Origin of the sequence: Pseudomonas sp. GD03842 (assembly GCF_029841165.1) — a bacterium.
Classification (GTDB): Bacteria; Pseudomonadota; Gammaproteobacteria; order Pseudomonadales; family Pseudomonadaceae; genus Aquipseudomonas.
The window spans coordinates 1-57671 of sequence record NZ_JAOCEA010000013.1; the positions used below are offsets into that span (position 1 = coordinate 1).

Annotated in this window: 47 protein-coding genes and 1 pseudogene (1 of these 48 running past the window's edge); 18 read left to right on the plus strand and 30 right to left on the minus strand. The window is 59.6% G+C overall.

The features are described from left to right. The first annotated feature begins 102 nt into the window (after window positions 1-102). From recC to recD, 3 genes are read left to right on the plus strand one after another with little or no spacing between them, the layout of a single operon-like run. Entirely contained in the window at window positions 103-3588 is a 3486-nt protein-coding gene (gene recC, locus N5D61_RS18410) for an exodeoxyribonuclease V subunit gamma (protein WP_279893776.1), read from the plus strand. Continuing rightward, window positions 3585-7283, plus strand: a complete 3699-nt coding sequence (recB, locus tag N5D61_RS18415; protein WP_279893777.1) for an exodeoxyribonuclease V subunit beta — start codon at window positions 3585-3587, stop codon at window positions 7281-7283. Before recC ends, recB begins: the two co-directional genes overlap by 4 nt. Continuing rightward, window positions 7280-9367 carry an exodeoxyribonuclease V subunit alpha gene (gene recD / locus N5D61_RS18420; RefSeq protein WP_108236019.1) on the plus strand — a complete coding sequence of 696 codons (2088 nt, stop codon included), beginning with the start codon at window positions 7280-7282 and terminating at the stop codon, window positions 9365-9367. Before recB ends, recD begins: the two co-directional genes overlap by 4 nt. Window positions 9368-9382: 15 nt before the next feature. Here recD and N5D61_RS18425 read toward each other — a convergent pair whose 3' ends face one another. The 6 genes from N5D61_RS18425 to N5D61_RS18450 form a co-directional block, all read right to left on the minus strand. After that, the gene (locus N5D61_RS18425) at window positions 9383-9655 is read right to left on the minus strand and encodes a Rho-binding antiterminator (RefSeq protein ID WP_108236018.1); all 273 of its coding nucleotides are present in this window, start codon (window positions 9653-9655) and stop codon (window positions 9383-9385) included. A 55-nt stretch (window positions 9656-9710) separates the two neighbouring features. Further along, the gene (locus N5D61_RS18430) at window positions 9711-11261 is read right to left on the minus strand and encodes an amino acid ABC transporter permease/ATP-binding protein (protein WP_108236017.1); all 1551 of its coding nucleotides are present in this window, start codon (window positions 11259-11261) and stop codon (window positions 9711-9713) included. A gap of 162 nt (window positions 11262-11423) precedes the next feature. Beyond that, window positions 11424-12239: an ABC transporter substrate-binding protein gene (locus N5D61_RS18435; protein WP_279893864.1), complete on the minus strand. Its 816-nt coding sequence runs from the start codon at window positions 12237-12239 to the stop codon at window positions 11424-11426. Window positions 12240-12298: 59 nt separating this feature from the next. Beyond that, window positions 12299-13375: a 2-oxoglutarate and iron-dependent oxygenase domain-containing protein gene (locus N5D61_RS18440; protein WP_108236016.1), complete on the minus strand. Its 1077-nt coding sequence runs from the start codon at window positions 13373-13375 to the stop codon at window positions 12299-12301. Window positions 13376-13389: 14 nt separating this feature from the next. After that, entirely contained in the window at window positions 13390-14241 is an 852-nt protein-coding gene (locus tag N5D61_RS18445; protein WP_108236015.1) for a TIM barrel protein, read from the minus strand. A gap of 345 nt (window positions 14242-14586) precedes the next feature. Further along, window positions 14587-15534 carry a LysR family transcriptional regulator gene (locus tag N5D61_RS18450; RefSeq protein WP_279893778.1) on the minus strand — a complete coding sequence of 316 codons (948 nt, stop codon included), beginning with the start codon at window positions 15532-15534 and terminating at the stop codon, window positions 14587-14589. A gap of 261 nt (window positions 15535-15795) precedes the next feature. Between N5D61_RS18450 and N5D61_RS18455 the strand changes: the two genes are divergently transcribed. The 3 genes from N5D61_RS18455 to mmsB all read left to right on the plus strand — a co-directional run bounded on the left by N5D61_RS18455 (window position 15796) and on the right by mmsB (window position 19816). Next, entirely contained in the window at window positions 15796-17127 is a 1332-nt protein-coding gene (locus tag N5D61_RS18455) for an MFS transporter (RefSeq protein WP_279893779.1), read from the plus strand. A gap of 124 nt (window positions 17128-17251) precedes the next feature. Further along, window positions 17252-18778, plus strand: a complete 1527-nt coding sequence (locus N5D61_RS18460) for a CoA-acylating methylmalonate-semialdehyde dehydrogenase (protein ID WP_279893780.1) — start codon at window positions 17252-17254, stop codon at window positions 18776-18778. 150 nt (window positions 18779-18928) lie between these two features. Further along, entirely contained in the window at window positions 18929-19816 is an 888-nt protein-coding gene (gene mmsB / locus N5D61_RS18465; protein ID WP_279893781.1) for a 3-hydroxyisobutyrate dehydrogenase, read from the plus strand. A gap of 69 nt (window positions 19817-19885) precedes the next feature. Here mmsB and grxC read toward each other — a convergent pair whose 3' ends face one another. The 8 genes from grxC to N5D61_RS18505 form a co-directional block, all read right to left on the minus strand. Beyond that, window positions 19886-20140 carry a glutaredoxin 3 gene (gene grxC / locus N5D61_RS18470; protein ID WP_108236010.1) on the minus strand — a complete coding sequence of 85 codons (255 nt, stop codon included), beginning with the start codon at window positions 20138-20140 and terminating at the stop codon, window positions 19886-19888. 156 nt (window positions 20141-20296) lie between these two features. Further along, window positions 20297-21220 carry a LysR family transcriptional regulator gene (locus tag N5D61_RS18475; protein ID WP_108236009.1) on the minus strand — a complete coding sequence of 308 codons (924 nt, stop codon included), beginning with the start codon at window positions 21218-21220 and terminating at the stop codon, window positions 20297-20299. 258 nt (window positions 21221-21478) lie between these two features. After that, a complete protein-coding gene (locus N5D61_RS18480; protein ID WP_279893782.1) occupies window positions 21479-22189 on the minus strand; it encodes an iron-containing redox enzyme family protein in 711 nt (236 codons plus the stop codon). Further along, window positions 22189-23484: a diaminobutyrate--2-oxoglutarate transaminase gene (gene ectB / locus N5D61_RS18485; protein ID WP_279893783.1), complete on the minus strand. Its 1296-nt coding sequence runs from the start codon at window positions 23482-23484 to the stop codon at window positions 22189-22191. The genes N5D61_RS18480 and ectB overlap by 1 nt, the downstream gene beginning before the upstream one ends. Window positions 23485-23505: 21 nt before the next feature. Then, the gene (locus tag N5D61_RS18490) at window positions 23506-24171 is read right to left on the minus strand and encodes a GNAT family N-acyltransferase (RefSeq protein WP_279893784.1); all 666 of its coding nucleotides are present in this window, start codon (window positions 24169-24171) and stop codon (window positions 23506-23508) included. Beyond that, window positions 24146-25369, minus strand: a complete 1224-nt coding sequence (locus N5D61_RS18495) for an MFS transporter (RefSeq protein ID WP_279893785.1) — start codon at window positions 25367-25369, stop codon at window positions 24146-24148. The genes N5D61_RS18490 and N5D61_RS18495 overlap by 26 nt, the downstream gene beginning before the upstream one ends. A 45-nt stretch (window positions 25370-25414) precedes the next feature. Further along, window positions 25415-26344: a ThiF family adenylyltransferase gene (locus N5D61_RS18500; protein WP_279893786.1), complete on the minus strand. Its 930-nt coding sequence runs from the start codon at window positions 26342-26344 to the stop codon at window positions 25415-25417. Between the two features lie 16 nt (window positions 26345-26360). Continuing rightward, window positions 26361-27467, minus strand: a complete 1107-nt coding sequence (locus N5D61_RS18505) for an alpha/beta hydrolase (RefSeq protein WP_279893787.1) — start codon at window positions 27465-27467, stop codon at window positions 26361-26363. A 145-nt stretch (window positions 27468-27612) separates the two neighbouring features. Between N5D61_RS18505 and N5D61_RS18510 the strand changes: the two genes are divergently transcribed. Continuing rightward, window positions 27613-28431 carry an isocitrate lyase/phosphoenolpyruvate mutase family protein gene (locus N5D61_RS18510; RefSeq protein WP_279893788.1) on the plus strand — a complete coding sequence of 273 codons (819 nt, stop codon included), beginning with the start codon at window positions 27613-27615 and terminating at the stop codon, window positions 28429-28431. A gap of 84 nt (window positions 28432-28515) precedes the next feature. Here the strand turns inward: N5D61_RS18510 and N5D61_RS18515 are convergent, their stop codons facing one another. After that, complete coding sequence (locus N5D61_RS18515; RefSeq protein ID WP_279893789.1) at window positions 28516-28860, minus strand: cupin domain-containing protein; 345 nt, start codon at window positions 28858-28860, stop codon at window positions 28516-28518. Between the two features lie 405 nt (window positions 28861-29265). On the opposite strand from N5D61_RS18515, the gene N5D61_RS18520 reads away from it, so the two are divergent. Further along, the gene (locus tag N5D61_RS18520) at window positions 29266-29850 is read left to right on the plus strand and encodes an NAD(P)H-dependent oxidoreductase (RefSeq protein ID WP_279893790.1); all 585 of its coding nucleotides are present in this window, start codon (window positions 29266-29268) and stop codon (window positions 29848-29850) included. Window positions 29851-29890: 40 nt separating this feature from the next. Here N5D61_RS18520 and N5D61_RS18525 read toward each other — a convergent pair whose 3' ends face one another. Further along, complete coding sequence (locus N5D61_RS18525; RefSeq protein ID WP_279893791.1) at window positions 29891-30862, minus strand: alpha/beta hydrolase; 972 nt, start codon at window positions 30860-30862, stop codon at window positions 29891-29893. Between the two features lie 71 nt (window positions 30863-30933). Next, on the minus strand, window positions 30934-31578 hold the full coding sequence (locus N5D61_RS18530; RefSeq protein ID WP_279893792.1) for a glutathione S-transferase: 645 nt from the start codon (window positions 31576-31578) through the stop codon (window positions 30934-30936). Between the two features lie 94 nt (window positions 31579-31672). On the opposite strand from N5D61_RS18530, the gene N5D61_RS18535 reads away from it, so the two are divergent. The 3 genes from N5D61_RS18535 to N5D61_RS18545 all read left to right on the plus strand — a co-directional run bounded on the left by N5D61_RS18535 (window position 31673) and on the right by N5D61_RS18545 (window position 34272). Beyond that, on the plus strand, window positions 31673-32236 hold the full coding sequence (locus tag N5D61_RS18535) for a TetR/AcrR family transcriptional regulator (RefSeq protein ID WP_279893793.1): 564 nt from the start codon (window positions 31673-31675) through the stop codon (window positions 32234-32236). A 60-nt stretch (window positions 32237-32296) separates the two neighbouring features. Then, window positions 32297-33193 (plus strand): LysR family transcriptional regulator, encoded by an 897-nt coding sequence (locus N5D61_RS18540; RefSeq protein WP_279893794.1) that lies wholly within the window; start codon window positions 32297-32299, stop codon window positions 33191-33193. A gap of 179 nt (window positions 33194-33372) precedes the next feature. Continuing rightward, on the plus strand, window positions 33373-34272 hold the full coding sequence (locus N5D61_RS18545) for an NAD-dependent epimerase/dehydratase family protein (RefSeq protein WP_279893795.1): 900 nt from the start codon (window positions 33373-33375) through the stop codon (window positions 34270-34272). A gap of 177 nt (window positions 34273-34449) precedes the next feature. On the opposite strand, the gene N5D61_RS18550 is transcribed toward N5D61_RS18545, so the two are convergent. Next, the gene (locus N5D61_RS18550; RefSeq protein WP_108235995.1) at window positions 34450-36033 is read right to left on the minus strand and encodes a peptide chain release factor 3; all 1584 of its coding nucleotides are present in this window, start codon (window positions 36031-36033) and stop codon (window positions 34450-34452) included. A 360-nt stretch (window positions 36034-36393) separates the two neighbouring features. Here N5D61_RS18550 and N5D61_RS18555 point away from each other — a divergent pair, with 360 nt between their 5' ends. From N5D61_RS18555 to N5D61_RS18570, 4 genes and pseudogenes are all read left to right on the plus strand, one after another. Continuing rightward, window positions 36394-37080 carry an ABC transporter permease gene (locus N5D61_RS18555; protein WP_177410991.1) on the plus strand — a complete coding sequence of 229 codons (687 nt, stop codon included), beginning with the start codon at window positions 36394-36396 and terminating at the stop codon, window positions 37078-37080. A gap of 27 nt (window positions 37081-37107) precedes the next feature. Further along, window positions 37108-38013: pseudogene (locus N5D61_RS18560) on the plus strand (glycine betaine ABC transporter substrate-binding protein); the annotation flags it as partial. Between the two features lie 71 nt (window positions 38014-38084). Next, a complete protein-coding gene (locus N5D61_RS18565) occupies window positions 38085-38738 on the plus strand; it encodes an ABC transporter permease (protein WP_108235993.1) in 654 nt (217 codons plus the stop codon). Then, on the plus strand, window positions 38735-39901 hold the full coding sequence (locus N5D61_RS18570) for an ABC transporter ATP-binding protein (RefSeq protein WP_279893796.1): 1167 nt from the start codon (window positions 38735-38737) through the stop codon (window positions 39899-39901). The genes N5D61_RS18565 and N5D61_RS18570 overlap by 4 nt, the downstream gene beginning before the upstream one ends. A gap of 76 nt (window positions 39902-39977) precedes the next feature. Here the strand turns inward: N5D61_RS18570 and N5D61_RS18575 are convergent, their stop codons facing one another. Both N5D61_RS18575 and N5D61_RS18580 read right to left on the minus strand, forming a co-directional pair. Continuing rightward, entirely contained in the window at window positions 39978-40709 is a 732-nt protein-coding gene (locus N5D61_RS18575) for a DUF2599 domain-containing protein (protein ID WP_279893797.1), read from the minus strand. A 120-nt stretch (window positions 40710-40829) separates the two neighbouring features. Then, window positions 40830-41228: an HvnC gene (locus N5D61_RS18580; RefSeq protein ID WP_279893798.1), complete on the minus strand. Its 399-nt coding sequence runs from the start codon at window positions 41226-41228 to the stop codon at window positions 40830-40832. Window positions 41229-41851: 623 nt separating this feature from the next. Between N5D61_RS18580 and N5D61_RS18585 the strand changes: the two genes are divergently transcribed. After that, the gene (locus N5D61_RS18585; protein ID WP_108235991.1) at window positions 41852-43015 is read left to right on the plus strand and encodes a type III PLP-dependent enzyme; all 1164 of its coding nucleotides are present in this window, start codon (window positions 41852-41854) and stop codon (window positions 43013-43015) included. Between the two features lie 59 nt (window positions 43016-43074). Here the strand turns inward: N5D61_RS18585 and N5D61_RS18590 are convergent, their stop codons facing one another. The 5 genes from N5D61_RS18590 to N5D61_RS18610 all read right to left on the minus strand — a co-directional run bounded on the left by N5D61_RS18590 (window position 43075) and on the right by N5D61_RS18610 (window position 47896). Further along, complete coding sequence (locus N5D61_RS18590; protein WP_279893799.1) at window positions 43075-43878, minus strand: hypothetical protein; 804 nt, start codon at window positions 43876-43878, stop codon at window positions 43075-43077. Window positions 43879-43942: 64 nt separating this feature from the next. After that, a complete protein-coding gene (locus N5D61_RS18595; RefSeq protein WP_279893800.1) occupies window positions 43943-44986 on the minus strand; it encodes an alpha-xenorhabdolysin family binary toxin subunit B in 1044 nt (347 codons plus the stop codon). Next, window positions 44943-46133, minus strand: a complete 1191-nt coding sequence (locus N5D61_RS18600; protein ID WP_279893801.1) for an alpha-xenorhabdolysin family binary toxin subunit A — start codon at window positions 46131-46133, stop codon at window positions 44943-44945. The genes N5D61_RS18595 and N5D61_RS18600 overlap by 44 nt, the downstream gene beginning before the upstream one ends. 281 nt (window positions 46134-46414) lie before the next feature. Beyond that, window positions 46415-47212 (minus strand): tetratricopeptide repeat protein, encoded by a 798-nt coding sequence (locus tag N5D61_RS18605; RefSeq protein ID WP_279893802.1) that lies wholly within the window; start codon window positions 47210-47212, stop codon window positions 46415-46417. A gap of 3 nt (window positions 47213-47215) precedes the next feature. After that, window positions 47216-47896 (minus strand): Fe2+-dependent dioxygenase, encoded by a 681-nt coding sequence (locus N5D61_RS18610; RefSeq protein ID WP_108235987.1) that lies wholly within the window; start codon window positions 47894-47896, stop codon window positions 47216-47218. Window positions 47897-48091: 195 nt separating this feature from the next. Here N5D61_RS18610 and N5D61_RS18615 point away from each other — a divergent pair, with 195 nt between their 5' ends. Continuing rightward, window positions 48092-50344: a TonB-dependent siderophore receptor gene (locus N5D61_RS18615; protein WP_279893803.1), complete on the plus strand. Its 2253-nt coding sequence runs from the start codon at window positions 48092-48094 to the stop codon at window positions 50342-50344. 208 nt (window positions 50345-50552) lie between these two features. Beyond that, on the plus strand, window positions 50553-53114 hold the full coding sequence (locus N5D61_RS18620) for a sulfite reductase flavoprotein subunit alpha (RefSeq protein WP_279893865.1): 2562 nt from the start codon (window positions 50553-50555) through the stop codon (window positions 53112-53114). Between the two features lie 216 nt (window positions 53115-53330). Here N5D61_RS18620 and N5D61_RS18625 read toward each other — a convergent pair whose 3' ends face one another. The 5 genes from N5D61_RS18625 to N5D61_RS18645 form a co-directional block, all read right to left on the minus strand. Continuing rightward, window positions 53331-54305: a peptide ABC transporter ATP-binding protein gene (locus N5D61_RS18625; RefSeq protein ID WP_108235985.1), complete on the minus strand. Its 975-nt coding sequence runs from the start codon at window positions 54303-54305 to the stop codon at window positions 53331-53333. Beyond that, complete coding sequence (locus tag N5D61_RS18630; RefSeq protein WP_108235984.1) at window positions 54305-55273, minus strand: ABC transporter ATP-binding protein; 969 nt, start codon at window positions 55271-55273, stop codon at window positions 54305-54307. Before N5D61_RS18630 ends, N5D61_RS18625 begins: the two co-directional genes overlap by 1 nt. Before the next feature lie 10 nt (window positions 55274-55283). Further along, a complete protein-coding gene (locus tag N5D61_RS18635) occupies window positions 55284-56195 on the minus strand; it encodes an ABC transporter permease subunit (protein WP_108235983.1) in 912 nt (303 codons plus the stop codon). Window positions 56196-56205: 10 nt separating this feature from the next. Beyond that, window positions 56206-57216, minus strand: coding sequence for an ABC transporter permease subunit (locus tag N5D61_RS18640; RefSeq protein ID WP_108235982.1), 1011 nt, complete (start codon window positions 57214-57216; stop codon window positions 56206-56208). A gap of 199 nt (window positions 57217-57415) precedes the next feature. Next, window positions 57416-57671 carry the 3' end of an ABC transporter substrate-binding protein gene (locus tag N5D61_RS18645; RefSeq protein WP_279893804.1) on the minus strand. The gene runs 1364 nt beyond the window's last position, so only the last 256 of its 1620 coding nucleotides appear in the window; its start codon lies off the right edge, out of view; the stop codon is at window positions 57416-57418.

Below are 57671 nucleotides of genomic sequence, written 5' to 3' on the forward strand. Positions count from 1 at the left end.
ATTTGGAAACCACGTCCACACCTTGAGCGGACCTGCGACGCGGCTACAGGTCATGATCCCCCTCTGTTAGTCTTCTCTCTTTCCAATGCCAAGGAAGCACTCATGCCGGTGACATCCCACCTCCAACCAGGGTTCATGGTGATCCATGGCAACAGGCTGGATGAACTGCGCAGCCTGATCGTGTCGTGGATGCGACGTTATCCGCTGGCCCCCCTTGAAAACGAAATCGCGTTGGTCCAAAGCAACGGTATCGCGCAGTGGCTAAAGCTCGCTTTGGCAGAAGACGCGCAAGAGGACGATCTGGGGGGCTGTGGCATTGCCGCCGCTATCGACGTTCAACTGCCGGGCAGTTTCATGTGGCAGTTGTACCGCGCGGTTTTGGGAAAAGACGACATACCGGAAACCTCTCTCCTCGATAAAGCGCCCCTCACGTGGCGTTTGATGCGTTTGCTTCCCGCGCTGATCCACCAACCGCATTTTGAACCTTTGCAGCGGTTTTTGACGGCCGACCACGACCTTCGCAAGCGGTATCAGCTCTCGGAGCGCCTCGCCGACCTGTTCGATCAATATCAGGTGTACCGAGCCGATTGGCTGGAAGACTGGGCCGCGGGCCGGCATCAATTGAAGAACGTCAGAGGCGAGGTCAAACCGCTGGGTGCGGACAATTGCTGGCAGGCCGAGCTGTGGCGCGCTTTGCTTCACGACGTCGGGGCCGAAGGCATGGCACAGAGCCGAGCGGGGGTGCATCAGCGTTACATGGAGCGTATCCAGGGCTTGACCGCAGCCCCAGCTGGGCTGCCTGCGCGGGTCATCGTCTTCGGGATCTCTTCGCTACCAGCCCAAGCGCTTGAAGCGCTGGCAGGTCTGGCCCGGTTCAGCCAGGTGTTGCTATGCGTCCACAACCCTTGTCGCCATCACTGGGCGGATATCGTCGCTGACAAGGATTTGTTGCGCCATGAGTACAAGCGCCAGTCACGCAAGGCAGGCATGCCGGTCGTGATCAATCCTGACGTCCTGCATCAGCATGCGCATCCGCTGTTAGCCGCCTGGGGAAAGCAAGGCCGCGACTACATCAGCCTGCTTGACAGTCATGATGACCCGACAAGTTATCGTTCGATCTTCCAGGATGGCCGCATTGACCTGTTCAGTGAAAGCGATCCACAGACCCTGCTCAACCAATTGCAGGATGACATCCTCGAGCTTCGCCCGCTGAGCGAGACCCGGGAGCGGTGGCCGGCCATCGATGTGCGACGCGACCGCTCGATCCGCTTCCATGTAGCCCACAGTGCCCAACGGGAGGTGGAGGTTCTTCACGATCAACTCTTGGCACGCTTCAGCGCAGATCCTGAGTTACGGCCTCGCGATGTCATTGTGATGGTCCCAGATATCGACAGTTACGCCCCTCATATCCGTGCCGTATTCGGCCAGATTGATCGGGACGATCGCCGTTTCATTCCTTTCACCTTGGCGGACCAGGGGCAACGAGGTCGTGATCCATTGCTGATCGCGGTCGAGCATTTGCTGAACATCCCGGACAGCCGTTTTCCGGTCAGCGAAATTCTCGATTTGTTGGACGTGCCGGCCTTGCGTGCTCGTTTTGGCGTGCACGAGCGGGACCTGCCGACGTTGCACCGATGGATCGAAGGCGCCGGCGTGCGCTGGGGACTGAACGCCCGGCAGCGTGAAGGCCTCGGTTTACCTGAGGCGCTGGAGCAGAACAGTTGGCATTTCGGTCTGCGCCGTATGCTATTGGGCTATGCCGTAGGCGCCGGGGATGCGTTCGACGGTATTGAGCCCTACGACGAAATCGGCGGGCTGGATGCGGCCCTGATCGGCCCGTTAGTCGCTCTGATCGACGCGCTTCAGGTGGCTCACGCAGAGTTGTCACGGCCAGCGACGCCACCCATTTGGGGAGAACGTTTGCAAGCTTTGATGCGCCTATTTTTCAGTGCCGACAGCGAGCACGACGATTACGTGCTCGGCCAACTCGAAACCCTTCGTGAAACCTGGCTGGAGACCTGTGAAACCGTTGCATTGCTGGAAGAATTGCCTTTGACGGTTGTCCGGGAGGCATGGCTCGCGGGCCTGGATCAAGGAAAGCTGTCGCAGCGTTTCCTCGCTGGCTCGGTCAATTTCTGCACATTGATGCCGATGCGTGCGATTCCTTTCAAAGTCGTGTGCTTGCTTGGCATGAATGATGGCGATTATCCGCGGGCCCAACCGCCCTTGGATTTCGACCTCATGGGCAGTGACTACCGCCCTGGCGACCGCTCCCGTCGTGAAGACGACCGCTACCTCTTGCTCGAAGCAGTGCTGTCGGCCCGCAAACAGCTTTACATCAGTTGGGTAGGCCGCAGCATCCGGGATAACTCAGAGCGTCCGGCGTCTGTGCTGATCGGCCAATTGCGGGATCACCTTGCCAGCGGCTGGCGGATCGCCAATGCCGTCGAGCCAGAAGACGATCGCAAGCGTGATCCCGGACAGCAGTTGCTGCATAAGCTGACTCAAGAGCATCCCTTGCAACCGTTCAGCGCCAGGTATTTTCAGGAGAGTCCGGAGTTCTTCAGTTTTGCTCGGGAATGGCAAACGCTGCATGAGGTGAAAGACCAACGCGGTCCTGAGAAGCCGCTGGCAGTCTATACGCCCGAGGAGCCGCTCAGCCTGATGCAGTTGCAGGACTTTCTACGCAACCCGGTCAAACATTTCTTCAGCCAGCGCCTGAAGATTTTCTTTGAGGTCGCTCAGGCGCCCTTGGCGGATGAAGAGCCATTTGTGCTCGATGCTTTGGAGCGGTACGGATTGAGTGACCGTCTATTGCAAGTCGCGCTGCACGATCCTGAAGGTGGAGAGGACGCACTCAAGGCGCATGCGCTGCGCCTGCAATCCAGTGGTCTGCTGCCGATGGCCGGTTTCGGTGCGCTGGTGCAGGATGAGTTGATCGAGCCTTTGCCGGCGTTGGTTCGCAGGTACCAAGAATTGCTGGCCAAATGGCCAGACCGACTGCAAAGCGCACTTCCGGTAAGCCATGCCCATCAGGGTATCGAACTGGATGGCTGGCTTGACGGCTTGTATCAGAACGCTCAAGGCGAACTGCTCGCCGTGAGCGCCGTTCCCAACGCGATCGGCGGCAAGAAAACCCGGAAATGGCACAGGCTGACCAAGCCCTGGGTCAACCACCTTGTGGCTGGTGCGTGCAACCTGCCACTCACCACTGCGCTGGTCGCCAGTGACGACACTCTGCTGTTGCCGCCGTTGGAACACGCCGAGGCGACCGACATTCTCAACGACCTGCTACTGGCGTGGCAGCACGGGATGCAACGCCCTTTGCCTGTTGCTATAAAGACGGCGTTTGCCTGGTTGGGCCAAGGCGACCCTGCCAAGGCAGAAGCCGCAGCGCGCAAGACGTATGAAGGCGATGGTCAGGCTGTACGTGGCGAATGCGCCGACAGCCCGGCCCTCGCGCGGCAATTTCCTGACTTCGATGCCTTGCTCGACAGTGAAGAATTCGCGGGTTGGTGCGAAGCCCTCTACAAACCGCTTTACGATGCGCCCTGGCAATCGTTGTCTGGCGAGGAGGGTAGAGCATGACCCCTACGCAGCCACCTCTGGCCCTGCGTTTTCCACTCAAGGGCAGCCAGTTGATCGAGGCCAGCGCCGGCACGGGCAAGACCTTTACGATTTCCGCGCTGTATCTGCGTCTTGTACTCGGTCACGGCGACGCGGTCTCGGGTTTCGGCCGCGAGCTGTTACCGCCGCAGATTCTGGTGGTCACCTTCACCGATGCTGCCACTAAAGAATTACGCGACCGCATCCGCACGCGGCTCGCCGAAGCCGCCCGTTTCTTCCGGGAGGAGATCGTTGCCTCGGATGCCTTGCTCGAAGATTTGCGCCGCAGTTTTCCTCAGGAACAATGGGCCGGTTGCGCTAGCCGGCTGGACATCGCGGCGCAGTGGATGGATGAGGCAGCGGTCTCGACCATTCACAGTTGGTGCCAGCGCATGTTGCGCGAGCATGCATTCGACAGTGGCAGCCTGTTCACTCAGAGCCTGGAAACCGACCACACCGATTTGCTAAGTGAAGTGCTGCGCGATTATTGGCGCAAATTCTGTTATCCCATGAGCGGCGACGCGCTCGAATGGGTGCGGCAGAACTGGGCTGGTCCCGCCGCGCTGCTGCCGCGGGTTCGCGCGATGTTCGGCAGCCCTCGGGTTGAGGTCACACAGACTCCGACGCAGTTGATCGAGGCCGCGATGCAGGAACGTCGTCAACGCCTGAAAACCCTCAAGGCTCCGTGGGCGAACTGGGCTGCGGAACTGCACGCTATCTGTATCGATGGCGTCAACTGCAAGGTGGTCGATGGCCGCAAAATGCAGGAACGTTACTTCAAACCCTGGTTCGACAAGCTGATCGCGTGGGCCAACGACGACCAGCAGGAACAGCTCGATCTGGGCACAGGCTTTACTCGCCTGACTCCGGAGGGTATTGCCGAAGCATGGAAAAGCAATGCGCCGACGCATCCTGCGTTCGAGGCCATGGTTGAACTGAAAGTCGCTCTGGACACCTTGCCCACACCGGACGCCGCTGTGCTGGAGCACGCCGCCCAGTGGGTCGGTGCGCGATTCGAAGAAGAGAAACGCCGCCGTGCGGAAATGGGCTTCGATGACATGTTGCTGCGCCTGGATGCGGCATTGCGCGGCGCGGGGGGCGAGCGCCTGGCGACCCTGATTCGCGAGCAGTTTCCGGTGGCGCTCATCGACGAGTTCCAGGACACCGACCCTGTCCAGTACCGTATTTTCGACAGTATTTACCCGCTGGAAGCCAGTGATGAACACACTGGGCTGTTCTTGATCGGTGACCCTAAGCAGGCGATCTATGCTTTCCGCGGCGCCGATATTTACACCTATTTGCGCGCACGGACCGCCACCGAGGGTCGATTGCACACCTTGGGAACCAACTTCCGCTCCAGCCACGCCATGGTGGAGGCGGTGAACCACGTGTTCTTGCGTGCAGAAGACAACCCTAGCGGACGTGGGGCATTTCTCTTTCGTGCTGTCGACGTCAATCCCGTTCCCTTCACGCCGGTAGGTTCACAAGGCCGCAAAGAGCAGTTTCAGGTGGATGGCAACACGGTCGCCGCGCTGAACGTCTGGCAGTTGCAGAGCGATCAACCCGTTTCGGGAGCCGTCTATCGACAGCAGCTGGCGGCCAGTTGCGCCAGCGAGATCGTGCGCCTGCTCACTGCCGGACAGCAAGGCCGTGCAGGTTTTTCCAAACCCGGCGAACCCCTGGCCGGGCTGAAGCCTGCTGACATCGCTATTCTGGTGCGCGACGGGAAAGAAGCGCAGGCGGTGCGTGAGCAGTTGTCTCGCCGAGGTGTACGCAGCGTCTACCTGTCCGACAAGGATTCGGTGTTCGCCTCGCAAGAGGCTCACGACGTGCTGGCCTGGCTCAAGGCTTGCGCGGAACCCGACGCCGAACGCACGCTTCGCGCCGCTTTGGCGTCGATCACGCTGAACCTGCCGCTCGCTGAGCTCGAGCGGCTCAACCAGGATGAACTGGCGTGGGAAAGCCGGGTCATGCAGTTCCGCGACTATCGCCGTCTCTGGCGCACCCAAGGCGTGCTGCCCATGCTGCGCCGCCTGCTGCACGACTTCGAATTGCCGCAGGTCTTGATGCAACGCAGCGACGGTGAACGGGTGCTCACCAACCTGCTGCACCTGTCCGAACTGATGCAGCGCGCTGCCGCCGAGCTTGACGGCGAGCAGGCGCTCATACGTCATCTGAGCGAGCATCTGGCGATGGCCGGTCAGGCCAATGAAGAACAGATTCTGCGCCTTGAAAGCGACGAGCAATTGGTGAAGGTGGTGACCATCCACAAATCCAAGGGGCTCGAATACCCCTTGGTATTTCTGCCCTTCATTTGTTCGAGCAAACCGGTGGACGGCAGTCGCCTGCCGTTGCATTTCCACGACGCCGATGGCCAGGCGCAGGTCAGCCTGAACCCCACGGCGGCGCTGATCGAACAGGCTGACGACGAACGCCTCTCCGAAGACCTGCGCTTGCTTTACGTTGCCTTGACGCGTGCGCAGCACGCCTGTTGGCTGGGGGTTGCCGACCTCAAGCGCGGGAACACAAAAGGCTCGATCCTGCATCGCTCGGCGCTGGGCTATCTGCTCGGCGGTGGCGAGGCGTTGGCCGAATCCACCGCGTTGGCTCAGTGGCTCCAGGCCCTCGTTGAAAACCAGCCAACGATGCGCGTTGAGCCGGTGCCGGTCCCGACCGACGAGACCTTCAATCCACCGCCCAGCGAAGTGGCATTGAGCAAGCCTCGTCTTCCCAAACGCAGTGCCCGGGAAAACTGGTGGATCGCTTCCTATAGCGCCTTGCGCATCGGTGACGTCATCACCGACAGTGGCGATCAGTCCCCGGAAAACCCGCAGGCGCAGAAGCTGTTCGACGACGAACGCCTCGACCCGGATGCGCCGCGGGAGGCGCAAGCCAGTAGCGGCGACATTCATCGCTTCCCTCGTGGTCCGAATCCTGGAACGTTCTTGCATGGCTTGCTTGAGTGGGCAGGGGAAAAGGGCTTTTCCACGGTCGCGAACGATCCGGCGGCGTTGAATAAGATGGTCGGCCAGCGTTGTGCTCGACGCGATTGGACAGGCTGGATCGAAACCCTGAGCGACTGGCTTGCCCACCTGCTGAACATGCCTTTGCGGCTCGGGACAGACGTCCTGCCCATTGCGCTGAGTCAGCTCGATCAGCCCAATCAGTACCGGGTCGAAATGGAGTTCTGGTTTGCCTGCTCGAAAGTCGACGTGGCGCAAATGGACGCGCTGGTTCGCCGTTACACCCACGGGGGCGCGCCTCGGGCTGCTGCGGAAACCGTGTCGCTCAACGGCATGTTCAAGGGCTTCATCGACCTGACCTTTGAGCATCAGGGTCGCTATTACGTGGCTGATTACAAATCCAACTGGCTGGGGGCCGACGATGAGGCGTACACCCCGGCGGCGATGGAAAGCGCCATTTTGGAAAGCCGCTACGACTTGCAATATGTGCTCTACCTGCTCGCCCTGCACCGCCAGCTCAAGGCGCGGCTGGCCGGATACGACTACGACCGGCATATGGGGGGCGCGGTGTATCTGTTCGTCCGAGGCAGCCGCTCAGCCAGTCGGGGCGCGTGGTTCACACGGCCCCCGCGCGAGTTGATCGAAAACCTGGATCGGCTGTTTCAGGGTAATGCCGTTGCGCGGGAAGACGCGCTGTCAGGAGACTTCGCATGACCCGCACGTTTGCCCATCTGTTGCCCACGCCGCTGGATGCCGAGCGTCTGGCCACGCTCGCCCCTCTGAGCCGCGTCGATGACCTGCTGTTGCTGCTGGAGCGCTGGGTGGAACGTGGTTGGCTCCGCGCGCTCGACAAGGCATTTGTGGCGTTTCTCGCGGACCTGGACCCGGCCGCCGATCCGCTGGTGCTGCTGGCAGCGGCGCTGACCAGCCACCAGCTCGGCCATGGTCACGTCTGCCTGGATCTGTACGAAACCCTTAAAGAACCCGACTTTGCCCTTTCGTTGCCCCCTGAGGGCGATGTGCTTTCCACGCCGATGCTGTTGCCGTCCGCGCTGCTCAGGACGCTGGATGGCGCAACCTGGTGCCAGGCATTGGCGCGCAGCCCATTGGTGGCCAAGGGCGACGATGCCAGCGAAGCGGCGGCTCAAAAGCCTTTGGTGTTGGCCGACCGTCGCTTGTACCTGCGGCGGTACTGGACGTACGAACGCCGGATCGACGCTGCGCTGCAGCGCCGCCTCTCTCACATGGAGTCTGCGCCAAGCGACTTGCGGCAGCGCCTGGACGCGTTGTTCGGCCCGGTCGATGCGGCGCCGGATGCGCTGATCGATTGGCAGAAGCTGGCCTGTGCCGTGGCCACTCGTGGAGCATTCAGCATCATCACCGGAGGGCCGGGGACCGGCAAAACCACGACCGTGGTGCGCTTGCTGGCGTTGTTGCAGTCGCCTGCGGTCGAAGGGGGTAAACCGCTGCGCATCCGCCTTGCCGCGCCGACGGGGAAAGCGGCGGCCCGGCTGACCGAGTCCATCAGCGTTCAGGTGCGCGATCTGAAAGTGCCGGAACTCGTTCGGCAGAAGATTCCCCATGAGGTCACGACCGTCCACCGTTTGCTGGGCAGTCGACCTGGCACGCGACATTTCCGCCATCACGCAGGCAATCCGTTGCCGCTGGATGTGTTGGTGGTCGACGAAGCGTCCATGATCGACCTGGAGATGATGGCCAACGTGCTGGACGCATTACCCCCCCACGCGCGTATGGTTTTGTTGGGTGACAAAGATCAGTTGGCGTCGGTCGAGGCGGGGGCTGTGCTGGGCGACCTCTGCCGCGACGCGGAGGCCGGCATGTACAGCCCGCAGACGCAGGCCTGGCTGGAGGCGGTCAGCGGGGAGGATCTAGCGAAGAGCGGCTTGCAAACAGGCGATGCTCAGCGCCACGCCCTGGCGCAGCAGGTCGTGATGTTGCGCCATTCCCGGCGTTTCGGAGAGGGCAGCGGTATCGGTCAGTTGGCCAGCCGAGTCAACCGGCAGGAGGATCAGCAGGCGCGCTCGCTGTTGGTGGAGGGGGGCTATCGGGATCTGTACTCGCTGGTGCTCAAGGGCGAGCAGGACCGGGCGTTGTCACGGTTGCTGCTCGACGGCCATGGAAACGGTCCGCAGGGCTACCGTCACTACTTGGAGCTGATGCGAGCGCGTCGGCCGCTGGAGCTGACGTCTATCGAAGATCCCCGCTGTGTGGAATGGGCGCGCCAGGTTCTTCACGCCTTCGACGAGTTCCAGCTGCTATGCGCCGTGCGCAAGGGGCCTTGGGGCGTCGAAGGGTTGAACCAGCGCATCACTCAGACGCTGTTTGCGTCGGAGCTGATCGAGAGCGATCAACAGTGGTACGAAGGCCGTCCGGTGTTGATGACGCGCAACGACTACGGGCTGGGCTTGATGAACGGCGATATCGGCATTGCCTTGCGCTTGCCCGAGGGCCCGGTGGAAGAGCGCCGCACCGCGTTGCGGGTGGCCTTCCCGCGCAATGACGGTGAGGGTGGCGTACGCTTCGTCTTGCCGAGTCGACTCAACGATGTGGAAACGGTCTACGCCATGACGGTGCACAAGTCCCAAGGCTCGGAATTCGCGCACACCGCGCTGATTCTGCCGGAGGCGCTCAACCCGGTGCTGACCAAAGAGCTGATCTACACCGGGATCACGCGGGCCAAGCACTGGTTTAGCCTGATCGAGCCACGTCAGGGCGTGTTCGAGGAGGCGCTGCGGCGCAAGGTCAAGCGTTTGAGCGGGTTGATGCTCGGCCTGTAGCTGGACAGGCCGGCGTCACGTTGCGCAAAAGGCATTGCTCAGGTCCACCCTCCCGAAGCTGGCGCCCTCGTCCAACGGGGTGATGGCGGCCAATTGGTCCAAACGTACATCGTCCAGTCCCTCGGCGAATTGCAGGAATTCTTCCTTGCTGGGGGCGGTGCGCGTCGTGACCGGTCGGCCCTCGAAGTGCGTGCCGTCGACCAACTCGACCTTCAGGCGATAAGCGTGCATGCAGGCGATCTCCAGGTAGTCGTAGAGATCGCAATTGAGGGGTGTGTATCGATCCATGGCAGATTCCCGGGCGGCGTGATGCTTTCTACGGCGTGTGCATCACGATAGCCGCTCAGGCTTCTTTGCGCACCGGCGCCGACGGGATGTCCAGGCTTTCCAGGCCCATGAACTGGCGCACCCGCTCGCCACACTGGTTGCCACGGATGGCCTGCGGCGATGCGTCAACCTGCACCACGCCGTTTTCCATGAAGATGACCCGGTCGGAAATCGACAGCGCGAAGTCCATTTCGTGAGTCACGATCAGCATGGTCATCCCGTCTTTCGCCAGGTCGCTGATTACCTTGAGCACATCGCCCACCAGCTCCGGGTCCAGCGCCGAAGTGGGTTCGTCGAACAGCATGATGTCCGGATCCATTGCCAGTGCCCTGGCAATCGCTACCCGCTGTTGCTGTCCGCCGGAAAGCTGGTGGGGGTATTTGTGGGCGTGGGCCAGCAAGCCGACTTTGTCCAGCAGGGCATAGGCGCGTTGTTCGCTGATGGCTTTGTCACGGCCGTGGTAGCGCGGCGCGAGGGTCACGTTGTCGAGGATGGTGCGATGGGGGAACAGGTTGAAATTCTGGAATACCATCCCAATGCGCTGTACGCCGTTGCGGATCTGCCGCGCAGTGGGGCTGTCACCGGCATGAATGTAGCCTTCGCCGAAGAGAATGATCTCGCCCTTATCGATGCTTTCCAGGCTGTTGACGGTGCGAATCAGCGACGTCTTGCCGGACCCGGACGGGCCGATGATCGAGATGACCTGGCCCGGATTGACGTCCAGGTCGATCCCCTTGAGCACCTCATGCTGACCATAGCTCTTATGGATATTCACCAGTTGCAGCGCAGGGGCCGAACCCGGCCCGGTCTGAGGCTGGCGCGCCTTGATGGGGTGGGTGACCAGAGAGGATCGCAGACGCGCCACTGCATTGTCGTCCAGCGTCTGGGGTTTGCGATTGTTCAGTTCCAGATGTTGTTCCAACCAGTGAAACAACCAGCCGAACACGGTCACGATCATCACGTAATACACCGCCACGGCTGCCAAGGTCTCCATGACCAGGAAGTTCTGCGCATACAGGCGTTGGCCGACCGTGAGCAGCTCGGTCAGGGAAATCACAGACACCAGCGAGGTCAGTTTCACCACCGTGATGTATTCGTTGATCAGCGTGGGCAACGAGATGCGGAAGGCTTGCGGAATGACGATCAGGCGCTGCATGCCGATCAGCCCCACGCCCAGCGCGCGGCCTGCTTCTTTTTGCCCCTTGGCGACCGAAATCAGACCGCCTCGGTGGATTTCGGCCATGTAGGCCGCTTCCGTGACGACCAGCGCCAAAAGGCCGGAGTAGAACGGATTGGACAACACCTCGCGGGTGGCAGGCACCATTTGCGGGAGGTTGTAGGTAAAGATCACCATGACCAGCAGCGGAACACTGCGGAAGAACCAGATATAAAGCGACGCGGGCACGCTCAGCCAGCGCGCGGTCGAGAGTTTGGCAGACGCCAGGAGGAAGCCCAGCAGCATGCCGATGAACCAGCCCAGCGCACTGAGCTCGATGACGGTGATGCAGGATTCCCAGAAGTCGGAGACCGAAAACAGCGAAAAAAAGTAGGACCATTCAAATTGCATAACACACCTCGGCGGGGCAGGACCCAGCGGGGAAAGTCTCTATCGAACAGGGTTCCTGTAGGCGCGCGCTTGCCCGCGATGACCTTCGTTCAGACACAGTTTCATAATCTGACACGACGCATCGCGGGCAAGCGCGCTCCTACAGGGGTGAAGCCTCAGCCGTCAGTTACTCGGCTCTTCCAGGTTGTACTTTTTCAGCAACGCCGCGTATTCACCGGATTTCTTGGTTTCATCGAAGGCTTTGAGCAGTGCCTGATACAGCTCTTCATTACCCTTCTTCACATAGATGCCGAGGGTCTGCTGGTAGATCGAGTGTTCGGTGCTGACCATCACGCGACCCTTGGTGCGCTCGGCGATCATCCCGGCGGCGCCGTCGATTTCCACCTGCGCTTGCACGTTGCCGGACAATAGGGCCTGGGTCACTTCGGGAGCCGAGGGGAATTCGCTGACCGCTATCGCGCCTTTATTGTTCGGCACGCAGTAGTCGGTTGACAGCTTGTTGAACTGGGCCACCCAGGTGGTGCCCTTTTCCAGGCCGACTTTGAGGCCGCAGAGGTCCTCCGGCACCTTGGGTTTGATGGGGCTGTCCTTGAGCACCATGATCGCAGCGCCCGTCTTGGCGTAGGCGATGGTCTGGGCCTGGGTCTGGCGCTCAGGCGTGATGTACATGCCCGAGATGATCGCGTCGTAATGGCCGGCGTTCAGGCTGAGGATCAGGCTGGAAAATTTGGTATCGACGAATTCGGCCTTCAGCCCCATGTGCTTGGCCAGCAGGCGGGACAGATCCGGATCGGAGCCGACGACGTTTTTCTTTTCGTCGTAGGATTCGAACGGTGGATAGGTGATTTCCATACCGACCTTGAACTGGCCGGGCGTCACGGTGCTGGCTGCCTGGGCCGCCGTGCCGAAAACAGAGGCGCCGAGTAGGGCGGTGGTCAGAACGCTCAGGCGAACAGCAGTGTTCAAAGTGTTGCGCATCGTCGGTGACTCCACGTCAGGAAAGTAAGGCACGGTGTAGTGAGAGGTGCTGGGGGGCATCAGGACGCGTCCTGTGCCTGGTTTTTCAAGTGGCCGAAGCTCGAAGGCTTGCGGGCCTTTTCGTACAGTTTCAGCTCGCCGCTTTCGACCTTGCGCCGCAGGTACTGGTAGGTCTGCAGGGCCTGGCCGAACATGTGTTCACCAATGGTGATCGCTTCATATTCCTGATTGCCGTTGTCGAATTGAGGCAGCGGCTTGATCTGCGTGTGGAAATCGCAGGCGAAGAACAGCGGGAACGAATAGCGTTCTTCGCTGACCGTTCGTACCCGGTGAGCCGTAGCAACGAACGTACCAGCGGTCATCACCTCCAGCATGTCGCCAATGTTGACCACGAAGGCGCCTTCCACCGGTGGCGCATCGATCCATTGGCCCAGATCGTTCATCACTTCAAGCCCCGGCTTGTCGGCCAGAAGCATGGTGAAGCATTCGTAATCGGTGTGTGCACCAATACCGGGCGCGTCCTGCGCGGCGTCATCGAAGGGGTAGTGAATCAGACGCAGCTTGGACGGCGGCCGGGTGACCATCGCGTCGAAGTAACCTTCTTCCAGCCCCAACGCCAGGGCGAAGCCGTCGAACAGCCGTCGGCCCAGCGCGAAGACCGCTGCATAGTAGGCTTCGACTGCCGGACGGAAGCCAGGCAGGTCAGGCCACTCGTTGGCGCCAATCAACGGCGTTTTGGCGATCACCAGCGGGTCCTCATCGCCTACCTCGAACCCGATGTCGAAGGCTTCCTTGTGATCCGGCTTGCCTTTGGCGTACACCTCTTCGCCCTCGGGCACGAAGCCTTTATGGCTGCGGGATGTGCCGATGTAATGCTGCATCTTGTAGTCGAGGGACTGGGCGAACAGGTCTTTGGCCGCCTGACGCAGTCCGGCGATCAACGCTGGGTCGATACCGTGATTCTTGACGTAGAGGAAGCCGACCTCCCGAGCGGCCTTGCCCAGCTCGTCGGCCACGGCCTGACGATCGGCAATGTCGGCGCTGTACAGGCCGGCGATGTCCACCACCGGAATGCTGTTGAAGTTGGCGACCCTGGGTTCGGCTGCTGCGGCATCCGGGCGAGACTGATCAACCATGGCGAAAACGCTCCTTATCGGCTTGTTGTGTGGATGAAGCGCTGAAAGTGCTCTCGCTCGGCTTGGCCCATCCAGGTGTTCAGCGACCAGAGATCGGCCACCGGGACATTGGTGAAGGGCAGGTGATGGAGATAACCGTCTGCGCCGAATTCCGGAGTCAGCGTCGTGGCTTCATAGCCCCGCGCCTGTTGGGATTTCCAGACCGCCTCCCAGTGCTGCTGATGGAACGCGAGCTCGGCGGCGCGTTCGGGGGCGGCAGGGTGCGGGACTTGCGGACCCTGGTCGTAGCCGACCCGGGCTTGAATGTGATGAACGCGTTCGACGAAGGCGCTCAAGTCGTCTTCCGGGTCGTCGAGCAGCCGCTCGCAGGTGACGATCCAGTGGCTGATGTCGCTGGTAAAGCGCAGGTCGGGCAACTGGCGGATCAGTTCAAGCGTGACCCACGGGTTGAACAGCGAGCGGGCGCGGTGAGTCTCGAAGGTGACGGGCTGGCCGTGCTTGCGCGCCAGTTCAAGCGCCTGGCCAAAGAACTCGACTTGCTGCGGTAACTGCCAGCGGTCATTACCGGCCAGTACGTTGACGAAGCGCGGTGCCAGTTCGCTGGACCAAGCGAGCTTCTTTTCAAGGTCGTTCAGGTGCTCGGTGACGGTGGCCGACTGCTCGGGGAGCACGTCATAGGCGGTGAAAACGGTGGCGATGTACGGCAGTTGGTTGGCCCGCAGGAAAGCACTGAATTCCGCGCGTTCGACCGGCGTCAACGGCAGACGCGCTTCCATGCCGTCGAAGCCGGCGTCCAGCAGCTCATCGAGCGCCTGAGCCTTGCTGGCGGTGTAGCCCCACATCGTGCGGAAGATTTCCAGTTTCATCGAACGTCCCCAAAGATTGCATCAAGCGCGACTCAAGACATGGCTCCGCCGCGGCGCGGGCCGGAACGGGATACAACGGCAGTCACAACTGAAAAGGCAATCTTCGGGCCGGGTCTCTTACTGGACGGGCTCCTTGTTGAGGGGGATGTTAGGTTCGCCCCGTGAGCGGAAAAAATAGTAAAGCTCAAATGCATAGTTCAGAGATTTCTAAACTATGGTGGCGAGGTGCGATCTAGACATTCACGCCCATGTAGGCGCGCGCGCTTGCCCGCGACTGCGCTCGCCTGCCTGATACATTTTCGCCCTGTGTGCCGGCCCTTCGCGGGCAAACCCGTTCCTACCGGGTTAGTCGATAAACGTCATCACCTTCGTACTCCCCAGCAAAAACGCCTGATTCTGTTCGGTCACCTCCCGGATGTAATCCCACAGCAGGGTAATCCGCTTGAGCTTCCTCAAATCCTCCCGGCAGTACATCCAGAATTGCCGCGTGATGCTGACATCGCTTTCCAGCGCCGGGAGCAATCGCGGGTTTTGCGCGGCGAGGAAGCAGGGCAGGATCGCCAACGCTCGGCCTTGCAGCGCGGCGACGTACTGGGCGATGACGCTGGTGCTGCGCAAATGGGCGTGGGCTGCGGGCACCAGGTTATTCAGGTACAGCAGTTCGGAACTGAACGCCAGGTCGTCGACATAACTGATGAAGGGGTGATCGGCCAGATCCTCAACGCGTTGGATGGGGCGGTGGGCATCGAGGTATTCCCGCGTCGCGTACAGCCGCAGGGTGTAGTCGCACAGTTTGCAACAGACGTAAGGGCCATGTTCGGGGCGCTCCAGGGCGATGACAATGTCTGCTTCGCGCTTGGACAGGCTGATGAAGTGCGGCAGCGGCAGAATATCCACCGAGATGGCAGGGTAGAGGTCGATGAAATGGCTGAGCTGCGGGGTGATGAAAAAGCTGCCGAACCCTTCGGTGCAGCCCATGCGCACATGCCCGGACAATGCGACGCCGGAGCCTGAGACCTGTTCGCAAGCAATGTGCAGGGTGCTTTCGATGGACTCTGCCGAGCTCAGCAGACGCTGACCCTCGGCGGTCAGCACGAAGCCGTTGTTGCGCGACTTTTCGAACAGCAACGTGCCGAGAGAGGCTTCCAGCGAGTTGATGCGTCGCGACACCGTGGTGTAGTCCACCCCCAGCCGTTTGGCTGCCGAGCTGGCTTTACGCGTGCGTGCCACTTCCAGAAAAAACTTCAAATCATCCCAGTTTAATGCGCTCAGAGACGTGATGCTTTTTTGCATGTTTGACCTGCTTTTATGTGCGTTCTTGTTAGAAGTTTGCACATCTATACTTCGGAGCGAGCTATAACGCGAATCTGCTTACGTCGGAGCGCGCTTACCCGCGAATGACGTGGCTACATCCAGTACATCTGTATCGCCCCTACAGACCCTGCGCGGGCAAGCGCGCGCCTGCAGTGTTCAATCAAATCGGAGACTCACCCCTCAACCGCCACACCCACACGCCATAACACCCTGCACAACAATAAATAAGCGGAGGAGTTTATGAAGAACGCTATCACGGCGAACGCCGGCGCACTCGATGCCAGCGCTGCCCGTCAAAAGACCAAAGCCTATCGGCTTGCCGGTGCGGCGAGCATGGCAGGCACCACCATCGAGTGGTATGACTTTTTCCTGTACGGCACCGCGGCCGCTCTGATTTTCAACAAGATCTTTTTTCCGGCACTGGACCCGATCATCGGCGTGCTGGCAGCGTTCGCCACTTACGCGGTGGGTTTTCTCGGACGGCCATTGGGCGGCATTGTGTTCGGCCACTTCGGCGACAGAATCGGCCGCAAATCGATGCTGCTGTTCACCCTGATGCTGATGGGGATTCCCACCATCATCATCGGCTTGATTCCCACCTATCAACAGATTGGCTACTGGGCGGCTGTGATTCTGGTGGCGATGCGTTTTCTGCAGGGCATGGCAGTCGGCGGCGAGTGGGGCGGCGCGGTGCTGATGGCGGTCGAGCATGCGCCCGAAGGCAAGAAGGGCTTCTATGGCAGCCTGCCGCAAACCGGCGTGGGTGCGGGGCTGGTGCTGGCGTCACTGGCAATGGCGCTGGTCGCCAGGCTGCCGGAAGCCGACATGCTGAGCTGGGGCTGGCGCATTCCGTTTCTGGCCAGCGTCGCATTGCTTGGGGTTGGCTGGCTGATCCGCATGAAGGTGCCCGAATCCCCTGATTTCGAGAAGCTGAAGAAAGCCAACATTGCGGTCAAGGTGCCGCTGTTCAAGGTGTTCCGCGATCACCCGAAGGAAACCCTGACCATCATCGGCGCGCGCACTGCGGAGAATGCGTGGTTCTACATGTCGGTGACGTTCGCGCTGGCGTATGCCGCCAACCAACTGCAGATTCCTCGCGCCGACGTCCTGGGCGCAATCACCGCCGGGGCGGCGCTGTCGCTGGTGACCATGCCATTGTGCGGGCACATCTCCGACCGGGTCGGTCAGAAGCGTCTCTATTTCACGGGGCTGTTGCTGCTCTGCGCCTTTGTCTACCCCTTCTTCGCCATGCTCGGCACACGGGATCCAGTCCTGGTGTGGTGGGCGATGGTGCTGGCCGTTGGCGTGGTGTTTCCGATCCTGTATGCCCCGGAATCGCTGCTCTTTGCCCGGCAGTACCCCGCTGAAATCCGCTACAGCGGCATCTCGGTGTCGGTGCAATTGGCCGGTGTGCTGGGCGGCGGTTTCGCGCCCATGATCGCCACCCAATTACTGGCGATGGGCAATGGCAGCCCTCGTTACGTCATCGTTTATCTGATCGCCATGGCACTGGTGGCGCTGGTCTGCACCGCCCTGATGAAGCGCGATCCCGCTCGTCATCGCCTGGTCTGAAGCACCCCTTACCCGTGGCTGCACGGTGGGGCAGTGGTGAGCCTTGAAGCCCTTGCCCGCTGGACGGCTCGAACGAGGCACGCGACGTCACGAACAGGACGTCGCTTCGAATGGAGAACCTGCAATGAACGTGTCCCTCAACAAAAACAATACGACGGTCGCCCGCGTGAAGATGCTGATCGGCGGCGAGTGGGTCGAATCGCAGACGAGTGAATGGCTGGACGTGGTCAATCCTGCAACACAGGAAGTCCTCGCCAAAGTCCCCTTCGCCACTCCAGCGGAAGTCGACGCTGCCGTGGCGTCGGCACAGCAGGCGTTCAAGACCTGGCGCGACACCCCCATCGGGGCCCGGATGCGCATCATGCTCAAGTTGCAGGCGCTGATTCGCGAACACTCCAAGCGGATCGCCAGCGTGCTCAGCGCCGAACAGGGCAAGACCCTCGCCGACGCCGAAGGGGATATTTTTCGCGGCCTGGAGGTGGTGGAGCACGCCTGCTCCATCGGCACGTTGCAAATGGGCGAGTTCGCCGAAAACGTGGCCGGCGGCGTAGACACCTACACGCTCCGCCAACCCATCGGCGTCTGCGCGGGCATCACCCCGTTCAATTTCCCAGCCATGATTCCACTGTGGATGTTCCCCATGGCCATCGCTTGCGGCAACACCTTCGTGCTCAAGCCCTCCGAGCAGGATCCGATGTCGACCATGCTTTTGGTGGAACTGGCCGTCGAGGCAGGTGTACCAGCGGGCGTATTGAATGTCGTCCACGGGGGCAAAGCGGTGGTCGATGCCATCTGCACCCACAAGGACATCAAAGCCGTTTCATTCGTCGGCTCGACCGCAGTGGGCACCCATGTCTATGACCTGGCCGGTCAACACGGCAAGCGCGTGCAATCCATGATGGGCGCGAAGAACCATGCGGTCGTGCTCCCGGATGCCAATCGCGAGCAAACGCTCAACGCACTGGTGGGCGCCGGTTTCGGCGCGGCAGGGCAGCGCTGCATGGCAACCTCGGTGGTGGTGCTGGTTGGAGCAGCCAGGCAGTGGATTCCGGATCTCAAAGCGTTGGCACAGAAGCTCAAGGTCAACGCTGGAAGCGAGCCGGGCACCGATGTCGGGCCGGTGATTTCCAAACGTGCGAAGCAGCGGATTCTCGACCTGATCGACAGTGGCATCCGCGAAGGGGCTACGCTGGAGCTTGATGGTCGGGCCATCGAAGTGGCTGGGTACGAAGACGGCAATTTCGTCGGCCCGACCTTGTTCACCGGTGTGTCGACCCAGATGCAGATTTATACCCAGGAAATTTTCGGCCCGGTGTTGTCCGTCATTGAAGTCGACACGTTGGATCAGGCCATCGAATTGGTGAATGCCAACCCGTTCGGCAATGGCGTTGGGCTGTTCACTCAGAGCGGCGCTGCGGCGCGTAAATTCCAGAATGAAATCGACGTGGGCCAAGTGGGCATCAACATTCCCATTCCGGTGCCGGTGCCGTTTTTCAGCTTCACCGGTTCACGGGGTTCCAAGCTCGGCGACCTGGGGCCTTACGGCAAACAGGTGGTGCAGTTCTACACTCAGACCAAGACCGTCACCAGCCGTTGGTTCGATGACGACAGCGTGAATGACGGCGTGAACACGACGATCAATTTGCGTTAAGGCAATAACGCGCGATTAACGCACCCCTTGTAGGAGCGCGCTTGCCCGCGAACGCGTCGGGTCAGATAACGAGGAGGTGTCTGAACGAATGCATTCGCGGGCAAGCGCGCTCCTACAGGCGGTGCCCTTGAAGCTGAAAAGGAAAACACCATGAAAATCGCATTCATCGGTCTGGGCAACATGGGGGCGCCAATGGCGCGCAACCTCATCCGGGCCGGGCATCAGTTGCACCTGTTCGACCTTAACAAGCAGGTGCTGGCCGAACTCGCCGAATTGGGCAGTCGCATCAGCGAATCGCCTAAACACGCTGCACAAGGTGCGGAGATGGTCATCACCATGTTGCCGGCGGCTGCACACGTCAGAGCGGTCTATTTGAATGACGACGGCGTACTGGCGGGGATTTCAGCCGGAGTACCCGCGGTGGATTGCAGCACCATCGATCCACAGACCATTCGTGACGTGGCGACGGCGGCGGCCAAGCAGGGTGTGGTGGTGGGCGACGCCCCGGTGTCCGGGGGGACCGGTGGTGCTCAGGCCGGAACCCTGACCTTTATGGTCGGTGCCAGCCTTGAACACTACACCGTCCTCAAGCCGGTCCTCGCGCAGATGGGGCGCAACATCGTGCACTGCGGCGATGTCGGCACCGGGCAGATCGCCAAGATCTGCAACAACATGCTGTTGGGCATTTCCATGATCGGCGTCGCCGAAGCCATGGCGCTGGGCGATCGCCTGGGTATTGATACCGGCGTGCTGGCAAGCATCATCAACAGTTCGACGGGCCGCTGCTGGAGCTCGGAGATGTACAACCCCTGGCCGGGCGTCGTCGACACCGCCCCGGCTTCGCGTGGATACACCGGAGGCTTCGGCGCGGAGTTGATGCTCAAGGATCTCGGGCTGGCCACCGATGCCGCCAAGGCGGTGAAACAGCCTGTGATCCTGGGTGCGCTGGCACAGCAGCTCTACCAGGCCATGAGCCTGCGTGGAGATGGCGGGAAGGACTTCTCAGCAGTGATCGAGGGCTATTTGAAAAGGGATTAGCCGTTCGGCCGAAGTCGCTGTTGGCGTCTTACCCGCACGCCAACAGCGAGGGCTGCCATCGCTTATCCGTCAAGCCGCCAACAGCGCATCCAGTTCGCCTTTGCGTTCGAGCAAAGCCATGTCATCGAATCCGCCGACGTGGTGCTCACCGATGAAAATCTGCGGCACGGTCCGGCGACCGCTGCGTTCCATCATGATGCTGCGCTGTTCCATCGAGGCTTGGACATTGATCTCGCGGTAACTCACGCCCTTGGCCTTGAGCAGGTTTTTCGCCGCTACGCAGTAGGGGCAGGTTTGGGTGGTGTACAAGGTGACTTCAGACATGATCGAACGCTCCGGGGTGGCTGCGGACAGACAGCCTTGGGCAGAAAAGGAAAGGCGCCGCAAGTGGCGGCGGCTTTCATGACGGTCTACATACTATCCTCATTTGCTCAGGTTCCGGCGGCCGCATGTCGCGCGATGTGATGAATGTTGGGGGGCTTAAACCTGGTGCTGGCGCAGGCGCAGTTCGGGTTCATCCCGCGCGGCATTGAGTGCCTCGCAGGCCTCGTTGATGGCGCCTTGGATCTTGGCGGACACCTGAGAGAGGGTGAAACGCGGGATGCGTTCGTAGTTGGCCACCGTGCGCAGCTCGATGCGCGGCAGTGAAGGCAGTAGTGGGCTGTCGATGATCGGCGTGGTTTTCGGGATCAGCGAGCGTTCGCTCAAGCCGATACCGGCACCGGCGTTGATGGCGTTGAACACCGAGAAGTTCGAATCGGAGCTGAAGCTCACACGCGCCTCGATCCCGGCCATGCGCAGCGCGTTTACCGAAATCTCGCGGCAAATGCAGCCTTCGGGAAAATGCACCAACGGCAGGGGTTGCCCGGGTTGCATCAGGGATTGGTCACCGATCCAGTTCAGTTCCTCGTAGCGAATGTGCTCCGCGTTGGCGAGGGTCTGCCCTTCGGGCGTGGCGATGATCACCAGATCCAGATTCCCGTGTTCGACATCGGTGATCAGCAGTTGCGACGTCTTGCAGGTGACGTTCAGGTGGATCGTCGGTTCGAGCGTGTTCAGCGCGCGGATGATGTCGTGGAGAAAGAACAGAGAATAGTCATCGGGTAATCCAAGACGTAATTCGTAGGAGTTGACCTTATCCTTGAGCCTGAACAGGTTGTCGTTCATGGTCAGGATTTTCTCGGCGGTCATGAGAACTTCTTCGCCGATGGGCGTCAGCCTGAATCCATGGTCCCCCCGAATGAACAACTGCAGGTCGAGCAGTTCTTCCAGTTTTTTGATTTGCATGCTGATGGCCGGTGGCGTCTTGCACAGCACAGCGGAAGAGCGAGTGATGCTCCGGGTTTCGCTGACCGACTTGAATGTGCGCCAGAGGTTGGTATCAACATCGAAAATTCGAGACATGCAGTTCTTTCCTGAAGTGGCTGATTTCGGCGGTTGAAATCAGTTCACTACCCGCGTTCGTATAAAGGTAATGGTGATCGCGCAAGCCCGCGCAGGGCGTTTGGTCGTGAGGTTCAGCACTTCCATGGTGGGCCGAATGATCGGTGATGTGCAAGTGCTAGCAAGACGGGAGGAAGCGCATTTGGTCGTGTTTCATACCATGGCGCGCCCTGGCTCGCCGAGGCCGGCAGGCCGAAAGCATCCGGCCTGCCGGGTGATTCATAACGCGTCGAAAAAGGCCAGGCGCGCATGAATCATCTGAAACGCTGCGTGGCGCACCACCTCCGAACGCGCCGGGTGTTGGTCGACCTGTCGCGCCAAGATGGCCAACAGCGTGTCGGCGTGTCCATCATCGCATTCGATGTGCAGCGTGAAGAATCGCAGCCTTTGCCGTTCGATGCCCTGCTGCACGAAACCGCTGACGATGTCGCTGTACATGGCAGGCACAATGGCTTCTGCGCCCAGGCACAATGCCGCCAGGCCGTAGGCAGCTTCGGGCTGTTTGCAGAAGTTCATCATGCTGTCGATCAGCCGCTGAGTCGCGAGATCGGTCGGATGTGCATCGAGTTGCAAATCGAAGTCTTGCAGCATGTCGCGGAAGATCTGCGAATGAGGTGGCTCGGTCACGTCGCCGAAACCCAGCTCCTCGAACAGGTTATCGAACACCTCGAGCACGTCCTCACTGGACTCCAGATTGACCATTAACTGGCAGATGTAGCGGGTGAAGTGTCGGCTGTACTTGCCCTGCTGCACCAGGAAGGCCTTGAGCCGCTCCAGCGACACGTCGCCGTTGCGGCATCCGGTCAGAAAAGGATGGCTGGTGATCTGCGAGATCAATGCCTGCTTCAGGGCAGCCAGGTCTTGAAGGACGTGGGCGCTGGGGTTCCAGTGAGCAATTGGTGTGTCGAGCGGTTGAATCAGGGTGTTCATCAGGCAATCCCTCGCAGCGAGTGGGTGAGTGGGGTGTCAAAGGCCATGGTGCTGAGGCAGGCGCGTTCAAGCGTGTCCAGGCCCTGTTGCAAGGTGGCCGTGTCGATGGTCAGTGGCGGCATCAGCTTGAGGACTTCGTTCTGCGGGCCGCAGGTTTCCACCAGCAGACCCTGTTCGAGACAGGCACCGACCAATGCGCCGGCGACGCTGGCGTCCCGGAACCTCAGGCCCAGGAATATCCCGCGCCCGACGACGTGCGCGTAGCCCGATGGAAAGCCGGAGAGGATCCTTTCGAGCGCGGTGCGCATCAGCGACGCATGCTCGGCGATGGCGTCCTGCAGTTGGCTGTTCTGCCAATAGTCCAAGGCGGCACAGGCGGTGACAAACGCTGGGTTGTTGCCGCGAAAGGTGCCGTTGTGCTCCCCCGCTTCCCAGCAGTCGTGCTCGGGTTTGATCAGCACCAGCGACATCGGCAGACCGTAGCCGCTGATGGACTTCGACAGGCAGATGATGTCCGGAGACAAACCGGCCTGTTCGAAGCTGAAAAAGGTGCCCGTTCGCCCGCACCCTGCCTGGATGTCATCGACAATCAGCAGCGCCCCCAACGCCCGGCACAAACGCTCGATGCGTTGCAGCCAGCCCGGGTGCGCGCAGTTCAGGCCGCCTTCGCCCTGCACCGTCTCCAGGATGATCGCGGCGGGCGCCTCATAACCGCTGCCCGCGGTCTGGTAGAGCGAGGCGATGATTTCGGCGCTGTCGATGTCCGGGCCAAAAAAACCGTCGTAGGGCAGGCGCACGACGTTGGAAAGCTCGACCCCCGCGACGGCGCGTTTATCCGCGTTGGCGGTGGCAGCCAGCGCACCCAGAGACACACCATGAAAACCATGGGTAAAGGCCGCGACGCTCGAGCGGCCGGTAACTTTGCGCGCCAGTTTCAGCGCTGCTTCAACGGCGTTGGTGCCCGTGGGGCCGGTGAATTGCAATTGGTAACGCATGCCTCGGGGCGCGAGGATCACTTGTTCGAAACGCTCGATGAAGCGCGACTTGGCATCGCTGTGAAAATCCAGCGTGGTGGTCACGCCATCCTGTTCGATGTAGGCCAGCAAGTGCTTTTTCAGGTAAGGATTGTTGTGCCCATAATTCAGCGAGCCGGCGCCGGCAAAAAAGTCGATGTAGGGCTGGCCGTCGATGTCCGTGAGGGTTGCCCCGGATGCCGTGGCAAATACCACGTCGCAGCTCCTGCAGTAGGCGCGCACATTGGATTCGAGCCGGTAAATGGAAGTCGGTGTGTTCATAAGGGTCCGTCCTGCGCGGCGTCAGCCGGCGTTGCGCATCATGATGTAGTTGCCCAGCCCGTCTTCCTGGCCATAAAAGATCGACAGCATGTCTTTGATGTCCAGGTGCAGCACGGTGCATTCCGACGCTTCGTTCAGCTCATCCCGAAAGCGGATGTTCAGGTCACGAAACCCCAGATGAGTGAGGGCCTTGATCGGTGTGGTGCGGGTTTCGACGAAACAGTTGGCCAGCACGTTGTAGTTCTTCTCCCTGAGGCAGTGGTGCAGCGCGGCCTTGACCAACGCGGCGAATACGCCATGAGGGTAGGCGGCGAATTTCTGGTCGCGGTATCGAGCCGGAACCATCAGGCGCGCACATTCCACCAGCCGGCCTTGGGCTGATTGGCGAAGGGCGGCGATGTCGATGAAGTTCTCCACCGGCAGGCCCTGATCACCGTCGATGACCATGCGCATCACGCCCACCGGTTCACCGTCAGGCCCGGTGGCCAGCAAGTACACTGAAGTGGCGTGATAACGGTCGGTGCGCGGGTCGGTGTGGTGCTCGTCGAGCCAGCCGAGTTCTTCTTTGTAGACTTCTTCCCAGACCGTGCGGACCTTGGCCAGATCGTCTTCGCTCTGGGCGATGATGACCCGATTGGTGCACCGGTTCGGCATAGGGAAGTCAAGCGCATGTGTTGAGCGGCGCATGGTGCAGACTCCAGAAACGATGGGTGTAGGAAATGAGAAGGAGGGCCGCCGTCATGGCCAGCGCACTGCCTAAGCTCACGATGGTTGCGTCCAGGTATTCGAGCAGGGTGCCGAGCAGCAACGACCCAAGGGGATTGCCGCCCATGAAGAACAGCATCAGTAGCGCCAACACTTGGGCCCTGTTGCGTGGCGGCGCATGTTCCTGGATCAGGGTCTGGCCCATGCTCAGCGCCACGCCACCGAGGAACCCCCAGCCAAACAGCAGCGAGAGCAGCAGCCCACGGTTGAACACGAACGGCAGGGCAGCCAGCAACAGCGCCGCCAACAGGCAGCTAGCGAGCAATGCGCGCGGTTTGTGGCGAAGGCCGCCCGTGACCACCAGTGTCACGACCGAAGCGATCAGCCCGATCATGAACACGGTGTTCGCGGTGGCCAGCAGCGAGGCGTCGCCGCCTGCCAACTGCGAGACATGCAACGGCATGACGACGAAATACGAACCGAGGAAAAAGACCCCGATCAGGCCGTTTATCAAGAGCACGGGAAAGACCACCGGATGGTGTGTCGAGTAGCGCCAGGCCGCGCGCGTTTCGCCCAGCACGGCCGAGCGAGGCTTGGTGGGCGTGCTGGTGGAGATGCGCGACACGCTGAGCGAAGCGGTCACGAACAGCAGTGCCAGCAAGACGAACATCCACCCGATGCCGAGCTCAGGCGCCCGTCCGCCGAGGGCGTAACCGACGATCTGAATGCCGAATTCGATGCCGATGTTGAGCGTGACCCACTTCTGCAACTGGTGCTGCCCGAGCAGGTTCAACCAGGCTTCCCTCGCCGGGGCGCAAAAAGCCGACAATGCGCCGAACAGCAACGAGTACATCAGCACCATCGGATAGCTCAACCAGCCCTGTGCCCCTCCAGCGGCGAACACGAGCGCGAGCAGTCCGGCGCACAGGTAGATCCGCGCCAGCCAACGGCGCAAGGGCTGCCGGTCTGCCAGATAGCCCCCGTAAATCACCAACAACAGCACGGGCAGCATCAGGCACATCTGCGCGATACCGAACTGAAAGGGCGAGACGCGAAGCACGCTGAGCAAGACCCACGGCAAAAAAATGCTGTGGATGCCGACACCGATGAACCACAGGCCGGAGCCGCCAAGGAACAGCGCGATATCGCGGGTTGCTCCGAGTGAAGGGGTGATGTTCAAGACGCTGACCTCGGTGTGGCCCCCGCGAGCGAGGGCCGTGACACGTCAGGCGACGCGGAAGTGTTTTTGGTGTTCGTTCGGGTTCGCCCATTGCCCATCGAACTCGAAGATGCCGTTGTCGAAGGTCGAGCCGTCGAACCAGTAATACTTGGGCATGGCCGGCAGCGGTGTGCTGTAAGGGGCGCCTTCCAGGTCGCAGAGCATCAGCGCCGAACGGCACAGGATCAGGTAGTGAGACGCGGTAGGCGCGATCGACAGGATCGGCACATTGCCGGTGTCCTGCATCCAGCCGTAGATGTCGGGGATGCTCGGGAAGCGCGGCTGGTAGGACGCTTGTAGCTTCACGAGCTTATCCACCAGGTCAGGCGTCATCTGCACGTCTTCAGGAATGCCATAAAAGTCTTCCAGCGTGAGACCGTCCTTCTCGAACTTGTAGATGTTGGCGCCCCAGCCCACGACAGAAGAGGCCAACATGCCTTTGCATTTCGCCGATTTGCGATAGGCGCGATGCAGGGCGTAGCGTTCGCCGATGCTGTAGAAGTCCATCTGGTCCAGCACCAGATCGCAGCCGTCGACGAAGGCATCCGCGGTGTGTTTTTGAATGCCCTCGGGATAGACCTCAAGCGTCACGTCACCGGCCAGTTTGTGGACTTCTTCGGCCACCACCAGGGCCTTGTTGCGGCCTACGGTGGAAACCGAAGCGCCAAACTGACGGTTGATGTTGCTGATCTCGAACGAGTCCGGATCGGCGATCTTGATGTGCCTCACACCCAGACGCGCCAGCCCCAGCGCTACAGCGCCCCCGATGCCGCCAGCCCCTGCCACGCCCACTACGGCGTTGGAGAGCTTGGCCTGGTTCGCGACCTGTTGCTCGGGCGTATTTCCCAGAAAACAACCGCTGCGCGAGACGCGCTCCTGGTACACCTGTTCATTGAGGACGCCTTGCAGCGTAACGATGCGTGCTTTCTTCAGCATGATGGTGCTCCTTTTCTCAATTGCGGCCGACGCAAAAACTGCAGGTCAATGCCAGTGGGGTATAAGTGCCGTCCAGAAACAGTTGAACTTCGCGGTACAGTTCAAAACGCTTTTTTTCGAACAACATGGCGTGGGTGCCTTTATCAATAAGTACCGAGCGCTTGCTGGGGGCATTTACTAAATGGCTGTATAGCCAGTCCGTATCTTCGCGAGGGGTCAATACATGGTCGTAATCACCGCGGATAATTAATACCGGGACTGTGATAGTTGCCGGGTCCCAATAAGTACCGTGCCACGCGTCATAAATATCCTGGGCGAATCCGCCGGGAACTTTGATCGTGCCCTGTGGCGTGCCACGCTCGGAGAGCGAGTCTTTTGGCCACTGAGCCATGAAGTCCTTTTCCAGTTGCACCTCGGTGCCTGGCGGTCGGTCGTCGGTGAGCATCGCCAGGCGCTTGTCCATGGGGATCTCGTAGAAGTTCTGTCTCGGTCTGTCGGCGCTGCCGAACAGGCTTTTGATGATCGCTGGATCGATGTTGTCCCTTCGCACGATGGGCGAGTTGAACACCACCTTCTCCAGCTTTTCGGGGTGGGCGGTGGCGTAGTAGCCCGCTGGAATCGCACCGCGCGAGGTTGCGATAAGGGTCAGTTGGGTGGCGCCGCTCTGCTTGAGGATGAAGTCGACCGCAGCGTCCAGCACCGGCACCAGGCTCTTTGCATTGCCCACGGGATCGGCCGTGGTCTGGGCCTTGGACTTGCGCATTTCGGGGTAGTCGTCCGAGCGGCCATAACCGGGCAGGTCGATCACCCAGGCGTCCCGCCCGGAATTGGCGACATCCCTCGACCAGGAATAACCGTCGATGGGATAACCTGCCGATAACTTGCCGGAGATCGTGGCGCCGTGAACGAAAAGTACAATTTGAGATTGTTTGGGTACCGACTGTTGCGGGCCCGTGGCGGGGTCGTGCCATAGCGCAACTTTCATTGAAGTGCCCGGCAGATTGAATGTGCTAAGTGCTGTTTCGGGCGGTGAGTGAGTTGAGTGAGTGTTTTGCGTTACTTGTTCGGAAAATGCAGTTGTACAGGCGAGCGAAAGCAATAAAGCGGTTACGGTCCGTTTCATGAAAGTGCGTCCAAGGCAAAAGGTGGGGCAAGACTTTCATGATCGTTCCGCGCTGTCTTTTCATGATTTTTGAAATCGATTCAATTTTTTTGAATGGGGTACCGGCGCGAGGCGCTTTAGTCTTGCACCCAGGAGGACGCCATTCATGAATGCAAGCAAGCGCTTCAACGATCTGCACAGGCCCGGTAGCCCCATGTTTGTGATGCCAAATGCCTGGGACGAGGGCAGCGCGCGACTGATCGAACAACTGGAATACCCCACCCTGGGGACCACCAGCGCAGGGATTGCCTATGCCCACGGGTACGGCGATTCATCGGTGACGATGGACAACCAGTTTCGTTTCGACGCCATCGACCGCATCGTGCGCGCCGTGCGGATTCCGGTCAGCGCGGACCTGGAAAACGGTCTGGCGAAAACCGCCGAAGGGGTGGAGAGCAACTTCCGACAGGTTTCCGATATGGGATGTGGCGGTGCCTCCATCGAAGACATCGCCGATTACAGCTCGCCGCAGGGCCCGCTTTTCTTCAGCGTCGAACAGGCCAGCGAGCGGGTGATTGCGGCGTGTGAAGCGGTGCGCACCCGTAATCCGCATTTTGTGGTCACGGCGCGAACTGACTACTTGCTCGGGTCTCATGAATATTCGTTGAGCGAAGTCATCAGGCGCCTCACCGCGTTCGAAGCAGCGGGTGCCGACTGCCTGTTCGCGCCGGGTCTGCGCAGCATGGAGGATTTGAAGACGGTGCAAAGCGAGCTGAGCAAGCCGATCAACGTGCTCCCTGCCAAACGCATGACCCTCGATCGATTGCGCGCGGCGGGCATTCAGCGCGTGAGCCTCGGCAGCTCATTGTTTCGTGCGGCCTACAAACAGATCGCGATGGTCCTGGCGGAGTTGGATCAGGTCACCGGAATGGATTACATGCAGCGGGCGTTGGCGCCCGGGCATCTTGAAAAAATAATGCGCTGACCGGCCCCATCCTGCGCACGCGTGGTTGCGCAGGATGGGTGGCTACCGTGGCGGCTGATCCACTGTAGGGACACGCTTCGGCCTTTATGCAAACACGAAGTACTTGCGCACGGTCTCAACCACTTCCCACGTGCCTTTCATTCCGGGCTCGACGATGAACTTGTCACCGGCTCGCAGGTGAATGGGCTCTTTGCCTTCCGGCGTGATGATGCAATAGCCCTCCTGGAAGTCGCAGTACTCCCACTTCACATACTCGACATACCACTTGCCCGGCGTGCAGATCCAAGTGCCCATGATTTTTTGGCCGTCGACGCTGGTGTAGGCGTTGAGGTTGACGGTATGCGGGTCGCCGCCGATGCGTTCCCATTTGCACGCGTCGACGACGGGCACCGGTGTGGTATCGCGAAGAACAATGATCGAGTCGCTCATGAAAGCTCCATACGAGGTGGCGAAAGAGGGGTGAATGGCGCTCGCACACCTTAGGGGGCCCGGTGGGCGCTCAGTTGTCTGTGCTCGACATCGGGGTGTCTGGAAGCGCAACGGTGCTCGCCGGTGTTGTCCGGGAGGGCGTCTTGATTACCCCTCCCAGCGAGCAGGGGATGACGGTCGAAAGCGGCTTGCTCACGCCACCCTTGCAGCTCGGTTCGGATTCTGAAGGCAATAATGACTTAGAGATTCGTGACTTTAACGCAAATGTTTTTTGCTCTGACGCAGGTTATTCAACGCGTGTTGAACCGCTATCCTGCCGTCCATTACCTATCCATTCTCCCTGACTGATCCCCCGCATGGCCCACTTTGAGTCGGCCAGCGCTTGGGTAGTGACGAGGTGCTTTCATGAAAAAAATACTCTTCATCAATGGCGGCAAGCAGTTCGCTCACTCCGATGGCCGTTACAACGCGACCTTGCACGAAGCGGGCATCGCTTTCATGGACCGTGCCGGATTCGACGTGAAGCAGACCTTCATCGACGGTGGCTACGACGTCGCCGAGGAAGTGCAGAAATTCCTCTGGGCCGATGTCATCGTGTGGCAAATGCCGGGGTGGTGGATGGGCGCGCCCTGGACCGTGAAGAAGTACATCGACGAAGTCTTCACAGAGGGCCACGGAAGCTTGTACGCCAACGATGGCCGTACCCGCTCCGACAGTTCCCAGAAGTACGGCAGCGGCGGCTTGCTTCATGGCAAACAGTACATGATCTCGGCCACTTGGAACGCTCCCCAGCAGGCATTCGACGACCCGACCGATTTCTTCGAAGCCAAGGGTGTAGACGCCGTTTACTTTCCGTTCCACAAGGCCAACCAGTTCCTGGGCATGGCCGGCTTGCCGACCTTCCTGGCTGTGGACGTGATGAAAGTGCCGAACATCGAACTCGATGTGAAGCGCTACGAGGCTCACCTCGCCTCGGTGTTCGGCGTCTGAAACGTGTCGTGCGGGGTTTCGCCGCACGGCACACCGGGCCTCACTTCACGCCGTTCAAAAACAGGGTGGCGTGTTTGACGAACAGTTCCGGATATTGATAGATCGCGCCGTGATTCGAATCCGGGTAGATCACCAATTGGGCGTTCGGCAGGTTCTGTTGCAGCGTCACGTCGTTCACGGTGTAGAACACGATGTCGTTGCTGCCGGCCACTACCAGCGTAGGCTGATGAATGTTCTTGAGGTAGTCGTTGGCGTGCTCCGCTGGAGCGCCCCAGCCGGCGATCGCGGCGGCTTGCGCGGGGGCCGTCTTGTCGTTGACGTCGACGTCGCGGTTAACCTTGCGCGCCCGCAGCCGCGTCAGGAATTCCCGCCCCGATGCCTGGCTTTCGGCGCTTTGGGTGAAGAATACGTCGAGCAACAGTTCGTCCGGCACTTCGCGTTTCTTGGCCAGATACCCCTGAAACTCCGGTGTGAGCGAAGCCATCCCTACACCCGCGCGAGGGGATGAACCGACCAGAATCAGGCGACGCACCACATCAGGATGATCGAGCGCCACCTGCTGAGCGATCAGACTGCCCATCGAAAACCCCAGCAAGTCGGCTTTTTTCACGCCCAGCGCCTGGAGCAGGCCAGCGGCGTATTTGGCCATATCTTGGATGTTGTTCGGCACCTGGCCGCTCGAGCTGGCAACGCCTGCGTTGTCAAAGAGAATGACTTCGCGATCACGGGCGAAGCCGTCGATGACTTCGGGGTCCCAGCTGTCCAGATTGCCGACGAAGTGCTGAAGAAACACCAATGGCACGCCCCCTGTTTTGCCGAAACGTCGATAGGCGAGTTGGGCGCCGTCCACATTGACGAATTGAGTCGGGGCGGTCTGATGGGTGTAATGGCTGCCTGCTTTGCCAGCTACGCGGGTGGTATCGGCGTGAGCCGTCATCAGCGTGCAGGCGGAGGCGAGCGCAACGATGGTCAGGGCGTGACGCAACGCACGACGAGGGGTGTAAACGGTCATGAACAGTCTCTTCAAAGCGTGAGGTGAAGGGGTGGGGTGCCCTGATGCTGTGCCGCTCAGGGCGGGAAGAATCAAGCTGGATTACGCACGCTCGGACGCTGCTGTACGTTGGCTTGCCAGGATTTCAGCGCGGTGCATTCATCCGGAATGTCGATATTGGCGAAACCGGCGAAGATCAGGCCCCCGAGCACGGTAATGTCGGCCATCGAGAAGTGATCCCCGGCAACGTAGGGCTGGCTACGCAGCACGTGGTCGAAATATTTCATCCCGGCCACTGCCTTGTCGCGCTGGCGGTTGCCCCACTCGACGCGGCCTTCCCACTCGGGGCTCTTGTACGGTTGCAGCGCAGCACCCAGGCCAGGCGTCGCGTGGTGGAAGTAAAAGCCGACCGGGTCGGCAAGCTCGGACTCGGCGCGTTTCTGCATCATGTGAATGATCGCTTTTTCCTTCGGGGTCTTACCGGTCAGCGTCGGGTTGCCGTCGAGATTATCGAGGTATTCAGTGATGGCCGTGCACTCGGAGATGTATGTCCCATCATCCAGTTGCAATACGGGGACGGTTCCGGTGGGGTTGATCGCCAGAAACGGCGGCTGTTTGTGTTCGGCGGCGGGCAAGTCCACCTTGATGAACTCCACGCTCGACGCCAGACCTTTTTCCGCAAGAACGATTCGGATGCGCAAAGGATTGGGAAAACCGGGAATATCGAAAACTTTCATGCGAGTTCCATAGCTGTCTATCTATCGGTAGGTATACACTGCGCTGAGATGATTTCGCCTGTCAACGTCTATCTATCGATAGGAAGGTAAATTTATGACGATGGATACTCGGGAAACGATCATGACGGTCGCCCGAAAAATGGTTCAAACCCGCGGCTACAATGGCCTGAGCTTTCGCGAATTGGCCAAGGAAGTGGGTATCAAAAGTGCCAGCATTCACTACCATTTCCCTACCAAGGGGGATCTGGGCAGCGCGTTGGCCCGACGCTACACCGAAGACGGCATCGCCTATCTGAGCGGTTTGCGCGAGGATTCCGACGACCTGAACCTCTGGATGAAGGGCTACACCGAGATTTTTCGCATGGCGCTGGTCAACGATAATCGGATGTGTCTATGCGGCATCATGGCCGCCGAGTACGACGATCTTCCCTCCGAAGTCCGGGTTGAAGTCGACAACTTCACGGACGTCAACGTGCGCTGGTTGAGCGACGTGCTTTCGGTCTGTCGGCCTCAGTTGACCGACGATGAGCGATTGAGCCAGGCGCTGGCGATCTACGCAGCGGTGGAAGGGGCACAGTTGGTGGCTCGCGGGCGTGGCGATATCGCCGTCTTCGATACCACGATCCAGGCCTATCGAACTGCAGGGCTGCTGCCGTGATGCGGATGGTGTTTGCTGGTGCCGCGTTTCCACAGCCACGACGTACAACGGAGAATGACCTTGAAAGCCCGATCCGATGAGCTGCAGGTGTTCGTGTCTGTGATCGAAAGCGGCTCTATCTCCGCTGCTGCCGAACAGATGAACCAGACGCCGTCGGCGATCAGCCGCACGCTGTCCCGTCTTGAAAACAAGCTCGACACGACATTGATCAACCGTACCACTCGGCGGATGGACCTGACCGAGGAAGGCAAATTCTTTCTCGAGCGGGCGCGGCAGATCCTGGCGCAGATGGAAGACCTGGAAGAGCGCCTGTCTCTTCGGCAACAGACGCCCTCCGGGCGTTTGCGAATCAATGCAGCATTTCCGTTCGTGCTGCATTCCATCGTTCCGTACGTGGCAGAGTTTCGGGCGTTGTATCCAGAAATTCAGCTGGAGCTGAACAGCAACGACGTGATCATCGACCTGCTGGAGCAGAGCACCGACGTCGCCATTCGTATCGGAGACCTGGCCGACTCGACGCTGCACGCGCGCTCCCTGGGCACCAGCCCACTGAACATCTTGGCCAGCCCCGAGTACCTGAAAAAACACGGCACACCCAGGACAGTCGATGACTTGAACGGGCACGCCTTGCTGGGTTTCACCCAGACCGAAACGCTCAACCACTGGCCGTTGCGACATGCCGATGGCGAGCAGTTTCTCATTCGGCCCACCGTGGCAGCCTCCAGCGGTGAAACCCTGCGCCACCTGGCGCTGGCGGGCGAAGGCATCGTCTGCCTGTCGCACTTCATGACCCATGAAGACATTCGTCAGGGGCGCCTGGAGGTCGTATTGCCCGACGCGAACAATGGCTACCGTCAGCCTATCCACGCGGTTTATTACCGCAATTCCCAATTGGCGCTGAGAATTCAGTGCTTTCTGGACTTTATCCAGCAGAAGTTGCTGCGGTACGCGGCGTGAGATTCACGGTTTGCGCCTTCAACGGCGTCTCGTGCGATCACGCCGTGCGATGACCTCTGGACAAGGGAGGAAGCGATCTTTGCCACACACGCAAAGGTCATTTGGTTCGATGCTGGTTTTTTTCAACAGTGGGGCCGTAGTTCCATGGGCGCATTCCATTCGATTCAACGGAGGCATTCATGAACGTTTTCATTACCGGCGCGGCGGGTTTCATCGGCGGTTCCATCGCCACGGGTCTGGTCCAGAAAGGCCATCACGTTACGGGTCTGGTGCGCAGTGCCGAACAGGCGGAAGAATTAACGGCGTTGGGTATTGTCCCGGTCGTCGGGACGCTCGACGACAAGGCCTTGCTGATCGAGCAGGCACGCCGGGCTGATGCGGTGATCAATGCCGCCAGCAGTGATCACTTGGGCGCTGTCCAGGCGCTGATCGAAGGGCTCGAAGGATCTGACAAGCCGTTGCTGCACACCAGCGGCTCCAGCATCGTCGGCGATGCTTCGGGCGGTGAGCATTCTGAAGTGATCTATTACGAAGACAACCTGCCAGCGCCGACCTCCGACAAAGCGGCTCGCGTCGCCATCGATGATCGGGTGCTCGCCTCTGCCCAAGAGGGCGTGCGCTCGGCCGTGCTCTGCAACACCTTGATCTACGGCCACAGCCTGGGCGTGAACCGCGACAGCGTGCAACTGCCACGTCTGGTCAAACAGGCTCGCAAGAGCGGGGTCGTCCGGCACGTCGGCAGCGGCGGCAATATCTGGTCGAATGTGCACATCAACGATGTGGTCGAGCTTTACGCACTGGCGCTGGAAAAGAACCCGGCTGGCACCTTCTATTTCGTTGAAAGCGGCGAAGCGTCATTTCTGGACATGAGCAATGCCATCGCACAGGCCATGGGGCTTGGCAAGGCGCAGGACTGGCCGCTCAAAGACGCTGAAGCCGAGTGGGGTTACGAGATGGCCAATTATGGCTTGGGCTCCAACAGCCGCGTGCGTGGCAAGCATGCTCGGGAATTGTTGGGCTGGGCTCCGAAAACCACCTCGGTGATCGACTGGATCAAACACGACATGATCAAGAACTGAGTTGCGGTGGTAGGCGCGCGCTTGCCCGCGATGGCGTCCTTTCTGACACAGTGCTGTCGGTCAACCAAACGCACTCGCGGGCAAGCGCGCGCCTACAGATATCACGTTGAATGATCGTTCCCATGCTCTGCGTGGGAACGATCAAGGCGCCGGGCCGGGGGGCGGCGTTATCAGCTATTAATGATGCTCCCGAGTCGCGCGGAATTTGACATCTGGCCAGCGCTCTTCCATCAGGCTCAGGTTGACCCGTGTCGGCGCCAAATAGGTCAGGTGACCGCCGCCGTCCACTGAAAGGTTTTCCACCGCCTTGTTTTCGAATTCCTCGAGTTTCTTCTTGTCGGCGCAGTCGATCCAACGCGCGGACCACACGGTGATCGGCTCGTAGGAGCATTCCACCTTGTATTCCTCTTTCAATCGGCTGGCCACCACGTCGAACTGCAGCACACCCACCGCGCCCAGGATGATGTCGTTGCTGCGCATTGGGAAGAACACCTGCGTTGCACCTTCTTCGGCCAGTTGCTGCAGGCCTTGGCGCAGTTGCTTGGATTTCAGTGGATCCTTCAGACGCACGCGACGGAACAGTTCCGGGGCAAAGTGAGGGATACCGGTGAAGCCGAGGCCTTCCCCTTCGGTGAACGTGTCGCCGATTTGAATCGTGCCGTGGTTGTGCAGGCCGATGATGTCGCCGGCATAGGCCTCTTCCAACTGCTCGCGCTCGCTGGAAAAGAACGTCAGTGCATCGCCGATTCGGACGTCCTTGCCGGTCCGCACATGACGCATCTTCATGCCCTTGTCGTACTTGCCTGAACAGATGCGCATGAACGCGATGCGGTCACGGTGCTTGGGGTCCATGTTCGCCTGGATCTTGAACACGAAGCCGCTGAACTTCTCCTCGACCGGCTCGACCGTCCGTTCATGAGCGACCCGGGCCAGTGGCTGCGGCGCCCAGTCCACGACCGCATCCAGTACATGATCGACACCGAAGTTGCCCAGTGCAGTGCCGAAAAATACGGGCGTCATGTGGCCGTCGAGGAATTGCTGTTGATCGAACTCATGGCAGGCACCCTGAACCAGTTCGAGCTGTTCGAGAAAGCGCTCGTACTCGTCGCCCAGATGAGCCCGGGCTTCGTCGGAGTCCAGTTTCTGGATGATCTTGGTCTCGGTGCGCTCATGGCCATGACCGGGCGTGTAGACGATGATGTAGTCGCCCGCCAGGTGGTACACGCCCTTGAAGTCACGGTAGCAGCCGATGGGCCAGGTGATGGGCGCCGCCTTGATCTTCAGGACGGCTTCGATTTCGTCTAGCAGTTCGATCGGGTCGCGAATGTCGCGGTCCAGTTTGTTGATGAAACTGACGATCGGCGTGTCGCGCAGGCGGCAGACATCCATCAGCGCGATGGTCCGCGGTTCGACACCCTTACCGCCGTCAAGCACCATCAAGGCCGAGTCCACTGCGGTGAGGGTACGGTAGGTGTCTTCCGAGAAGTCTTCGTGGCCGGGGGTGTCGAGCAGGTTGATCATGTGTTCGCGGTAGGGGAACTGCATGACCGACGTGGTGATGGAAATACCCCGCTGTTTCTCCATCTCCATCCAATCGGATGTGGCATGGCGATCGGACTTGCGGGATTTCACCGTACCGGCGACGGCAATGGCCTTGCCCATCAACAGAAGCTTTTCAGTGATGGTGGTTTTACCGGCGTCGGGGTGAGAAATGATGGCGAAAGTGCGGCGCTTCGCGACTTCGGCGGCCTGTCTGGTCATGGGAAATCGCCCGAGAGGTGATTCAAAAAAGGGCGGCGATTATAGCCCAAACGAACGCAATATCCGAACCGTTCAGTCAATCAGGGGTGGCCAAGTAGCATCTCACGTGGGAACCTTTGCGGTTCCGGAGACGTCCATTCCCCTGCTGCCCATGACGCGGCAAGCGTTGTCAGGGGACGCACTATCTGCAAGTCAGCTTGACGAAGCTGCGCTCATGGCTCGTGTTTTCGCCGCTTATCGGCGACCCACCCGCTGCTCTTCGCGACCCTTCGCGGGCGGCCTGAAAAGGCCCGTCACGGGAGGTGTTCGCCGACTGAAATAAGGAGTCCGCCCGTGGCTAATCGCTATGGCAAGGGGCTGATGGGAGGTGCGATCGCTATCGTGCTCCTGGCCCTGCTGGTCCAATGGATCGGCATCGACACAATCAAGCAGTATCAGGACGATCTGCTGTTTTATCTGCAAGCCCATGTGATGCTGGTACTGGCATCGATGCTGGCGGCACTGGTGGTCGGAATCCCGACCGGCATTGTGCTCAGCCGACCGAACATGGTTGGCCGCGCCGAACGTTTCATGCAGATCTTCAACATCGGTAACACCGTTCCTCCTCTGGCCGTATTGGCCATCGCCCTGGGCATTCTGGGCATCGGCAGTGGGCCTGCCATCTTCGCGCTGTTCCTCGCTTCGTTGTTGCCCATCGTGCGCAACACTTATGAAGGCCTGAAAAACGTTCAGGGTTCGCTCAAAGAAGCCGCGACCGGCATCGGCATGACACCTCGCCAGGTCTTGTGGCGTGTCGAGTTGCCCAACGCTGTGCCGATCATCGTCGGCGGCGTTCGGGTCGCGCTGGCGATCAACGTCGGTACTGCACCGCTCGCGTTCCTGATCGGTGCCAACAGCCTCGGTAGCCTGATTTTCCCCGGTATTGCGCTGAACAATCAGCCCCAGTTGGTCCTGGGTGCAGCCTGCACAGCGCTGCTCGCGCTGTTGCTCGATGGCGCCGTGACCCTGATGAGCCGCCTCTGGCTGGAACGAGGGCTGGCTCGCTGAGCGAGTGGCCGAGAGAAAGGAATTTTCATGAAAAGACTCTGCACATTCATCATGGGCGCAGGCTTGCTGTTGGCCGGATTCGCCCAGGCGGCCGAAGCGCCCGCCGAACGTCCTGTCCTGCGCATCGGCGCGCGGGTGTTCACCGAACAGACCATCCTCGCCGAGCTCACCGCCCAGTACCTGCGTGACAAAGGTTACCAAGTCCAGATCACCGGTGGCCTGGGCAGTAACCTGGCTCGCAGTGCCCAGGAAAGTGGACAGCTGGACATGCTCTGGGAATACACCGGGGTCTCGCTGGTGTCTTACAACCACGTCGATGAAAGGCTCGACAGTGAACAGACTTACCAGCGGGTCAAGGAGCTGGACGCCAAGAAAGGTCTGGTCTGGCTCTCGCCGTCCAAGTTCAACAACACCTATGCATTGGCCCTGCCGGAAAAGATCGCCAGACAGTATCCGCAGATTTCCACCATTTCCGGGCTGACCGCATTGCTCAAGGATGAAGTCGGGGAAGGTCATATCGTGGCGCTGGACACCGAGTTCGCCAACCGCTCCGACGGCCTGGTGGGGCTGGTCAAGCACTACGACATGAACCTGAGCCGCGAGAACACCCGGCAGATGGACGCCGGCCTGGTCTACACCGCGTTGAAGAACGGCCAGGTATTCGCCGGGTTGGTGTACACCACCGACGGTCGGTTGAACGCGTTCAAACTCAAAGTGCTGGATGACGATAAACACTACTTTCCGGACTACACCGCTGCACCGGTCATTCGCAAGGAGTATCTGGACAAGCACCCGCAATTGGCTGACCTGCTCAAGCCCTTGGCGGCGCTGTTGGATAACCAGACGATGATCGACCTCAACGCTCGCGTCGACGTCGACCACGAGAGTCCCACTGTCGTTGCCGCGGATTTCCTGCGCAGCCATCCGATCCATCCATCTTCCGAAAGCGTGCCGGTCAAGCAGACCCCGGCGCTTGATCCGGTAGGCCAACAGGAGGAGACACCATGAGCTTCCTCAGCGCGTTTTCTCATCTGGACTGGCAGCAGGTGCTTCATCTGACGCTGCAACACATCACCCTTGTCGGTATCGCCGTGTCGCTGGCGATTCTCGTCGGGGTGCCGCTGGGCGTATTCATGACGCGCTTTCCAGTCCTCGCCGGACCGCTGCAAGCCAGCGCCACGGTACTGCTGACCGTGCCATCGATTGCCCTGTTCGGCCTGCTGTTGCCGTTCTACTCGAAATTTGGCCAAGGGCTTGGACCGTTGCCCGCGATCACCGCCGTATTCCTCTATTCACTGTTGCCCATCATGCGCAACACCTACCTCGCCCTTACGGGTGTCGAACCCGGCATTCGTGAAGCGGCCCGCGGCATTGGCATGACCTTCGGTCAGCGCCTGCGGATGGTCGAGTTGCCCATCGCGGTTCCAGTGATCCTGGCCGGGGTGCGCACCGCCGTGGTCATGAACATCGGCGTCATGACCATCGCCGCGACCATTGGCGCCGGTGGTCTGGGCGTGCTCATCCTCGCTTCCATCAGCCGCAGCGACATGTCGATGCTGATCGTCGGCGCTGTATTGGTCAGCATCCTGGCCATCTTCGCTGACCTGCTTCTGCAGTGGCTGCAACGCTCGCTGACTCCAAAAGGACTCCTGAAATGATTGAACTCCAGAACCTCTCCAAGACTTTTCAAAGCAACGGCAAGGAAGTGAAGGCCGTCGACTCGGTGAGCCTGACTGTCAACGAAGGCGAGATCTGCGTGTTCCTCGGGCCGTCCGGTTGCGGCAAAAGTACGACGCTGAAAATGATCAACCGCCTGATCATGCCGAGCTCCGGCAAAGTCCTGATCAACGGCGAGGACACCACGCAACTGGACGAAGTGACCCTGCGCCGCAACATTGGCTACGTGATCCAGCAGATCGGGTTGTTCCCGAACATGACCATCGAGGAAAACATTGTGGTCGTGCCCAAACTGCTGGGTTGGGACAAGCAGAAGTGCCACGACCGGGCCCGCGAGCTGATGAGCATGATCAAGCTGGAGCCCAAGCAGTACTTGCATCGCTACCCCCGAGAGCTGTCCGGCGGCCAGCAACAGCGCATTGGCGTCATACGCGCGCTGGCCGCCGACGCGCCGCTGCTGTTGATGGACGAGCCGTTCGGTGCGGTCGACCCGATCAACCGCGAGATGATCCAGAACGAATTCTTCGAGATGCAGCGGGCGCTGAACAAGACCGTGATCATGGTCAGCCACGACATCGACGAGGCGATCAAACTGGGTGACAAGATCGCGATCTTCCGCGCAGGCAAGCTATTGCAGATCGACCACCCGGATACCTTGCTGGCCCATCCTGCGGACGATTTCGTCAGCAACTTCGTTGGCCAGGACAGCACCCTCAAGCGCCTGCTGCTGGTCAAGGCCGAAGACGCCGCAGACAACGCCCCTTCGGTCAGCCCGGAAACCCCTGTGGCCGATGCGCTCGAAATCATGGATGAGAACGACCGCCGGTATGTGGTCGTGACCGACGCGCAGAACAAGGCCAAAGGCTATGTACGGCGCCGCGACCTGCATCGCCAGGCAGGCACCTGCGACCAGTTTCTGCGCCCGTTCAACGCCACTGCTGCCTACGACGAGCATTTGCGGATTCTTCTGTCGCGCATGTACGAATTCAATCGTGCCTGGCTGCCGGTGCTGGATGCTGAGAATGTGTTCCTGGGTGAAGTGACACAGGAGTCGATTGCCGCTTACCTGAGTTCAGGGCAGTCGCGAGGCAAGAAGACGAACATCGTTTCGCCGGCCGAAGTGGCGGAACAGGCTGCGGGCTGACGCGTCGTAGCCGTTCGAGACCTGTCCTCTCCCGCGGGCAAACGAGATTTGCCTCAGCAGGAGAGGGTAGGGTCGTTCAGTACGCGTTGCACCCTTGCTTGAACACCTCATCCCAACTGGCTCGGGGCCTGACCGGCTCCAGGTTCCAGGTCGGTTTGTCGCGCGTGCGGACTTCCTTTCCGTCCACGTTACCCGACCATTCGAGGTGGCAGACCCACTGCTGGTACATGCTGCCGTTATCGGGATTCCATTGCTTGCTGTTACCGTATTTGGCGTACAACTCCGCGTAAGCGGCCTGTTGCTGCTGCTTGGTGAGATGCCTTCCGCACTCGGTGGGCGTGACCATCAGCGTCCAGGGTTTACCTGGGAGATGCGGGTCGTCCCGTTGCACCCACGTCGCGTTGGCAATGTAGCTTTTGCACTCGTTCGCGACTTTGGGAATGGGGGCCGCCTGGTCTGCGTCGTAGTACTTGAAAATCGCGTCCTCATTGTTGTTTTTGGGCAGATCGACCCTAATGACGGGTACCCATTTGCCGGTTTTTTCGTAGTAGCGCTTCTGGTCATCTTTGGCCAATGCCAGGCCTTCTATGGACTGCTTGGTCCTTGGCGTGTAGATAAAGGCAAGAACGGGCAAAGCCTTGTCTTCATTCTCACCCCACGGCGGAACTCTGATCTCCGTCTGGGTCTGGATGGCATCCCGATCGTTTTTGATGAGTTGCCGCGCACGGACGCCTTGCCAGAACGCTTCGGCGTCGTCACCCCGTTTCCCAATGGCGAAGCCGCATTGCTTCTTATGATTACTGCCCACACTTCGATAATCGGATACCCATTGTTCGGCCGACTTAACGCCGGTGTCCTGGCAGCTTTTCTCGACTTTATCTATCGTTTGTTGGTTGTCGGCACAGCCTGCTTCATTGCGAGTGTCTGTCTAGGCGTCCAGCGGAAAGAAACACAGCGTCGGTATTGTTTTCTCATCTTTGTCGACGAAGTCGTTAGGCTTCAAAATGAAGCCGTTAACTTTTTTCAAGCCCAAATCTTCATATTTAATGTCCTTGCGGGCGAAGGACATTGAAACTCCACCGCTGTTGACAGAGTAAGGGCTAGGGTCCCAAGGTTCGAAGGACTGACCGCTGTCAGTGCCCCGCATTCGCAGGCCCGAGCACTGGTCCAGCGGGCGGCCCGCCCCGCAATTTTCAGGTGTTCGATTGTAGTAGTAATTCATTTGCCAGATAACATCGGAGCCTTCTCCTGCCGTGGCGTTAGTTGTCAAAAAGATGCAGCTCCACGCCAACGCTATTCCCATGTATCTCGTAAAAGTGCCGTCCATGATCGTGGTTCCTTTCAGTCGCGGAAATGTAGCGAGTTCGTACGCGCTGAAAGAATAAGAAGTGGGGTAAGGCACTAACACTGTCACAATTGACAGTACTCGGATTCGTTGGAAATAAACCGTTTGGCTTTATCGCGAAATGTTTTCCAGGGTCTGTTTCATCATTGGACGAACGCGGCTGCGCACCGACGCTATGCCTTAGGCCTAGACCCGTCCTTGAAGCGAGCGTGCTACGCGACGCGGGTGGGAAGCGCGGAACGTGCTTGCCATCCGCTTGCGACGGGAACATCGTCTTGTCATATCGGTCGGTTACTACAGGGTGAGTGAACGAGCACGCCTGTCCGTCTGGCAAAAACGGGCAGAAACGCGACATTTTTTGTTGATCTCCAGCCCCTCAGGTCCTAAAGTTCGCGCCGAACGTCCATGCTGGAAACGATCCATCCGGCTCAAGTACTGACGACGAGACAGCAAGGCCACCGGGGGTGCACCACCGGATGGCCTTTTTGCTTTCGGTCAACGGCCTTGGGAAGTAGGCGAACCAAAGTGGGGATACGGAGGACGTTCATGAGCTCGAGGCTCGCACCCATTGTTTTAATCCGTTTGCCAACAGGAGTACCCGCCGCATGTCGATTCAGGTCGAAGACTATTTCGAGAAAAACACCTTCGCCAAAATGAAGGCGTTCGCCGACAAGCAAGAAACCCCGTTCGTGCTCATCGATACCGCGATGATCGCCCAGGCCTACGATGACCTGCGCGCCGGTTTCGAATTCGCCAAGGTTTACTACGCAGTCAAGGCCAACCCGGCCGTCGAAATCATCGACCTGCTCAAAGAGAAAGGGTCGAGCTTCGACATCGCCTCGATCTATGAGCTGGACAAAGTGCTGGGCCGCGGCGTTGGCCCGGAACGCATCAGCTACGGCAACACCATCAAGAAATCCAAGGACATCCGTTACTTCTACGACAAGGGTGTGCGCCTGTACGCGACCGACTCCGAAGCCGACCTGCGCAACATCGCCAAGGCCGCGCCGGGCTCGAAAGTCTACGTACGCATCCTGACAGAAGGCTCGACCACTGCCGACTGGCCACTGTCCCGCAAGTTCGGTTGCCAGACCGACATGGCCATGGACCTGCTGATCCTGGCGCGTGACCTGGGTCTGGTGCCTTATGGGATCTCCTTCCACGTCGGTTCGCAACAGCGCGACATCAGCGTGTGGGACGCCGCGATTGCCAAAGTGAAGGTGATCTTCGAGCGTCTGAAAGAAGAAGACGGCATCGAACTGAAGCTGATCAACATGGGTGGCGGCTTCCCGGCCAACTACATCACCCGCACCAACAGCCTGGAAACCTACGCGGAAGAAATCATTCGCTTCCTGAAAGAAGACTTCGGCGATGACCTGCCGGAAATCATTCTGGAACCGGGCCGTTCGTTGATCGCCAACGCCGGTATTCTGGTCAGTGAAGTGGTGCTGGTCGCCCGCAAATCCCGCACCGCCGTCGAGCGTTGGGTTTACACCGATGTGGGCAAGTTCTCTGGCCTGATCGAAACCATGGACGAAGCCATCAAGTTTCCGATCTGGACTGAGAAGAAGGGTGAGGTTGAAGAAGTGGTCATCGCCGGCCCAACCTGCGACAGCGCCGATATCATGTATGAAAATTACAAGTACGGCTTGCCGCTGAACCTGGCCATCGGTGATCGCCTGTACTGGCTCTCCACAGGTGCCTACACCACCAGCTACAGCGCTGTTGAGTTCAATGGCTTCCCGCCGTTGAAGTCTTTCTACATCTGAGACGGATCGAGGTACCGAGGAGCCCGCGATTGATCGCGGGCTTTTTTATTGGGTTCGATCTAGCCTCGAAGGCTGGCGACCTCATCACAATGGCGACGTGCTTGTTCAAGTTCAATCATGATCAGCCGGAGATGGGCGACCGCTCTCATTACGCTACTTTGGCCGTCGAGAACATTGAACGACTTATGGGCCTGATTGAGCAGGAGGGTAATGCGCTGGTTCATTACGAGAAAATCGGCAATGCCGCTCATGGCAAATGCGTAATGCTGACGCGCTTCTGCTTCAATTGCGGCTGCTCGTGCAATGCCCTGATGCGCCGGATTGTTCAAAACAGCCAGTTGCCGATTAAGCGACATGAAGTCGATCACCCGCGTCAGGCTGCTGTAGAGGGTGGTTCGCATGCCTTGGTAGGTCGACAGGGCGAATTGACTTATCTCTGCAAGCTGCCAGACCCAATGCCTATGGTGCTCCAGCCACGCCAGGCAGTTGTCCATGGACCCACTGGCATATTGGGGCAAAGGAAGGGGGGGCGAGGGAATATTGTTCCATCTGTGGGCTGCAGCCTCGGTACGGGAGCCGCCTGTTATTGCACTTTGCTCGACCAAATAGTTGAGAAAATCCAATCCCTCCTGCACAAAATCTCGCATGTGCCTGAACAGCCCCGGGCTTGCCTTCATGTTCCATGAAGTGTTGAGTCTTTCCAGTGTTCTTACCGGCAACACAACGGCCCGTTTGACTCGGTAATTCGAGCCCGATTCGAGGTGGAAACTGAAGTCCCTGAGTTTCGCGTTCAGCGTAGCGAGGTACACCATGCAGGCGTCAATATCGTCCAGTTGAGTCTGGCTGATAGAAGTGATGGTCATACAGTGTCTCGATTAGGGGATACCAGAACGACAGTTGTCGTTCCGGTATTCGTTTGTCAGAACATCAGCCCATCACGGACAAATGCTTGGCCAGCGCTTCGGCGTCCACGCCGAATTGCGCCACCTGGCTGCTGTCCGCTGTGCTGATTTTGTTGTATGCCGCAAGAAAGGTGTCAACGGACACGATGATTTTTTCCAGTTCGCCGACGAACCGAACACGGTGGGTTTCAAATCCAAGGCTGGCGTTGATCAGGTCACCTTTGAGCACTGTCAGGCGGAGCTCACTTTGTTTGGCCGCGATATCGTTCACTAAACCGGTGATTTGTCTGCGAATGGTGTTGCGTGCTTCCATCAGCCCCAGGTAATTCACCAGCGACTCGATTTTCTCCATGGTTTGTCGGGCCAGTTCAATCGCTTGATCCAGGACTGCAACCTCTGGCGTCGCCATGGCCAACTGCGAAATTGCCTTGGCGTCCAGCATCGTCTCTTTGCCGACCTGAGCGAAACTTTTGGACTCGATCAGCGCCATGGCTTCGGTCAGCGTCTGCCGCTTCTGTTCCAGATTCGCTTGTCGTTGCTTGATCTCCTGGATTTCAGCCGGCAGGCGCTCCTGATCCGTTGCCAATTGCGACATGTATTGTTCCGTGGCGTCGGGGACAGGTGACGCTGTCAAGGGCGAGTGCAGGCGACCAAGCACGGCGCCCCCCTTAGCCACTGCAGCCAGGATTTTATCGAGCTGATGTTGGATGTCCTCGCGAATTTCAGCTTCGTCCACACCATTAGCGTCCTGCAACTCCTGTTGATACTCCCTGAGCACCGGCACATTGATACCGATCTTGGTATTCAACTCCAGCACGACCTCCCGTGCTTTGAAATGCGCTTCGCGTATGGCTGTGTCGACCCGAACCACATTATTGTGAAGGGTGGGCAAGTAGTCGGTCTGAAGGAAAAGATGTTTAACGGTAACGGTGGCATCGCGTGCGCCATTCGAAGATAGGCGAAGCGTGACGGCGTCCAATGCCGGATACTCGATGCTGGCGGGCAGGTAAGTAATGCTGTTCATTTTAAACTCCGTATTCGGCTCTGAATTCACGGTCTGCTTCTGCAAACACGTTCAGTAATTTTTTGGCATCGACTTCGATAGTCGCCCACGGCGTGACCACGAGGTTGAATTGGTTCTTGAAGCGGCGCATGGACAGCCCGTCATGGATTCCGTTGACCTGCATGCTGGACTCGGCAATGAAAGTGGCGAGCTTGTTCCAGACGGTAATCAGGTTCTTGGTGGCGATATCCGCATCGATCACGATCAGGTCAAGGTCTTGCAAATCCATGCGCACCCGGCCCAGCGACGCCAGAATCCGATTTTTCTGTTCCATGAAGGCAATATCGGCTTGTTGCTCACTCCGCAATTTATTGCGTTCCTTGCGCACTTTTTCAGCTTGCACGCTGGTGTAGATCATCAAGATCAAGCCGCCCGCGGCTACACTTCCGATCGCTTCCTTGACCAGTTGTTTGTACTCTTTGTTCTTTTCCTCGATGGCGGTGGCGCGCTCATCGATTTTCTTTTGCAATGCCGCGATTTCAGTGTTCAGCGCGTTGTTGTCAATGCAAGCCAATCGCAGTTTTATATCCGGCGCCACGCGATTGGCCAGTTGTTTTCCGAAGTCATCCAGGCGGTTTTTGATGGCATTCGCCTCAGACTCTCGTTCGCGGACCTTCTCCAGAATTCGGTTCAGGAAATATCCAAGATCCTCTCGGTCAGCTTGTTCGATGCCTGGGAATCGATGGCCGAGTTGCAGTTCAACCTTGCGCAGCTCTTCGAGGGTTTTGATATCGTATTTTTCGACCAGGCCCAGCGCTCGGACATCATCAAACACTTCCATCATGCTGTCGCCGTAGACTTGCATTAAACCTGCAAACACGACGAGTTTGTCACTGACGGTCAGCAAGTCCGTCCTCAATGGGTTCCATAAACTGGCATGATCATGGATGAGGGTAAAAGAGCCTTGAAAGTCGACTGCTTCGAGTCCTCGGCCGGCCCCGGTCTCATACCCGAGGTAGGCAATCACGTCATCGAGTTGCGTGGGAAGCGCCAGCCCTTTGATTTCATAGTGTTTTAGATGCTTGATTTGATCTTTCGTCAGAATCAAACCACCACTGCGCGTGGTGTCGCTTTCTTCACCAACGGAAGAGTGAAACAACAGTGCCGGATCAGTGGCGGCACTCTCGGGTAAAGATTTAATGCTTTGAGGCATGATCATTAATCCTTTAATGATATGTAATTAATTGCCTGTGAAAGTGCACGCGCGGCGTCCTTTTAAAACTGCGCTGCACGGGAGGGAAGATTAGGTATCTAGGCTGAAGGCGTCAAAGTGGAAATGCGAACTTTAGCTGTAGGAACTTTCCAATACTATTTTTTACGTAATGCTAAGTCTTTGTATTTTAAGTGTATGTAAAAGGTGGTGAAACATGCGCTCATCTAAACCTGAACGAAGATGTGCAGTCGACTTGCGAAAAAGGGAGGTTTGCTCGTTGATCAACGGCGTGAGCGGATGATCCGCTGGTATTCGGCAATATCCTCATCATTACCCAACTGCGCTGCGCGCTGATGGTAAGCCAGGGCCAGTGAGCGAATGTCCGGGTGAGAGGCGTCCAGGAGTGCCTTGCGGCTGACCCGCAAAAAATTGAGGTTGCCAACATTCAGAGCGGCTTCGAACCAGTGAATGGCTTGTGTGATGCGCCCCTGCTCGGCGAGTACGCCCGCATGGCTGAACTGCCCGCGGAAGTCCCCTCCTTCCGCGGAGCGCCGATACCACTCATGAGCGCCCGGCAGGTCTCGCTCGCAACACAATCCCTGTTCCAGGTAACGGCCCAGAATGTTCATGGATTTTGCGTGGCCCAGATGCGCTGCTTTGCGATAGCAGGCCAGTGCGCGAGCCTGATCCTTGTTCACGCCTCGCCCCGTGGCGAGCAGATTGCCGTAATTGTAGAACCCCCAGTCGAGCCCGGCCTCGGCAGCGCGTCGATAGTGTTCGGCGGCCTTGGCAGCGTCGGGCTCGCAACCCCAGCCGTGCTCATGGCAACGTCCGGCCATGTTGGAGGCCATGGCGTGGCCGCTGCGCGCGGCGATCTCAAACCAGGTCAGTGCCAGCGCCGCGTCCTGCTCGATGCCACTGCCATCCAGCAGAATCTGGCCAAGCAGTGCCTGAGCGTCGACCATGTTTTGCTGCGCCGCGATCAGAATGGCTCGTGCCGCGCTCGCCGGATTGTCATTGAGCATGGCCCGCAGGTGCTCGCCGTCCAGTACATCTTCGCGTCGCAGCGTCCAGTTCACCGATCAGACCTCTACCCACTGTCGCAACAGGTTGTGATACGTGCCGGTGAGCTGAATCAGCGCCGGGTGCTCGGGCACATCGCGGGTCAGTTGCTGGATCGCCGTGTCCATCTCGAAAAGCAGCGTGCGATGACCGTCGTCACGCACCAGGCTTTGGGTCCAGAAAAACGACGCATAGCGAGCGCCGCGCGTCACTGGGTTGACCTTGTGCAGGCTGGTGGAAGGGTAAAGCAGCATGTCGCCGGCTGGCAGCTTGATCGAGCGCGTGCCGAAGGTATCTTGAATGACGAGTTCACCGCCGTCGTAGTCATCTGGGTCGCTGAAAAACAGCGTCGATGACAGGTCGGTACGCACGCGTTCGACGCCGCCTCTGGCCTGGCGTACGGCGTTATCGATGTGGAAATCGAAACTGCCGCCTCCGGTGTAACAGTTCACCAACGGGGGGAATACCTTGTGCGGCAGCGCGGCGGACATGAACAGCGGGTTCTGCCACAAACGCTCCAGCAATGCGGTGCCTATCTCGGCTGCAAGGGGGTGACCTTCGGGCAACTGCAGATTGTGCTTGGCCTTGGCCGACTGATGGCCGGCCGTGATTCTGCCGTCCGCCCACTCGGTCCGCTCCAGTGCCTCCCTGATACGCAGCACTTCCTCGCGGGTGAACAAACCGGGAATGTGTAAGAGCATGGCGTGGCCACTCGGCAGCGGAAAAGGTAGCGAATGTTAGTGATTCTTATTGCCTGTGTAAAACCTGGTGCGCACCGGCACGGATGAGACGGGCAAGAAGTGGAACCCGAAAAATGTAAAGAATGTAAGTTTTCTGCGAATACAAATGATTCCCATCTATATTCCGCGACCTCAAACGTTCCTTGGGGAAGGAAAATGTCGCGCTCATCACAACCATCATCCGTTTTTGCCCAGCGCTCCATCGCGGGTGCCGTCGGGGTCGCCATTGCCGCGATGTCAGCGGCCCATGCGGCGCAGGCAGCAGACACGTCTTCGGACACCGCGCTGAACATCGGCGCCACCACCATTGATGGCGAGCGCGCCGACACGACCTATCGAACCGAAGAGTCGGCTTCGAAAAAATACACGGCCCCTTTGCGCGAGACACCGAAGAGTGTCACCGTCATTCCGCAGCAAGTGATCCGTGACACCGCGGCGACCAGCCTTGCCGATGCATTGCGGACCACGCCGGGAATCACCTTCGGTGCGGGAGAGGGGGGAAACCCGAACGCCGACCGTCCGATCATCCGTGGCTTCAACGCCGAAAGCGATGTGTTCATCGACGGCATGCGCGACATCGCCGCGCAGAACCGTGAAATTTTCAATGTCGAGTCGGTCGAGGTCAGCAAAGGCCCCGGCTCTGCGTTCACCGGTGCCGGTTCCACCGGCGGCAGCCTGAACCTGATCACCAAGGGCGCTCATTTGGGCGACGCCTACAACGGTGGCTACACCTTCGGCTCCGATCAGACTCAGCGTTATACGCTGGACCTGAACAAGCAGATGACCGACACCTCCGCCGTTCGCCTGAACTTGATGAAGCATGACGCCAATGTGGCCGGTCGCAACGACGTGGACGTCAGCCGCTGGGGCTTTGCGCCGTCCTTCGCTTTCGGGCTGGGCACCGACACCCGCGTCAAAGTCGACTATTACCACCTGTCGACCGATGACATGCCCGACTATGGCATCCCGCTGACCAACACACCGGGGCGGAGCAAATACGTGGTCGACAAGCCGGCTCACGTCAATGAAAACAATTTCTATGGCCTGACCGATCGTGACTACCGCAAGAGCGTCAACGACAGCGGCACGTTCCGGATCGAGCACGACCTGAACGAAAACCTGACCCTGTCTAACAGCTTCCGCATGTCCCGGTCGACGCTGGACTACATCGTCACCAACCCCGATGACAGCCGTGGCAACGTCGCCCGTGGCCTGGTGTCTCGCTCGGCGAAAAGCCGCAACTCGACCTCCAGCGGTTTCATCAACCAGACGGACCTGCAAGCGAAGTTCAACACCGGGTTCGTCGAGCACAGCCTGGTCACCGGTGTCGAATTTTCCTACCAAGACACGCACAACCGGGCCTACAACGTCCTGTCGGCCAGCGGCGGAACCATCGGCTCGACCTGTAACGCAGCGCTGATTCGTTCAGGCGACTGCACCAGCCTTTACGATCCGACACCGAAAGATGCCTGGAACGGGACCATTACCGACAGCCTGGCCTACACCGATACCGATACCAAGACCAGCGCGGCCTACGTGTTCGATACGCTCAAATTCAATGAACAGTGGTCGTTGAACCTTGGCCTGCGTTACGACGACTACGATGTCGAATCCAGCGGTTACAGCACGGGGGGCCGTGGTTCGGTCGCCGGGCCGTTCAAGCGCGAGAACACCAGCCAACTGTGGAACTACCAAGTCGGGCTGACCTACAAGCCATTGCCGAACGGGAGCATCTACGCCGCCTGGTCGACTTCCAGCAACCCGTCAGGGGAGACGAGCGGCAACGGTGGCCTGGAGCTTGCGGCCAACAACACCGACCTCGATCCGGAAAAGAACCGCAACTACGAGATCGGCACCAAGTGGGACTTCTTCGATGACAACCTGTCGCTGACGGCGGCCCTGTTCCGCACCGAGAAAACCAATGCGCGGATCACTGACCCTGACAACGCCACTTTCCAGGTGCTCGATGGCGAGCAGCGGGTCGATGGCCTCGAGTTGACGTACAGCGGCAACATCACCAGCAAGTGGAAGGTGTACGGCGGGTACACCTATATGGAAAGCGAAATCGTCAAGGCCAGCAACGCTGCCGATGAAGGCAACCACATGCCGAGCACGCCACGTAACACGTTCAACTTTTGGTCGACCTACGAGTTGATGCCCAAGCTGACGGTCGGCGGTGGTGCCACGTTCGTGGATTCTCGCTTCGGCAACGAAGCGAACTCCGTGGAAGTACCGTCGTACTGGCGCTACGACGCGATGGCCACCTACGCCCTGACCAAGAACGTAGACCTGCAATTGAACGTGCAAAACCTGACCGACAAGCGTTACTACGATCAGGTCTTCACCACGCACTACGCCCACATGGCCGCCGGCCGTACCGCACTGATGAGTGCGAACTTCCACTTCTGACCATCAAGTGAGAGCGCAAAGCCCCACCTGCCTTAGGGCGAGTGGGGCTTTTGTGCATAAGGCGCGCAGGGTGGTATGAGCCCGTTTGCGAAGCGGGTTATGGCGCAATGGGCGCAGCAGCTCCCAATAAAGAATCAGATACGGATGAGAATGCATCTGTTTATGCGCATAATGCGCGCAGCAGCGGGTTATCGAGGTCATGAGGGTGTTGAAGAAAGTCCTGTTTCAACTGCATTGGTTCTTCGGGATAACAGCGGGTCTGGTGCTGGCCCTGATGGGCATCACGGGTGCGTTGTACTCCTTCGAGGACGAAATCCTGGACGCGCTCAACCCTGAGGCGCTGTTCGTCCAGCCTGGTGAGCATCAACTGTCGCTCGGCGAAATGGTCAGCCGACTCGAAGCACAGGGCCAGGACAAGGTGGCGATGTTCCGCATCGAAGTCGCCGGGGACCGGGCCGCTCAAGTCTGGTTCAAGCCTGCACCGGGCGAGCGCCGCGGCGAGATGCACAATTTCGACCCCTACACCGGTGAGTTCAAGCCGGACGCGACAGGCCAGGACGTGTTTGGCTTCATCCTCAACCTGCACCGTTTCCTTGCGGCGGGTGAGTACGGCAAGCAGGTCACCGCCGCCTGTACCCTGATCCTGGTGTTCTTCTGCCTGTCCGGGCTCTATCTGCGCTGGCCTAGGCAGGCACTGAACTGGCGTGTCTGGTTGACACTGGACTGGGCCAAGAAAGGCCGCAGTTTCAATTGGGATCTGCATTCGGTATTCGGGACCTGGTGCCTCATCGTGTATCTGCTGCTGGCTGTCACGGGGCTGATGTGGTCCTACGACTGGTTCAGCAACGGCATGAACAAACTGATCGGAGATCCGCCGGTCGCGGGCGAACAACGCCGTGGCGCAGGCCCGCGCCCGGCTGCAGGCACTCGCGACGCGGCGCCGGAGCAGCCCGTGGTCGTCGATTACGCCGCCATCCAGAACACCATCGAGAAAACGGCCGGGCCGGGGCTGAAAGCTTATAACCTGCGCCTGCCTCAGGCAGCCGGTCAAATGGCAACGGTGTTCTACCTCCTGAACGACGCACCGCACCCTCGCGCATTGAACCAGATCACCCTCGACCCGGCCGATGGCAACCTCAAGGCCGTTTCACGCTACGCCGACAAGGGTTATGGGGCGCAACTGTTGATCAGCAACTACGCGCTGCACACTGGCAGCTACTGGGGCATCACCGGTCGTATCGTGGTAACCCTTGCGGCCATCCTGATGCCGTTGTTCTTCATCACCGGGTGGTTGCTGTACCTGGATCGTCGTCGCAAGAAGCGCGAGGTTCGCACGGCCCGTGGTGAAGTCGGTCAAGCCGGTTCCAGCACCTCCGGCACTCAAGGGCCTGCGTGGTTGATCGGTTTTGCCAGTCAGAGTGGGTTCGCCGAGCAATTGGCGTGGCAGACCGCAGGGCAATTGCAGGCCGCCGGTTTGCCCGTGCGGGTGCAGCGATTGGCTGACATGACGGAGCATGAACTTCAACAGAGCGAGCATGCGCTGTTTGTCGTCAGTACGTTCGGCGATGGCGAAGCACCCGACAGTGCACGAGGGTTCGAGCGTCGGCTGCTAGGACGGGCGGTGTCGCTGCAGCATCTCAACTACGCGGTTCTGGGCCTGGGTGACCGTCAATACACGCAGTTCTGTGGATTCGCCCGCAGGTTGCACGACTGGTTGGCCGAGCGTGGCGCAAGCACGCTGTTCGCGCCAGTGGAAGTGGACAGTGGGGACAGTGCCGCGCTTCAACACTGGCAGCAACAGTTGGGTGAACTGACTGGTTCGACGCCAGCCAGTCCCTGGAAAGCGCCGGAATACGAGAATTGGGTGCTGTCTCAGCGAGATTGGTTGAACCCCGACAGCGTGGGCTCGAAGGTGTTTTTGCTGGGCCTGATTTCAGCTTCCGACACCCGATGGCAGGCGGGGGACTTGATCGAAGTGTTGCCGCGTAATGGGATGTTTGCCGTCGAGCAGTTCCTCGCCGGGCTTGGCATTGCTGCGGATACACAGGTCAAGGTCGATGGTCTGCATGAAACGCTTGCGCAAGCGTTGGGCGGCCGTCAGTTACCTGCCAACCGTAGCCACTTGGTCGGCTTGCATGCGCAAGCGCTGGTGGATGCGCTGGTGCCATTGGCCATGCGTGAATACTCGATTGCATCGATTCCCGAAGACGGCACGCTGCAACTGATCGTGCGACAGGAAGTGCACCCGGACGGCAGCCTGGGCCTGGGGTCTGGCTGGTTGACCGAGCATGCGGCAGTAGGCGATACGATTAGCCTGCGCATTCGTCGCAACAGCAGTTTCCATCTGGCAAGTGAGCCTGCGCCGCTGATTCTGATCGGTAACGGCACCGGGCTGGCGGGGCTGCGCAGCTTGCTCAAGGCGCGTATCGCCCAAGGCGAACCGCGTAACTGGCTACTGTTTGGCGAGCGAAACGTGGCTCACGATTTCCATTGCGGCGATGAGCTGAATAACTGGTTGGCGTCCGGTGATCTGGCGCGAATGGACCTGGCGTTCTCCCGTGATCAGGCGCAGAAGGTCTATGTCCAGGATCGGTTGCGCGAAGCGGCAGATGAATTGCGTGTCTGGATCAATGAAGGCGCAGCGATTTACATCTGCGGCAGTCTGGAAGGGATGGCTGGCGGCGTGGATGAGGTGTTGAAAGCAGTGTTGGGCGACCACGTCGTGCAACGCCTGATTGAGCAAGGGCGCTATCGTCGCGACGTGTACTGATGTTGCTGGCCCCGTAGCAGTCCGGCTTGCCGACGGTGACGTCTGGGTGATCGCCGCCGACAAGCCGGACTGCTACGGGTAGGCGGTAAGTCCGATTGATCGTTCCCACGCTCCGCGTGGTAATGCCGCTCTGGGCGCTATGCGTCCGTTTTGGCGGTGACGCGGAGCGTCACGGGAGGCGTGCCCACGCAGAGCGTGGGCACGATCATTACCCTCTTAAGCCACGAACTGCTCAGCGTAGTGGCAGGCCACTTGACGGTTATCGACCGGCCGCAGCTCAGGGACTTCGGTGCTGCAACGCTCGGTCGCGTACGGGCAGCGCTTGTGGAACGCGCAACCTGAGGGCGGGTTGAGCGGGTTGGGAAGCTCGCCGACGATCTTGATCTTCGGCTTCAGCGGGTCCGGGTGAATCGCCGGGGTCGCCGACAGCAGCGCCTGAGTGTATGGATGCAGCGGGCGGCTGTAGATTTCTTCCTTCGGCCCCATTTCCGCAGGGCGACCCAGGTACATCACCAGCACACTGTCGGCGACGTGACGTACCACCGCCAGGTTGTGGGAGATGAACACGTAGCCGGTGTTGAATTCCTGCTGCATGTCCATGAACAGGTTCAGCACCTGCGCCTGAATCGACACGTCCAGTGCAGAGGTCGGTTCGTCCGCCACCAACACTTTCGGTTGCAGCATCATGGCGCGCGCCAGGGCGATACGTTGACGCTGACCACCGGAGAACATGTGCGGATAGCGCTGATAGTGCTCTGGGCGCAGACCCACTTGCTTGATCATCGCCTGCACTTTCTCACGACGTTCAGCCGCCGACAGGCCGGTGTTGATCAGCAGCGGTTCGGCCAGTTGGTCACCGATCTTCTGCCGCGGGTTGAGCGAGGCATATGGGCTTTGGAACACCATCTGCACGTCTTTGCGCAGTTGCTTGCGTTGCGCCTTGGTGGCACCCGCCACTTCCTGGCCTGCGATTTTCAACGAGCCGGAAGACGGCTCTTCAATCAGCGTCAGGGCGCGGGCGAGGGTGGATTTGCCGCAGCCGGATTCACCGACCACCGCCAGCGTCTTGCCCGCTTCCAGTTCGAACGATACCCCGTTGAGGGCGCGTACGGTCGCGTGGGGTTTGAACAAGCCTTGGGATACATCGTAGTGACGGGTGAGGTCACGGGCGGTCAGTACGATCTCGCTCATCACGCCACCTCCTGATTCAGCGGGTAGAAGCAACGCACCAGACCGTGGACCTGTGGGTCCAGTGTCGGGCGCTGTTGACGGCATTTGTCTTGGACGTACGGGCAGCGCGGCGACAGCAGGCAGCCACTCGGACGGTCATAGCGGCCTGGGACGATGCCGGGCAGGGTCGCCAGACGTTCGGCGCCCATGCTGTGTTCGGGAATCGCGGCCAGCAGCGCCTCGCTGTATGGGTGCGCCGGGACGTCGAACAGCGCGGGCACCTGACCGACTTCAACCGCCTGTCCCGCGTACATCACGCACACCCGTTGCGCGGTTTCGGCCACCACAGCCAAGTCATGGGTAATGAGCACCAGCGCCATATCCTGCTCTTTTTGCAGGGCCAGCAGCAGGTCCATGATTTGCGCCTGAATGGTCACGTCGAGGGCCGTGGTCGGTTCGTCGGCGATCAGCAGCTTCGGCTCACCGGCGATGGCCATGGCGATAGCCACGCGTTGGCTCATCCCGCCAGACAGTTGGTGCGGATAGGCTTCCAGCCGTTGGGCTGCGCCGGGAATTTCTACTTTTTGCAGCAGTTCCAGCGCGCGTTGATGAGCGGCTTTGCCTTTCAGACCCAAGTGTTGACGCAGGACTTCCTTGATCTGGAACCCCACGGTGTAGCTCGGGTTCAGGGCGGTCATCGGGTCCTGGAAGACCATCGACAGGTCCTTGCCCACGATCTGGCGACGCTGGCGCGGGGACAGCTTGAGCATGTCCTTGCCGTCGAAGCTCAGGGCATCGGCGGTCACGATGCCGGGGTGATCGATCAGACCCATCAGCGCCATCATGGTCACGGATTTCCCCGAGCCGGACTCGCCCACGATGGCCAACACTTCGCCTTTGTCCACGCTCAGGCTCAGGCCGTCGACCACCGGGGTGGCGTTGGCGTCGCCGAAGCGCACGTTCAGATTCTTGATTTCTAACAATGACATTCTGGCGTCCTCAGGCGGCGTTCTTGAGTTTCGGGTCCAGCGCATCGCGCAGGCCGTCGCCCATCAGGTTGATTGCCAGCACGCTGAGCAAAATGGTCAGCCCCGGAAGGCTCACGACCCACCAGGCGCGTTCGATGTAATCGCGGGCCGAAGCGAGCATGGTGCCCCACTCAGGCGTTGGCGGCTGAACGCCCAGGCCGAGAAAGCCCAGCGCCGCGGCGTCGAGAATCGCCGAAGAAAAGCTCAAGGTGGCCTGGACGATCAGCGGTGCCATGCAGTTCGGCAGCACGGTAATGAACATCAGGCGCGGCAGTGTGGCACCGGCCAGACGGGCCGCGGTCACGTAGTCGCGGTTCAACTCACCCATCACCGCTGCACGGGTCAGCCGCACATAGGACGGCAGCGACACGATGGCGATGGCGATCACCGTATTGATCAGGCCTGGGCCAAGGATGGCGACGATGGCCACGGCCAGCAGCAGCGATGGCAAGGCCAGCATGATGTCCATCAGGCGCATGATGGTCGGACCGAGAATCTTGGGGAAGAAACCGGCCAGCAGACCCATGAGGATGCCCGGAATCAGCGACATCACCACCGACGAAAGACCGATCAGCAACGACAGCCGCGAGCCTTGAATCAGGCGCGACAGCAAGTCGCGTCCCAGTTCGTCGGTGCCCAGGATGAACTGCCATTGGCCGCCCTCCAGCCAGACCGGCGGAGTCAGCAGGAAGTCGCGGTATTGCTCGCTTGGATCATGGGGCGCGACCCATGGGGCGAAGATGGCGCAGAAGACGATCAAGGCCATGAAGGCCAGGCCGGCGACAGCGCCTTTGTTCTTGGCGAAATGCTGCCAGAACTCTTTGTAGACAGAGGGGTACAGCAGGCTTTGATCGACTGCCGTTACGGGAGCGGGTGTGTTCATGGTCGTGATCTCAGCGCTGGTGACGAATGCGTGGGTTGGCGAAGCCGTAGAGGATGTCCACCACGAAGTTCACCAGAATCACCAGGCAGGCGATTAACAGGATGCCGTTTTGCACGACGGGATAGTCACGGGCGCCGATGGCTTCGATCAGCCATTTACCGATGCCCGGCCAGGAGAAAATCGTTTCGGTCAGCACGGCGCCGGCGAGCAGGGTGCCCACTTGCAGGCCGAACACGGTCAGGACCGGAATCAGCGCGTTGCGCAGGCCGTGGACGAACACCACGCGGGCAGGCGAGAGCCCCTTGGCGCGAGCGGTGCGCACATAGTCTTCACGCAACACTTCGAGCATCGAGGAGCGCGTCATCCGAGCGATCACCGCCAGCGGAATAGTGCCGAGCACGATGGCAGGCAGGATCAGATGGCGCAAGGCGTCCATGAATGAGCCTTCCTCATCGCTGAGCAGGGTATCGATCAGCATGAAGCCGGTTTTGGGAGGAATGTCGTACAACAGGTCAATCCGCCCCGAGACCGGGGTCCAGCCCAGAGACACCGAGAAGAACATGATCAGAATCAGGCCCCACCAGAAGATCGGCATCGAATAGCCCGCCAGTGAGACCCCCATGACGCCGTGGTCGAACAGGGATCCTCGTCGCAAGGCGGCGATGACGCCCGCCAGCAGCCCGATGATGCCAGCGAAGATCAGCGCCGCAATCGACAGTTCCAGAGTCGCCGGAAACAGCGAAGTGAATTCGGTCCACACGCTGGTGCGCGTGCGCAGCGATTCGCCGAGGTCGCCGTGGGCGAGCTTGCCGACGTAATCGAGGTACTGCGCATACAAGGGTTTGTTCAGGCCAAGGCGTTCCATGGCTTGGGCGTGCATTTCCGGATCGACCCGGCGTTCCCCCATCATGACTTCGACCGGGTCACCCGGAATCAGGCGAATCAGTGCGAACGTCAGCAAGGTAATGCCGAAGAAGGTGGGTATGAGCAACCCCACTCGGCGGGCAATAAAACTAAACATCTTCTCGTGTACCTCATCTGCCGGTTAGGCGTATGCCGACGGGTCAAAACGTCCTGACACTCGGTGATGCTGCATTGAAAGCCGCTTCGGACTGCTCATTTACAATTCGTAAACTCCGCTTCCTCGACTGTTTTCGCTTTGCCTCACCTTCGCGTCAAAACGTTCTGAACAATGCCTGTAGGCCCGCCGGATTCTTCTTCTACTTCACTTGGGTGGTAGCGAAGTTATTGGTAGTCAGAGGGCTGATTTGGTAGCCCTCTACGTTTTTGCGCATGGCGGTGAACATTTTTGTGTGCGCCATGCTGATCCACGGCTGATCCTGGTTGAAGATCACCTGTGCCTGCTCATACAGCGCAGCGCGTTCGGCCGGGTCGGTTTTTTCCCGTGCCTGATCGATCAGTGCCTGGAACTTCTCATTGCACCAGCGTGCGTAGTTTTCACCGTTTTTGGCGGCT

Coding starts and splice junctions, on each gene's coding strand:
- N5D61_RS18525 (WP_279893791.1), bottom strand. CDS start 30,862: ATGACCGTTTACACCCCTCGTCGTGCGTTGCGTCACGCCCTGACCATC.
- N5D61_RS18455 (WP_279893779.1), top strand. CDS start 15,796: ATGAAGAACGCTATCACGGCGAACGCCGGCGCACTCGATGCCAGCGCT.
- N5D61_RS18550 (WP_108235995.1), bottom strand. CDS start 36,033: ATGACCAGACAGGCCGCCGAAGTCGCGAAGCGCCGCACTTTCGCCATC.
- N5D61_RS18460 (WP_279893780.1), top strand. CDS start 17,252: ATGAACGTGTCCCTCAACAAAAACAATACGACGGTCGCCCGCGTGAAG.
- recB (WP_279893777.1), top strand. CDS start 3,585: ATGACCCCTACGCAGCCACCTCTGGCCCTGCGTTTTCCACTCAAGGGC.
- N5D61_RS18505 (WP_279893787.1), bottom strand. CDS start 27,467: ATGAAACGGACCGTAACCGCTTTATTGCTTTCGCTCGCCTGTACAACT.
- N5D61_RS18585 (WP_108235991.1), top strand. CDS start 41,852: ATGTCGATTCAGGTCGAAGACTATTTCGAGAAAAACACCTTCGCCAAA.
- N5D61_RS18630 (WP_108235984.1), bottom strand. CDS start 55,273: ATGTCATTGTTAGAAATCAAGAATCTGAACGTGCGCTTCGGCGACGCC.
- N5D61_RS18445 (WP_108236015.1), bottom strand. CDS start 14,241: ATGAAACTGGAAATCTTCCGCACGATGTGGGGCTACACCGCCAGCAAG.
- N5D61_RS18435 (WP_279893864.1), bottom strand. CDS start 12,239: ATGCGCAACACTTTGAACACTGCTGTTCGCCTGAGCGTTCTGACCACC.
- N5D61_RS18530 (WP_279893792.1), bottom strand. CDS start 31,578: ATGAAAGTTTTCGATATTCCCGGTTTTCCCAATCCTTTGCGCATCCGA.
- recD (WP_108236019.1), top strand. CDS start 7,280: ATGACCCGCACGTTTGCCCATCTGTTGCCCACGCCGCTGGATGCCGAG.
- N5D61_RS18500 (WP_279893786.1), bottom strand. CDS start 26,344: ATGCTGAAGAAAGCACGCATCGTTACGCTGCAAGGCGTCCTCAATGAA.
- N5D61_RS18535 (WP_279893793.1), top strand. CDS start 31,673: ATGACGATGGATACTCGGGAAACGATCATGACGGTCGCCCGAAAAATG.
- N5D61_RS18580 (WP_279893798.1), bottom strand. CDS start 41,228: ATGGACGGCACTTTTACGAGATACATGGGAATAGCGTTGGCGTGGAGC.
- N5D61_RS18475 (WP_108236009.1), bottom strand. CDS start 21,220: ATGTCTCGAATTTTCGATGTTGATACCAACCTCTGGCGCACATTCAAG.
- N5D61_RS18430 (WP_108236017.1), bottom strand. CDS start 11,261: ATGCAATTTGAATGGTCCTACTTTTTTTCGCTGTTTTCGGTCTCCGAC.
- ectB (WP_279893783.1), bottom strand. CDS start 23,484: ATGAACACACCGACTTCCATTTACCGGCTCGAATCCAATGTGCGCGCC.
- N5D61_RS18425 (WP_108236018.1), bottom strand. CDS start 9,655: ATGGATCGATACACACCCCTCAATTGCGATCTCTACGACTACCTGGAG.
- N5D61_RS18440 (WP_108236016.1), bottom strand. CDS start 13,375: ATGGTTGATCAGTCTCGCCCGGATGCCGCAGCAGCCGAACCCAGGGTC.
- N5D61_RS18625 (WP_108235985.1), bottom strand. CDS start 54,305: ATGAGCGAGATCGTACTGACCGCCCGTGACCTCACCCGTCACTACGAT.
- mmsB (WP_279893781.1), top strand. CDS start 18,929: ATGAAAATCGCATTCATCGGTCTGGGCAACATGGGGGCGCCAATGGCG.
- N5D61_RS18615 (WP_279893803.1), top strand. CDS start 48,092: ATGTCGCGCTCATCACAACCATCATCCGTTTTTGCCCAGCGCTCCATC.
- N5D61_RS18600 (WP_279893801.1), bottom strand. CDS start 46,133: ATGCCTCAAAGCATTAAATCTTTACCCGAGAGTGCCGCCACTGATCCG.
- N5D61_RS18570 (WP_279893796.1), top strand. CDS start 38,735: ATGATTGAACTCCAGAACCTCTCCAAGACTTTTCAAAGCAACGGCAAG.
- N5D61_RS18635 (WP_108235983.1), bottom strand. CDS start 56,195: ATGAACACACCCGCTCCCGTAACGGCAGTCGATCAAAGCCTGCTGTAC.
- N5D61_RS18545 (WP_279893795.1), top strand. CDS start 33,373: ATGAACGTTTTCATTACCGGCGCGGCGGGTTTCATCGGCGGTTCCATC.
- recC (WP_279893776.1), top strand. CDS start 103: ATGCCGGTGACATCCCACCTCCAACCAGGGTTCATGGTGATCCATGGC.
- N5D61_RS18520 (WP_279893790.1), top strand. CDS start 29,266: ATGAAAAAAATACTCTTCATCAATGGCGGCAAGCAGTTCGCTCACTCC.
- N5D61_RS18590 (WP_279893799.1), bottom strand. CDS start 43,878: ATGACCATCACTTCTATCAGCCAGACTCAACTGGACGATATTGACGCC.
- N5D61_RS18490 (WP_279893784.1), bottom strand. CDS start 24,171: ATGCGCCGCTCAACACATGCGCTTGACTTCCCTATGCCGAACCGGTGC.
- N5D61_RS18565 (WP_108235993.1), top strand. CDS start 38,085: ATGAGCTTCCTCAGCGCGTTTTCTCATCTGGACTGGCAGCAGGTGCTT.
- N5D61_RS18610 (WP_108235987.1), bottom strand. CDS start 47,896: ATGCTCTTACACATTCCCGGTTTGTTCACCCGCGAGGAAGTGCTGCGT.
- N5D61_RS18510 (WP_279893788.1), top strand. CDS start 27,613: ATGAATGCAAGCAAGCGCTTCAACGATCTGCACAGGCCCGGTAGCCCC.
- N5D61_RS18555 (WP_177410991.1), top strand. CDS start 36,394: ATGGGAGGTGCGATCGCTATCGTGCTCCTGGCCCTGCTGGTCCAATGG.
- grxC (WP_108236010.1), bottom strand. CDS start 20,140: ATGTCTGAAGTCACCTTGTACACCACCCAAACCTGCCCCTACTGCGTA.
- N5D61_RS18640 (WP_108235982.1), bottom strand. CDS start 57,216: ATGTTTAGTTTTATTGCCCGCCGAGTGGGGTTGCTCATACCCACCTTC.
- N5D61_RS18450 (WP_279893778.1), bottom strand. CDS start 15,534: ATGCAAAAAAGCATCACGTCTCTGAGCGCATTAAACTGGGATGATTTG.
- N5D61_RS18480 (WP_279893782.1), bottom strand. CDS start 22,189: ATGAACACCCTGATTCAACCGCTCGACACACCAATTGCTCACTGGAAC.
- N5D61_RS18515 (WP_279893789.1), bottom strand. CDS start 28,860: ATGAGCGACTCGATCATTGTTCTTCGCGATACCACACCGGTGCCCGTC.